Below are 57,671 nucleotides of genomic sequence, written 5' to 3'. Positions count from 1 at the left end.
AGCATATTCCAGCCCCTGGGAAAACTCCATGATCTGGTAAGGACCGGCGTCGGCCTGCAAGCCGGAATAACCCTCTCGGACATACAACTGGCCGTGGTAAATCTTCCCCCGGAACTGATACTGGGATTTGACACGGGTTTCTTTATTTCCCATGGAAGAGACAATGATTCGGACAGGTTCTATATGTTCCCCTTCCTGTTCTCTGCCGGATATCATATCCCTTTTTACCGGCATTTTTATGTGATTCCCCGGATTTCCCTGGGAGCCGCCTATCTGCGTTTCTACCATGCCTATGGTCACGGATTCGACATGGATGATAATTCCGTCAGGCATGCCCTGGACCCGGCCCTGGGCTCAGAACTGGTTTTAGGCTACCATGTCTATGAAGGACTTTACGCTGAAACGGCCATAACCTATGGCATGCTGCTTGAATCTTCCGGGCCTGTACATACCCTGCTTTTCCAGGCTGGCATCAGATACCGCCTGGACTGGTCCGGTCCCCGCCAGTAACCTGAATAATCGATGACAGGGGGTGCAGCCCCCCTGCTCAGAAAAAAAATATAAACCCCTCATTTTTTTTCCTCGTTTTTGCACTTTCCCCATTCTTAGTTTGTGAAAGCAGGGAATATAGTAAACCATATAACCTGCGAATCGATACTACATACAAAACCATATATCAATGGAGAAATACCATGAGATTTAAAAATTTTCTTCTGATACTCAGCTTTCTCCCTCTTCTTTCTTCAACGGGCTGCTTCAGCGACGCCGTCAGCAGCGATGAGGGACAGGCCCGCACGGCTCTTCTCATATTCGATGATGCCTTCAGGACCTCAGGGCAGGAATTCGCCCAGACCTATTACTACAATACCAACCGGTGCATCGTCGATACGCTCAATGAACAGGGCAGCGCTTTCTGGGTAGAGAACCCCATAAAGGATATCGTAGACCTGGGTCTCAGCGGCGCTACCCAGGGATCAGTGGATGCCCTTATGCAGCTCATTCGCAATGCCGTTCTTAATCCCTGGACCCTGCTGGACAATACATCACTGAACGGAACATTCGGCTGTGTGACCTGGTCCACGGGCGTAAATTTCGACCTGCAGGTCATTCAGTCCGCATATGATCTCTTCAATTCCGACTGGTGGACCCTTACCGTACAGAGTTCCTTCACCAACTGTCCTTCTATCGACGGAAATTTCCTTACGGAAATATCGGGCTCGCGCATCGGCATCGTTTACCAGGTCCATGTAACAGGCACATTTAATGTAACGGCGGTTCCCGGCGAGGAATTCGATATCGACATCGTCTACAACCTGGAAGAATGTCTCAAGACCTGGGACTGTGTCGACTGGGAAGGCACAATCAACGGCATTACAATTCAGGATCTTTATTAAAATACGAGGCTATTATTGCAATTTATTCTTGCATAAACGTGCTGTCATGCGTACATTACCCCCCAAGTAATGGCATGACAGCACTTTTTTTTATTCTCAGAATTAAGGATGCAAAATATGAAAAGGATATGTTTTTTTACAGTACTCATCATATCAGCCCTTGCCATCACAGGGTGCGAGGACCTGATCAACGGCATGGATTCCCATGCGAGGCTGAGCGTTGAAGATACGGCCGATGTTTTCACCGAATTCGTTCTCATGAATTTCAATTCCGATAACGGGGCCCTTACCATCGCACCTGAAACAATCGACACAGTTTCAGGAATGTCCATCGAAGCAGACTCCTCCTCAACATGCCTGACCATGACCGGTGATTCCTTCGTCCCCTACACCGGCACGACCTGGGACGCATCCATCACACTCACCCTGGATAATTGTTCCGCTTCGGATGACGGTACGGTCTTCGATGGAACCATTCATGCCCGGTTATCTGGTCTCCAGGGTTCCGTATCAAGCTTTGATTTTACCGGCACCCTGCAGATTGAGGGGGATATAGAAGGCACGCTTTCCCTGGATCTTCATTACGAAGTTGATTCTTCCTGCCTCCTTTATCTTGATTGCTGGGAAGGCTCAATCAATGGCTATTCAATACAGGAAATAAGAAATGCACTCCTGAAATAATCCTCCTCTTCATTCCTGACCAATCCCATTTTATCGTTTGACAAATCCCCCGTCCAAAGATACGCTATTCATCATTCCCCTAAATCATAGCAGCCCCGGAACCTGGAGGTATCAAATATGAGAAAACACCTGTCTCTGCCATCTCTATTCATACTGGCGCTTATTATTCTATTTACCGGCGACATCCATTCCCAGGTCTACGAGGCTTCACTCTGCACAAAGGAAGGCAATACAGCACTGCCGTCCCTGATTAAAAAAGGCATTATTCCGGAACTAACGTGGTGGGGAAGCTGGCACCTGGGAACCTATGTCTGCGACTGGAGCACGTCATACCTCAAGGCTACGGGCAAGGGTCCTGATGTTCCTCCCGACACCGGCGAAGATGCCCCTGATCGGCTGAACGATTATGAGATGGCCCATGAGAAGTGGTCATGCATGTACAGCGTATGGAGCGCTATGGACGGCAACACTGCAACAGCCTGGTGCGAGGGGAAAAAAGACGAAGGGGTCGGAGAAATCCTCATTATCAAGGCTGATATTTCGCGACCCGTACGTATCTGGAGCGGACTGGGAGCCAATGACAAACTGTACATGGCAAACAACCGCCCGCAGAAAATCAGGGTGACGGTGATGCAGGCCCGTGAGGCAAAAATGATCATCGGCCAGTATGCTGAAGCCATCGAGTATAAAAATATTACCGTCCTCGCCTCGCATGAGGTAGAACTGAAGGATATTAACGGCTGGCAGCCCCTGCCTCTGCCGGCTCATAAACGGATGTCCTTCAGCAGCGTCAGCGAACATGGGGAGCCTGTAATAAAACAAGAGGACAGCACACTCATCGCCCTGGAGATTCTTTCCGTATACCGGGGGACAAAATATAATGACACCTGCATATCCGAAGTAAGCAACATGCCGATTAAAAAATAGGACCTGTACATGATAACTCTCTTTATACATACATTCATAAAATTCTTTTTTCTCCTGACACCATTTTTCCTGCTGTCCACGTTTCTGTCCATGACAAGGGACATGAACTATCACATGAGGAAGAAAATCGCCTTCAAGGTGGCCTTTTCACTTATCATCATCAGCATCATACTTCTTCTCCTGGGAAACCAGATATTCATGGTCTTCGGCATAACACTCAATTCCTTCAGGATAGGCACGGGCATTCTGCTTTTCCTCTCGGCAAAGGACCTGGTACAGGGCAGTGATATCCCCGAGGCGGAAGATCCCGATCAGGACATTGCAGTTGTGCCCCTGGCCATACCCGTGGCCATCGGCCCGGCAACCACGGGGGCACTTCTGGTCATGGGCGGCGATCTGCCCGATTTCATTCACCGCGTAACGGGCATCTCGGCCGTTCTCACGGCCATTTTCTGCGTGGGACTGCTCCTGTATATAAGCGGCTACATTGAAAAGATACTGAAAAGAAGAGGGCTCGTGATACTGAGCAAAATTACCGGCCTTGTCCTTGCCGCGCTGGCCGCGGAAATGGTCATGACCGGTATCAAGGGGTTCATGAAATGACCCGGTTTGACGGGGATTCGTCAGTCAAACCAGTATTTCCTGATGGCCGTGTTATCATCATAGTTATTCGTGGAAAAATCGAACTCAAAAATATTAAAAGGCAGCGCAGCCTTATTTATCCTTAGTTCTAATCCAGCGCCTACACCAATCGATACGGGAATGCTGATATTACTTTGATCCAGTACATTGTCAAGCCGGGCCGACCAGCTACCGCTATCAATGTCATAATCGACGCAGAGCTGATACTCGCCGTAACCGTCCGCACTGATATATCCGATATAGTAACAGCTTATCCCGCTGCCGGGAGCCACGGGATTCCCGTCATTGAATGAAACGTATATCCAGAGATAGGTATTATCCTGGGCGAGGTAGTATTTTGCAATATCCATCCCCCCCGTTGCCGACCGGGAATCATTGGCAGCATCACTGTAGTAGCTGTTAACATCATCATACAATGCGTCCCTGTTTCCCTCCAATGTCAGGCCGTTTATACTGGTAATTTTCCCTCGTGAAGCGGCATCCTCAAGGTCATCAGCCAGGTCGAAGCAGGAAAAAGCCGTTAGTGTAATGGCGATGATCACAAAATATTTTATAATTTTTTTAGTTTTCATTTTTCTACCTACCAGTTAAATGTCATTCCGATATTGATAAGGCCGAGATACGTTTTTGATACAGGAAACCATCGATGCTCCACAAAGGGCATGGCATTGGTCCTGCGAAAAATCCGCACGGGCACCTGGATTCCCGTAATCACGGCAGGACTGTGGTAAAAACTTGATTCATACAGTCCGCCGACTGATGCTCCGCCGCTATCGAACTTCTGATCACCGTAAGAGCCCAGCATAAAAAGCGAATAACCGGCTCCGCCGTAAAAGGTCAGGGCAACACGGCGTTTTACCAGCTCCATGGAATAACCCAGTGTAGCATCGAAGTTAAAAAGCATATTCCCCACCTCGATCAGCTGTGTTTTATCCACGGTACGGAAATATATGCCGCTGAATCCCAGTCCCCAGTGGAGGGCCCGGGCCGGGGAATTATAGAATTTTACCGAGGGACCAAAACCATCCCTGAAATTCTTCCCCAGAAGGCCAGGAGAAACTGCATAAGCACCTCCGAGACCGACATATAGCGAATCCCATGTCTGGCCCTGGCCAACCAGTATAAGTTCATTCACATCCGTGGCCCCTGACGGTTTTTCCCTCTCCGGAGCGGGAACCTTTCTGAGCACGGACTTTTTTGCTATGGTAAATTCCCGTGCATCACCAAGGTCATCCCTGACGACATAGTTTCTTTTTGTCTGGCCCACGATATAGACATCCACGAAGGAGCCATTCACTTTGTACATTCTGTACTTCTTCTTATAGCCATTGGATTTGACTATTCGTTTTATTTTTTCTGAGCCAATTGTCAGCCGGTCGATAGTATCATTTTTGATAACTACTTCCCTGGCTGTGCGTTTCACTATGGCCCCCTCAATGATGCTGCCGTTATTCAGAAAAACCGAAACGGCATAAAGCTGTTCCCGTGTAACCAGCATGACGCATATGAGTATTATGATTTTGATGCCTTGCGCTTTCATTATATTTTCCTTTTACTCTCAGGATCGTGACCACATTGGCAGCCAGTCACGGATAAACTGATGTCGTATGCAAAAAATAAATCTGATGAATATAATAAAAGATTCATGCATCGTCAAAAAATTGTGGTAAAAAGTTTTTTATTTTTAATTTTTTTTGGAAGAAACACATAATAAAACCCGCCGCGGCGGGATGTTTGTCTTGTTCGAATTTTCCATTGCAGGGCGAATAGAGCAGATTTCAAAGGTGTGTATGTCCAGAAAATCTATAGCCATATATGAATGGATGCCGTAAAGACCCGGGCGGGCCTTCACGGCATCACCAGCCTATTCTGCAGGATACATTTTCTCGACGAGATCGCGGTATTTCTCCATAACGACCTTGCGTTTGATTTTCTGTGTCGGTGTGAGTTCCCCGCCATCCTGGGTAAATTCCTTCGCCAGGATGGTAAAGGCCTTTATCTTTTCATACTGCGCCAGCTCCCGGGAATTGGCGTCAATTCTATCCTTGTAAAAAAGTATGACCTGATCGTTCTTCACCAGGTCCTCCCGCGACGTATAGGTTATGCCCTTTTCCTTCGCATAATCCTCAAGGGCCGGGAAGTTGGGAATGATGAGAGCGCTTACATATTTTCTTTTATCCCCAATGGTGCAGATCTGCTCGATGTAATGGTCCATGCCCACCAGTGTCTCAATGTGAAGGGGAGCGATGTTCTTGCCTCCCGATGTTATGATGAGATCCTTGATCCTGTCGGTTATCCGGAGATATCCATCCCGGTCAATGATTCCCACATCGCCGGTTTTCATATATCCATCGGCCGTAAAGGCTTCTTTTGTATCTTCGGGTTTGTTGTAATACCCTTTCATCACATTGGGTCCCTTCACCTGGATCTCTCCGGTTTCGTCGTCTATGCGGACCTGCACCTCGCTCACGATACGTCCCACGGTACCGAACTTGAAATGGGCCGGTGCATTGAATGATATAAGAGGCGATGTCTCGGAGAGACCATATCCCTGGACCACCAGCAGGCCGGCGGCAAAAAAGAACTCTTCGATCTCTTTTGCCAGTGGTGCCCCTCCGGCTGAAAAAAAGTTCTTGGGTCCGCCCACCACATCTCTCATTTTACTTAAAACCAGTTTATCAGCGATAGCATGCTTGATGCCCAGTATGGGTCCCACAAATTTTTTATCCTTCTTCCTGTTGGCATATTTCTGCCCCGCGTTGAAGGACCAGTGAAAAAGGGCCCGTTTAAACGCCGATCCCTTCTCGAGACGGTCATGGACTGTGGAATAAATTTTTTCATACAGCCTGGGAACACTTACCATGGCAGTGGGCCTGACCTCGCTGAGATATTCCAGTATCTTCTTCGTATCCTCCAGGTAATTGTTCTCGCCGCCGTGGGAAAACACCACATAGGACCAGCTTCTTTCATAGACATGACTCAGGGGGAGAAAACAGAGTGACCGTTCTTTCTCGGTGATATTGAAACCGGCATCTACGGCCCTGAGCTGGTGAGCAAAATTGGAGTGCGCCAGCATGACCCCCTTGGGATCACCCGTGGTTCCCGATGTATAGATCAGTGTTGCCAGGTCATCGGAGGTTGCCGCTTCCAGAAGGGCCCTGATATCGCCGGTCCGGGGATTTTCCATTCCCTTTTTAAGGAGATCGCTGAAATACAGGGAATCATCATCGCTTATATTTATTTTATCATCCATGGCGATGATTTTATTCAAGGTTTTCGATTTCTTTATGACGAACTTCAGTTTATCGTACTGCACCTGGTCACCGGCAAAACATATCCTGATAGACGCGTCATCGATTATATACTCGGCCTGTTTTGCCGTGTTGGTTCCATATATGGGAACCGTGACGCCGCGGATGCTTAAAATAGCGAAATCACATACAGGCCACTGGGGTTTATTCCCGGAAAATATCCCCACCATCTCTCCTTCCTTCACATTCAGGCCGAGAAGAGCGCCTGCCATGGCATCAATTTTCTGCCCCAGTTCCCTGTAGGAAGTCGATTGCCAGACTCCGTCCACCTTGGCCCGCAAGGCAGTCCTTTCACTGTGCATTTCAATACTTTTCCGAATCATTGAAGCTAAATGTTGGTTATCCATAAACACCACCCTGACAGTATTTAATAGTTATATTCTCTATAAAGTATTTATTGTTATCTAGTGTCAAAAAATGAGGCTTTAAAAGTCAACATATAATTCTTATTTGTCCATCAATATGCTTATTCATTGATTTCCGGACCATATTCAGACCATTTTTTACTTGAAGATTTAGGATGATAATAAAACTGTATCATTGAGAATTGTTTGCAGGGCATGGACGACAGGATACTGAATCCCTGATAAAAAAAGAAAACCAATGTGATCGATGAATATAATGAATAAAGAACTATCACTGCCCAGCGAAAGTGAATGCATGAGAATAATGGAGGAGTATGAAATGCTCCCCAATATAGTCGAACATTCCATCCAGGTAAAAAATGTCGCCTGCGCCATAATGGATCATCTGAAGGATGATGTCAAAATAAACAGGAGCATGGTCATCAGCGGATCACTTCTCCACGATATCGCGAAAACACGAACTATCAAAACCAGGGAACTGCGCCATGATCTTATCGGCGGCGAGATGCTCCGGAAAATGAATCTTGACTCCCTGGCAGAGATATGCGAGTCCCACGTCGTATTCCAGGACTTCAATGCCCGGGGCCCCCTGGAGGAGAGGGAAATTGTGTTTTATGCCGATAAACGCGTGATGCATGACACGGTGGTCACTCTCGACGATCGTGTCGAAGATCTGGTTCACCGTTACGGGGTAAACGACAAGGTCAAGTCTCTCATCAGGGAAAATAAACATTTCGTCCTCCAGATTGAAACAAAAATTCGGGACTGCATGACAGTCGATCTTGATACTGTGCTCACGAAGCTATGACGGGCCGGTTTCTCATACTTGACTGCTATGTCGATGAACCTGCCTGTTTCGGGGTCCCTCCCTTTATTTCACCCTACCCGCGTTATATTTACGGCGCTCTCATGGATGCCGGAATTCCGCCCGGGCGAATTGATTATGCAACTATTGACCGGCTCAGAGCTGAAGGTTTCAGGATAGCGGCCGCGTATGAACATGTATTTCTCGTGGGTGGTGCCGTTGTTCCTGGCAGATACCTGGGTTCCCACATCGGGACGATGGCGGAACTGAAAAAAATAATTGAAACTAACAGCCGCCTGAACTTTGCCGTGGGCGGGCTCATCAGTTCCGTTTTCCAGCATCCCGGGAACAACTCCCTGGCCATCACGGGCGATATCGAGAAATTCGCCTACACACTGGCTTCGGGAAATGCCGTTGACACCCGGCGCACCACGGATGAAATCGCCCGGTGGGCCGTCCTGGGAGCCCCGGTAGTGGCCATGCATCCCCATTTCCCCCATATCATCTGTGAGATGGAAACCTACCGGGGATGCCCGCGCCTGAACCACTGTTCCTTCTGTTCCGAGGGGCTCTTCAAAACCGTTGAATTTCGCCGCGCCGGAGACATCCTGGCCGAAATCGATTCTCTCATTGCCACGGGAGTGAGCCGTTTCAGGCTGGGCAGGCAGGCCGATATCCTTCAATATGGAACATCCTTCAGTGAATTCTCCATGGGATTTCCCAGGCCCGATCCATCTCCCGTCATAGATCTTTTCCGTCAGCTGAAAGACCGCCGGGACCGCGGGCTGATATCAGTCCTCAACATCGACAACGCAAATCCCGGAACCATCGCCCGATTTCCCCGTGAGTCGACGCAGATACTGGAAGCCATCACCGACGCCGTAACCCCGGGCGATACCATGGCCCTGGGAATTGAATCCTTTGATCCTGACGTTATCGCGCACAACGGGCTCAAGGTTACCGGTGAAGAGGCGGTGGAAGTCATCAGGCTCATTAATAAGATAGGCGGCATCAGGCGCGGCGGTATCCCCGTCATACTGCCGGGCATCAATCTCATACAGGGACTCAGGGGAGAGACCGCCGAGACCTTCAGCATCAATCACCAGTGGCTTCTCCGGATCAGGGACGAAGGCCTGCTGATCAAAAGAATCAATATCAGGAAACTCCTTCCTTTCCCGGGAACGGTCCTTTACAATGAGAGGGAGCGCACATCGCAGAAGCTCCTCAACCGCTTCGAGTTTTACCGCGCCAAAATACGGCACGACATCGACATCCCCATGCTGAAAGCCATCTATCCCCCGGGCACCCTCGTGACTGACAACCTGCTTCTGGAGCATCACGACGGATATTCCCTGGCGAAACAGATAGCCAGCTACTCCATCACCGTGAAGTATCCCGTGGAGCTTCCCCTGGACACTTTCCAGGATGCCGTTGTAACGGGCCACAGGGAACGCTCCCTCATAGCCCTTCCCTCACCGATTGCCGTCAACAGCCTGCACCAGAAAGCCCTGGAGCTGATTCCCGGAATAAGCAAAAAGGGTGCGTCGGATATCATCATACACCGACCCTTCGCCGACCTGGCACAATTTCACACTTTCCTGAAGGAGCGGGATATCCACATACCTGACACGATCCTCAGGCACTGCACGGCATGACAACACCTGCCGGATGCTAAAAAAAAATGCAGATACTTGTCGATTTTATGATTGCTTTATTGTATCTTGAATTATAAACATCAGACGATAACGATATACGAAAAAAGAGGCCGGTCCATGGACACGAGAGAGTTTATCATACTTATATGCGTCTCGGTTCTCATGTACATCGCAATATCTTCCTTGCCCGGTTTTTACTGGGAGAAAGCGGTCAATTTCTTGCGCTATACGGCATTACTTGACCGCCGCGAAATGGAAGACAGGCGCTCTTACGGGGACAGAAGAAGCTACGCCAGGGAGTCCTTCGAAAGAAGGATACATCATCGAAGGGTTTACGACTGATTTCCACCCGATCTGACGCGCTTTAGTATGATGAAAATTGACGATAAATTCTATTCAGGGGGATGTTTTATCCAGGGAATGGCGGTCTGCCGCTCTGCCGGATTTAAAAAATATGCATAATAATATTACCAGTATTTCCGATCCGTTTCGGTTCAATGATCTGTTCAAACAATATTTCTCCGGCGGCGATGTGTTTCTCCGGCTTCCCAACGGTCCGATAAAAGCGCGTTTTCTCGGATTCACCGACGGGAAAGCGGCATTCGAAATCCCCCAGATAAAAACCGTCGGAGATGAATGCGTTATTTACGCCCAGACCAAGGAAGAGGTAACCTATGCCTTCCTTAAACTTTACGAGCAGCAGGACGGCGGCCTTTTCATTTTTTCGCCCCTGCGGTTTCAGATACTCTCCCGATCCGAGGAGAGAAAAACACTGGAATCGGGTTCGACAAAACTGGTTTACGTAACAAACGTAATATCGGATTTCATCATCGAAAACAGTCTCGCCATGTCCCAGAAAAAAACCGACAGCATCAGGGATGTGGCCGTAGATGAGCTGGATAACGCCTTCCAGTTTGTAAAAATTTTCCTCTGCAATGAAGGCCGAAGCGATGCGCGGATGAAGTATTTCCAGTCAGAACGTGTTCCCATCTATATCCCCGATTTCACAGCACAGATTAGCAGCAGGGACGCGAAAAAAATCAATTACTATATAAATGAGATCTACGCGAAGGATACCGTTCTGAAAAAAAACAGCAGCCTGATTTCCGAAATTTCCGTCCCCTTTCTCCATCAATCCAGGCTTCCCTATGGCTATATCCAGATTAACAGTGCCACCCCCTTCATGCAGGCGACCCTGGCGCAGTTGAAAAAATATTCCATACGCCTGGACAAGCTCTTTGCCACGGCCGGCATTTTCAGCAGTCTCAGTGAAAAACTGATTGTGAGCAACATCTCCCCCAGCGGTTTCGGTATAATCCTCGGGGAAAGGAAGACGATACGGTATTTTAAAGAAAATTCGCAGGTATCCCTGGACATGCATCTTCCCGGAAACACCAGAGCATCCATCCTGGCAAACGTAAAACATATAGGCACCGGCAAAAATAACAATCTCACCGTAGGCTTTCAGATCACGGACATGGACGCTCTGAGCGAGGTCAATTATACGGAATTCATTGATTACCTGAAGAAAAAAGGTTCCTAGCCGTTCCGGCCGTATTTTTCAAACATATACATCAAAAAGACATAATATTTTGATTTTGAAAGATCCCGTTGATATATTTGAGGTGGATACACCGGAACTATCAATGGTAGAACTCAACATCATCATATTTATTACCGTACTGTCCCTGATTTTTCTGCTCATCATGCGGGTGATGAATGGAGAAACGGACGAAAATCCCGATCATGAAAGAAGAGGGAGAGATAGGAGGTTCATGCAGAGGCGTTCCGTAGACAGACGGGACGACTACCAGCACTTCCATCTCTTTGACCGAAGGACAGCGGAACCTGTCCTTGAAAGACGGACCTATGACCGCAGGCTGATGGAACGACGATCGATGAACCGGATGGTGCAGTGCCTCTGAATTGATCGTGTTGCCGGCTCAACACGATCAATGGCAATATATTCCAAAGATATTATGCTCCTTATTACTATGGCGCTCACCGCCCCAGCAGCTTCTTCAGGCGCGGAATGAAAACTTCAGCGGCCTCATCCCCTCTCTTCATGTGCTCTTCACCGATATTGTTGATGAAATAGTTTTTCCAGCTCGAGAGCTCATCATGGGCGTTATTGGGCTCAATTACGATCTGTGCGCCGCGGCAGCAGTGGCGGGCCAGGTGGTGACGAAGCAGATCGATGCTGCGCGTCGTCACCCGCGGAAGGGATTCCACGTCGTCCGCGGCGAACAGCCCCTCGCGGGAATAGTTGTCAAGATTCACGGCGATGATAATATCGGCGCCCATTTCCTTCACCACCGATACGGGCACGGGATTCACCACACCACCGTCGATAAGAAAGCGGCCGTCGACAACTCCGGGAATGAATACCGACGGCACCGACATACTGGCGCGGAGCGCCGGGGAAAGCTTCCCACGGGAAAACACGACTTCACTGCCCGTTATTATATCTGCCGCCGATATGCGAACCGGTATCTTCGTCGATTCAAAATCGGCGCTTCCCAGCCAATTATCCAGAAGCCGCTGCACCTTTGTTCCTTTTACAATGCCCCCTTTAAGTGTCAGTTCAAAAAATGTATTCAGCTTTTCAAGCCGTTTTCCCACGGTGAACTGTTCAAGGCGAGGGATATCTTCAAACAGGGCGTAGTGCGCCCCGACCCAGGCCCCGATACTGGCCCCGGCAATATAATCGATGGGGATACCATGCCGGCAAAGGCATTTGATGACTCCCACATGGGCAAGCCCCCGTATGCCGCCGCTCCCCAGGGCCAGGCCGACTTTTTTTCTTTTTTTCCCGATAGGCATGTAAACTCCTGACACGATATATTTCCTGATTCTCCTCTGAATCATTAAAAATTGTATATCACAAAATACAAAATAATTCCAACATATCCACCATAGAAAGGGAAAATGCTTGATTATTATTAAATTTTACTTTACATTATGACAAGAAAAATAAGAGTAACTCCCAAGTAAAAATCCGGTGATAATTTCAGTTATCTTCTTTTATCCCGCCCAATTGCGATATAACAATATAACAGGAATCGCTTAACCGGACAACAAATCCCTGGAGGAATAAAATGATCGAAAATAACAAGTATGTTGCTATACATTACACGGGTACTTTTGACGGCGGTGAAGTGTTTGATACCAGCGTTGACGGACAGCCCCTGGAATTTCAAGTTGGGGCCAATATGGTTATCCCCGGTTTTGAAAACGCCGTTATGGACATGAATATCGGCGAGAAAAAAGAAATCCGCATTGAGCCCGCCGACGCCTACGGCGAATACGATGAAAACAGGAAACAATCCTTCCCCCTCGAAGAAATCCGTCAGAACTTCGAGCCTCAGGAGGGAATGACCATCGGCGTGCAGATGGAAAACGGCATGCAGATTCCGGCGGTCATCACATCGGTGACGGCATCGGAGGTAGTCATAGACATGAACCATCCCCTGGCGGGAAAACCCCTAAATTTTTCCCTGGAGCTCATCGCCATTAATGACACGGCCCAGTATGACCATGGCTGTTCCTGCGGCTGCGAAGAGACTGAAGGCTGTGGTGACGGCTGCGGCAGCGGCGGCTGCTGCTAGAGCGGCGGCCGTTTCTTAAACCACGGTACCGCCTTTTCCAGCTGGGCCGCAAGCCTGAATAGAACCGCTTCGCCGCCAAAGGGCGCAATAAACTGGACACCCACGGGAAGACCTTCGGGCGTCCAGTGAAGCGGGACGGACATGGCAGGCTGGCCCGTAAAATTGGCAATTTGCGTAAATGGCGTCTTTTCCAGGTTCTGCATGGCAATCTCCTCAGCCATTCCCGTGGCCTTCAAAAGGCCTCCCAGCTTCAGGGCATTGATAACCTGCATGGCAGCACGGTCAAAGGCTTTTGGCTGCAGCTCACCGACACGAACCGGCGGATAGGCCATGGTAGGCGTCAGGTACAGATCCCATTTTTCGTGAAACCTGCCCATGGCCCTGGCTGCCAGATCCCACTGTCGTAGAGATAGAACAAAATCCCGGGCGGAAAATTTTTGTCCCAGAAGTCCCAGAAGCCACGTCGTAGCCTCAAAATCATTTTTCCGCGGGTTTCTCTTCAATGCCTCACGGCTTTTTTCTATGTCAGCTGCAACCTCGCCGTAATACATGGTAAAATAGGACCTGGCCAGGGCGATACCGTCGATGTCGGGTTTCGTTTCCTCAACAATATGTCCCAGGGATTCCAGAAGCTTCGCCGCTTTCCGGACCGCTTCAACGCATTGCGGATGAACCGATCTTCCGATGGGTGAATCGACGGAAAAAGCAATCTTCAGTTTTCCCGGTTTTGTTTTGATCTCCTTCATGTACGGTTGTTCGGGCCGCGGGGTAACGCAGCGCGATCCCCGATCCGAGCCATTGGTCCAGTCGAGTACGGCAGCGCTGTCCCTGACCGATCGTGTTATTACGTGTTCGACAACGGCGCCCTGCCACCCCTCGCCGCCCGCGGGGCCCGAGGGATTCCTTCCACGGGTCGGCTTCATACCGAAGAGGCCGCAGCACGAAGCCGGAATCCGTATAGAGCCGCCCCCGTCTCCTCCCGAAGCCAGGGGAACCATACCCGCCGCAACCGCAGCGGCCGAGCCGCCGCTTGACCCGCCCGGTGTGTGGTCACGATTCCATGGATTCCGCGTAGGACCGAAAAGCTCCGGTTCCGTCACGCCCATGAGCCCGAATTCGGGAGTGCTGGTTTTACCCAGAACTATCAGGCCGGCCTTTTTAAATCTTCCCATGAGTTCACTGTCATAATCGGGAATAAAATTTTTATAGGCTTTTGATCCGTTTTGCATGGGAACACCGGCATAGGGTGATACCAGGTCTTTAACAAGGAATGGGACCCCCCTGAAGGGACCGGGCTGAAGGTTCCCTTCAACGGTCCGCCGTCCTTCGTCAAACATGGGACAAATAACGGCGTTCAGCAATGGATTTATTTTCTCAATTGCCTGAATGGCTGTTTCACATAGTTCCCGGGGTGATACCTTTTTCTTTTTGACCAGTTCAGCCAAACCAAGACCGTCATATGATGCGTATTCTTTTAATGTTCCCATGTTTTCCTCCTTAATAAATTCTTTTACCAGTATAAAACACTTTTTTTATTGACCGTCAAGGATTATTATCAGCTTCTGATTTATCCGATAAAATTTTGTTTTGCCTTTTATCGATAGTCCGGCAGAAGAGAAATAAAAAGTGACCGCCATGAAAAACAGAAGATACATAGCCATTTTGATAACAGTTTTCATCTCTACAGGGGCAACAGGTTGTTTACACCGGGGAGAGAATGAAAAACAAATCATAAAAAAGGACGTTATGATAAAAGAGTGCGCCGTCAATGATCTGGGACAGGTACTTGTTTTTGTCACGGATAAAGACAACCGGGAGTGGCTTTTTATCAGGGACTTCTACTCCCGGGAAAAATCCGGCAAACTGGTTTCGCTTGAATCATCTCGCTATCTGAATAAGGTAAAAAGACTGCGAAACCGAAGGGTAACGATTGTATATTTTGAAAACTATGCGGGAAACAGGGAAATTGAAAAAATAATTGAATGATAAGTTCATTTTTTTCAATATAATGAAAAAATGTTCACCACAAAAAGACAGAACATACACTTACAGTACAGGTATTGTTGAGCACTATGGCAGGCATATTCAGACGGGCACGTCAGAATGCTCAATTTATCGATGCGTATGATACGTATTATTCTCTCATATTCGGGTCCGTATACAACAGAATCCAGGACAGGGATGACGCTGAAGATATCACACAGGAAATTTTTATCAGGCTCTATAACAAAATAGACGAGGTCCGGAATATCCGGAACTGGCTCTATGGGACAATGCGAATGGTCATCCTGGAATTTTATAAAACAAAAAAAACCGATCATGTTAACATCGATGATCTTTATAACAACTCGGCCCTTGCATTCAGCAACGGCAGTCAGGAATGCAGAATAATTATAGAAGAAATAATCAATGATGCAGGCAATTTTATTAAAGAAAAAGACAGGATCATTTTCAATCTGGTGGTCCTTCAGGGTTATTCATTGGAGGAGACAGCCCGGGAACTGGGCCTTACCCGTGATCAGGTTAAATACAGACAAACTCTGACTATGAGAAATATCCACAGGGCCCTTAAAGAAAGGGGCATAACCCGTATTGAGGATTTCCTATGAATAATCACGATGATATTTATTTAAAGACTCTGATTGCCCGACTTAAAGTGAATGAACCGGTGTCCGCCGAATTGAGGGATTATATCGCCGGCTCAAAAAATGAGAACCTGATCAAAATTTTAAAAGGAAGCGGTCGATACGGAGTTGTCATCCAACTCATCCTGGCCCTTATGTATTCCATCCGCAGATGCGGGATCGGTGTCTCGTTCCATCAGAGCTGTATTATCTTCTACACCGCATCATTCCTCGCCATATCGGGCATTACTGCCGGGTCGTATACTGCAATAAGTAAATACATTGAACTATGCGCCACAAGGAATGCTGATACCGTCGGAGTTTCCGACAGGGAAACACACAGCGGGATACTTCCTCTACATAGCGGCGATACAACAACGGATCCTCCTGCGAATCATTACGGCTCCAATAAAATTTATATGGGAACAATTGAAACCATCAATGCCGAAGCCGGAACCGCAGATGAAATAGTCCTTTCCATTAAAAGGAATCTTGCCCGCATCCACGGTCCACAAAATCTGGTAAGCACGGCCGACACGGCAAACGTTTCATATGCCCTGACAGGATCGATAACCGGCATCAATGAGATATATATTATTTCAGTAAAAATCATTGACCGCAGGGAAAGCAGGATCATTTATATGACTTCCAGAAACATTACCGATAAAAATGCCATTGCCGCTTCATGCAAAGAAATAGCTGCAAGCATATCCGGTGCGGTAAAATAGTACTATTGCATGAAAACGAAACACCTCTCCTGGAGATCACTTCACCGAATAATAATTCTGATCCTGTTTTTAAAAGCAGCAGCACTGGCATCGCCGCAGGCCAATATGGCCGTTCTCGATTTTAGCCCGCATAATATCCATGCATCCTATGCCATCGCCGCAAGGGAAAGGATCGAATACATCCTTTTCAAGTCAGGTCTCTTTAATGTCCTGGAAAGAAAGCATATCGAGCTGCTTACGAGAGAATATCAGATTGTAACGGGAATGACCGAAAGTGATGCCGATGCAATAAAAATAGGGAAAACTCTATCCTCAGATTATATTATCACGGGAGAAATAATTAAAAGCGATCAGCTTGTCATAAGTATCCGTATTACCGAGGTGCAAAGCGGAAAAATAATTCATGCCGATTCTGAAACACTGGCTGACGACACTGAAGTGATACGGGCTGCGGAAAGACTGGGAAATGGCATTGTGTCCTTTTTCAAAGAAAAAAATATTGTAAAGGAACAGGCGGCAAAGCTTCGTCTGTCTTTAAACGGCGGATACCTTCGGCCCGTAAACGATTTAAAAGATATTGTTAAAGATGGATTTGCCGCAGAGACATTCTTCGGGCTGGAAGACATGCTTTTACGTTCGCTCACCATGGGTATTCATATGGGTTATATGCAGTTTCGTGGAACGGGATCGATAGATTACGCGGCAATTACCCCCATCATGTTTGAGACCTGTTACGCCATTAGTCTGCCTTTCACCAATAAAGTCTTCGCTGAACCTCTCATCGCCGGAGGCATTTCATATGTTATCCTTAAAAAGAACGGGAAGACAAGCGGCAGCCCCGAACCCCTTATATCAGCAGGCTGCAACATTCAATACAGGGCGACAAGGGAAGTGATGGTTACAGCGGGTTTCCGGCATCTGAGCCTCATTGAGCGGAATGGACTCATTCATTACTGTTCATTCACGGCGGGCATCGGCTATATTTTTAATTTTTACCGGTAAAACAGACGAATACCTATTGTTGCGCGTAATTCGTACTGCTATTAATAATTACAGGATTATTGTTCCTGATAATATCGAAAGTTATATTTTCCTCGGTTACATTAATCTGCATGGCCTCACGGATATTGAGCAGCGTAGTTGACCTGCTCTCGGCTGGTATAGTTTCCATGACACTCCTCAATACTGCCGTTTCCTCAAGGTTTTCATTGAGGTTCACGACATAAAGTGAAGTTGCATTATCATATGTCTGAGTGAGATTGCAGAGCATTGAGAGCGATATTTTACTCCCCCCTGAAGTCATATCCATTCTCTGAATAACGGCAACACGGGGGTCCCAGTACCCCTTCGCCGTAAGGAGGTTCCCTTTCACGTCGAATTTAACAAGAAAGACCCGGTCGGGAATTATTCCGTCTCCCGCCTGGTATCCTCCTACTACATAATTCTTATCCGATGTCTGAATGATCCGGCGAAGTACCGTAGCCTTCGCAAAAGAATAGGAGTTTTGCCAGAGAGTGCTGCCATGCTTGTCGATAGCAACAATATACACATACTTGCTGTTGTCATTCCTGTTGCGGCGATCCCCTACCAGAATGAGTTCTTCATTGGGAGTAGCAATAATGCCGCCTATTTTTATATCATACCCGGTCTCGGCTAAACGGAGAGCGTTTATTATGGTGCCGTCATCGTCGAATTCGACGACAAAGCTTTTCCACTCAGGGCCGCTGCTGTCAAGACTGATGCCTGTGACAAAATAACTCTTTTGTATACTGACCATGTTAATGGCAAAATCATATGTATAGCAGGCCGAGGTGGTGGAAGTATCTATGGGCGAAGAGAATACTTTCCCCCAGAGATACTCTCCTTCCCCGCTCAGTTTAAATAACACGGCATTTACACTGCCCGATCCATAACTGTCCGTATACGCCGAGACGATCAACTCCCCCTTATCATTCTCAATACAGTCTGCGGCATAATCCGTAGAATACCCGCTGAAGACTTTTTCCCATAGAATAGTCCCTTGTGCGCTCAGCCTGATAAGCCAGATGGCCGGAGACGCTTTTTCTAAAATCATTGTCTTATTTATCAGGAGGAACCCGCCATCTGCGAGCTTTTTCACGCCGCAGAGTTCTTCATACTCACTGCTGCCCAGCAGGTATTCCCACTCAATCATTCCCGTGTCACTGAGATGGGCAATCCATATATCCTGGGAATTATCACCATTGCTGTCATTTGTCCCCAATATGTATCCGCCATCATCGGCTGCAACAAGGGGACAATATGAATTGGTGACGCCGCGACTGTAAACAGCGTTAAAATTATTAATATCCGGAGTATATTCCGTATCAATAACACCGTTGAACACATTTCCGCAGCCGAAAAGTGAAAAAGCGACAAGTATAAATAAGCTGTAAGAGCTCAGCTTTATCATACTCCTCCTGATGATTCTGATCGTATTTATAATTATTTGCATAATGCTAATACTTTTTTAATGAAAAAATTTTCCCCACAATTACCCGTTTTTCACACTACACAGTACTGATGTTTGAATTTATAATTATTGCTATTCCGCACAGGTGGGCTTTTTTTTCAATAAAAAAATGTCTCTTGTTGTGATTTTTATTTATCATTCTGTTTTCAGATGTAAAGGAGTGGACCATATAGGGTCATTCATTACTTAAAAATTTTTCAACGCAGGAACAATGAATCAGGGCAATCGCAACGTTATAGACGAAACAGCTTCCGAAAATATTTTTCAGCTTTTTTTCGAGCACCTTCCCTTTCCGGCAACCTTCTTTTTTATAAAAGAAACGACCTGTAGCGACATTTTATGCATGTCGTGCTTACAATATGCCAACAGGTCCTTCAGAGACACCTACGGTATTATCAATAATGATGATCATGAAAACATTTTTTCTTCCATGATAAAGCCCGGGCTTATATCCGAAATCATGAACAATAAAACCGGGTACCCGGCAATTAAAAGTGATTCTATTATGATAACGTGCCGGCAGCGCTTTTATTACCGGCATATCGTACTGCTCGATGACAAGACCGGCATCCTTATCCTGAGCGATGCCTCCGATTCCATGAACATGGAGCTTAATTACCTTGAAAGCAGAGAAAAATATTTCACAATGATCAACTCCCTTCCGGAAATAGTTTTTGAAATAGACAGCAGGGGAAAAATATTATTTGTCAACCGAAAGGCGATTGAAATCCTGGGATATACCTATGATGAACTCAATACAATAAACGCCTTTGAGCTTATCGACAGCGATAAATCAATTACAGCCATCACCGAAAAACTCCTTTCCGGACAGTGCCGCGTTAAACATTCACACAGTTTAAAATGTAAAAACGATACACTTATACCAATAAACCTGTTTCTATCACCCATGGAGACGGAAGGCCGGATCAGCGGTTACCGCGGCATTGCCGTGGACATTTCACCGCTGGTGGAAGCCCGGAATCTGCTTCTCAGCAGTGAGGGAAAATTCCGCAAAATGATCGAATACAGCTTTGATGCCATAGCCATAATTGACTCCCGGGGGGTTCTCACCTATATCAGCCCTGCGGCCAGATCCATTACCGGCTATGATCCCGACGAATTACTGGGCCGTCCCGTATGGGATTTCCTTGCCGCTGATGGAAAACAGAAAGTCCTTTACCTTTTAGAAGGTCCCCTTGGAAAATCAAGGTCCACCCTGAAAGGTAAAATGCAGTTTAACAATAAGAACGGTTCTATAAAAACACTTGCCTATAATATAACAAACCTTCTTGACGATGATTCCATAAAGGGGATGGTGATAAACTGCCATGACATTACACAGGAAATTGAAGCATGCGCACTGATCGAACACCAGAATATTGAACTGCTCCACCGCGAAAGCCAGTATCGATATCTTTATGAAAACGCTCTTGTGGGAATGTTCACTGCCCGGCTTGATGATTTTTTAATCATCAATGCCAATGAGATGTGCCAGCATCTTCTTGGTTTTTCATCAAAGAAGGAATTTGTTGGAAAAAGACGCCTCACTGATTTTTTCCCCGACAATAAAAAAATCGACCCTCTGGTGAATAACAGCGGACAAAACAGTTATTATCATAATGACGCGATACAGATGCGAAAAAATGATGGTTCACTTTTCTGGATTGAAATAACCACACGTATCGCACACTTCGAAAATACCGTAGATGGAATCATCATTGATGTCTCAAAAAGAAAAAAAGCGGAGCATGATGTCTATAAACTCACCTATTACGATCAGCTTACACGACTTCCCAACCGCGAACTATTCAGACAGCATGTAATAAAAGAAATAGCAAGGGCAAAAATAAAAGGAGAAGGATACGTCTTCGCCGTAATGTTTCTGGGTATCGACCGTTTCAAACATATAAATTCCATCTATGGACCGCGCATAGGCGATCAACTTCTAAAGGAAATAGCCATGAAACTGGAAGCATCAATCTATAAAAAAGATGACAAGCTTTCACGATTTGAGGGAGATAAATTCCTGATTCTCTTCTCAGACATAAAGGACAGGGAAAATGCAGGGGCCCTGGTCAAAAATATGGGGAAAATTTTTACCGAGCCTTTTTTTATCGACAATCTTTATATAGATGTAACAGCCAGTGTAGGTCTCAGCACCTATCCGTCAGATGGTGATGATTCCGATACTCTTATTAAAAACTGTGAGACAGCCCTGTATATCGCCAAGGAACAGGGGAAGGGTATGTGTCATTTTTTCGACTCACGCCTTAATGACGAGATGCTTAATAATTTTGAGATTGAAAAGGATTTGCGTAAGGCTGTCCAGAAAAACCAGTTTTTCATACATTATCAGCCACAAATGAACAGAAATGGAATTCTTACCGGTCTTGAAGCCCTGATCCGATGGCAATGTCCCAAACGTGGTCTTGTCCCTCCCCTCCACTTCATCCCCATAGCGGAGAGATCGGGTATCATTGTGGATATCGGCAATGCCGTCCTTGCCCAAACCTGCGGCCAGTTAAAAAAATGGAAGAAATCAGGTCTAAATCCGGGAAAAATTGCAATAAACCTGTCACCATATCAGTTCAGCCAGAAAAACCTGACAGAAAAGGTCATGGAAGAGATCGTGAGGGCAAACATTGATCCCGCATACATCGAGCTGGAGATAACGGAATCGGGAATTATGGAAAATGAAGATGACAGCATTCAGAAAATAATGAAACTGAAAGAGATGGGTTTCTCCATCGCCGTTGATGATTTCGGCACAGGTTACTCTTCACTGAACAAGCTTCAGAATTATCCCATCGACACGTTAAAACTCGATAAATCTTTCATTCAGAATATCCTTTCCGATAAAAAATCATCGGCCATATCAAAACATATCATTCAACTGTCACATGACCTGGGATTTGAAGTCGTTGCCGAAGGTGTTGAAACAAAAGAACAGCTTGAATTTTTGATTCAACATAACTGCGATAAATTCCAGGGATACTATTTCAGCAAACCGCAGTCACCGGAATTTCTCGAAGAAACGTTCCTTGCCAGATAACTCCTTCCACACTGGATTAGTATACCGATTGTCAGACCGTGCAAAAGTTCTTATAACGCTGCTTGGCAATGCGATATATTTCCTTCACCAGTTCCTGGGGGTTGTCCTTGTATTCATGCATTCTTTTGCTGATCATCTCACGTACTTCCTTCATGTCCACGAAAGAAGCACCGAAAGTCACGTCTATTTCCCTTTCCACCGAGGCATAGCTGTCGCCGGAGTGCTCGATGCGCTGACCGATAATATTGTTCTGCAGAACCAGGTGCTCATACTCCAGCTTGAGGAGCTCTCTGGATTTGCCCTTCTGGGCCGAATACACGACCAGGGAGGGTATAAATTCCTCCCATGGACTCGAAGAAAGGACTCCGTCCAGTTCACCGTCGAAGTTAAAAAGGATGAGCATGGATTCCAGAGAAGAACCGTACAGGGTAAGGCGGGATTCCGAAGCTATATTTGACGGGGGATTGAAGGCCACGGAATTAACCTGCGAGAACGTTTTAACGCCTGACTCGCCGCTCCCGATGTAGACGATATCCTCATTTCTCAGGTCCAGGCCTCCCAGGTGTTTTTCGATTTCCAGGCTCTTCCGGTCACCGGAGATAAAGCGCTTAATATCACCGGCATATACATCCTTGTGCTTCTCATTCCTTTTGATCCGGTATTCCGTGGATATAAGATTTTTATCTCCAAGCCCTACCCTTTTAACGAATTCAATGGCGATCTCATACGGCATGGCGCTGAGAACCAGTGGATCATATTCTTTTATATACTTGATAAAGTTCAATGACCCGGGAAAGAGTCGTGCTTTTTTGCCGATAACCGAAACGCAGAACGTGGGTACCTCCCGCAGGAGAAAATCGGGGAAATATACGGCCAGTTTGAAAAAGGAAAAAGGGATATTCCCTTCTTCGGATATCTTCCTGTTGTTCTTGTCCAGGATGTTTTCAAAAAGGACACCCTCTTTATCGAAGAAGACGGAGTCCATGAGTTTTTTATAGTCGCCCACTTCCAGAAAATCGCCGAGTCCGAGAAAGATTTTTTTTGGACGCTGGAGAAGCCTGGACGTTTCAGCGAGAAAATCCTTCTTATCCATCTCCCTGACTTCAAATCCATCGGCAGGACCATTATTGATGATGAGCGTATATTTCTGTTCTTTTATTGCCATAGCCTTCCGTTCTTTAACAGGGTCATTCTCCCTGGCAAGGTTCCTCATTTAAAATACTGCATTAAGGCAGAAAAGCCCTGTAAAATGCAAGAAAATTACCATCACTGTTTCGTGGTGTATTCCTGTTCTCCTGAAAAATCCCTATCTTCGCCTGAACTGTTAAGAAAAACGACCGTGGCGCCCCAGTTTGCACCTTCATCGTGATAGGCCTTCACCTGCCTGTGGCCCTGCAAAATGGCATAGACCTGGCTCTTTTTCTGCGAACGTCCCTTCCCGTGCACAATCCTGACACGTACATACCCCTTCTCCACGGCCTGTCTCAAGAACTCCTCAACGACGGCCTTCGTATCACGGGGATGAAAATGATGCAGGTCCACCTCTTTCCCGAATTCCATCAAAAAGTCATCCTCAGTAAAAAATACTTCTATACAATACGGATAAGAGAATTATGACCGCGGCGATAATGCCTGCCTTGATTAATATATATCTCAAACCATGCGTGACCCGCTGTCCGGCATTCCCGGCAAAAAAAGTATCACCCTTCTCCGTCAGGGGATACGCGCCATTGTACCACACAGCTGATATGATGTTGAAAGTTTTTTCAACGGTAAGGGCGTCTTGTTCAATATAACCGATATCCCTGAGCTCAAGAATTATCAGAATATGGGGATCATCACGTAATTGAATCAGCTGATTTTTATCCTTGTTTTCTTCGTAAAGCACCAGCATTTTCTGCAATGCAGGATAGTAGCTCTCCCGGTGCTTCTGCATCTTCTCCAGCTCATGTTTTACATTAACCATTAACAATATCCATGTTAAACTATTTTGAATATACAAATAACTTACATGCATTGACCTCAATGCTCTGACCCCGCATTTTCCGATATAACATCGATATTGTACAATACAAAATTAAAAAATGGCTCATTTCGTATTGTTGGGATTTTGTCTCAATACCTGAAATCAGGTGAAAATAAAGAGTAAAATCACGCAAAGACGCTAAGACGCAAAGCGTTATGCTGGAAACAATGTAAGTATATCACTTCCTGATTTAAAGGTTGTCGGTGAGATTCAAATAAAAACATTAAAAAAACTTTGCGCCTCTGCGACTTTGCGTGAATTATTATTACCTTCTTTATCCGGGCCGGTTATATCAGGTAAAAGAACTTGACAAAAATAGAAACAAGACATAATATGGCATGTGGTAATACCATCTGCCGTAACGGAGGAACAATGCTGGAGCACATTCTGGAACCGCTGAAGGCCGATAGCCTGAAAGATGTGTTTGTCACCCGTTTTGAAGAACTGATACTCTCGGGAAAACTGAAAATCGGTGAAAAACTTCCTTCAGAAAGAGAACTGGCCGTGCAGCTCGGCGTCAGCCGTCCCGTTGTTCATGAAGGCCTTATCGAGCTTGCCTCCCGGGGGCTGGTGAGCATGAAACCCCGCGCCGGGGCTGTTGTCAACGATTACCGCCGAGAGGGTTCTCTAACACTGCTTTCCTCCCTGATCCAGTATCACAAAGGAAAACTGGAACCCCATCTCTTTGACAGCATGCTGCAGATGAGATCCCTTCTCGAAACGGAATTTGCCCGGCTGGCCGCTGAAAACCGCACCGCTGATCAGATGAAAGAGCTTAATGATATCCTGAAAATTGAGGCATCGATCAATTACAAGAACACGGAAATCGTGACGAACCTTGATTTCGAATTTCATCTCCTGGTGTCCCTGGCCACGGGAAACGCCATTTATCCCCTTATTCTTAATTCATTCCGTAAGATCTATACCAATCTGTCAGGCCAGTTCTTTAAAGACCACGAGGTAATCATGCGTGTTCATGGCTTTCACCGCGATATGGTGCAGGCACTGGAGTTACATGATACAAAAAAGGCCGTATCGGTTATGCGGAGCATGCTCGCCCACGGTGAAAAACACCTGCGTAGCATGCCGGCTGGAGAGTAGCTGCTGTTAAAAAGTATATCGGACAATGGAGGCTTCAATGAAAACGACATCGGCACATGATTACGCGATAAAGGAACCGGAGGGTCTGTCCCCCCGCATACAGTGGCTCCGCGACTATTATTTCCAGGGAACGGAGCGAAGGTGGAATAATGAATTTACCGCGTGGACAACGGGAACTCCCTGGGACGTCATTTACAACGAAATGACTTTCTACATTGTTCCCGAATCATATACACTCCTGAACACCCTGGGCGCCTCCTACCTGCAGGGGGCACGGAAGGTTGAACTTCATGAAAAGTTCTGGGACTGGAGCCTCGTGGAAAGGCGCGCCTGGTTTGTCCGTGAGGCCATAGTCAAGTACGTGCCCTGCGAACTGCTCCCCGGTGACCTGCTGGCCGGTGCCCGCTTCAATATACAGACGTCCATGTGCTTCACGGAAAAAGAAAGCAGGGAATGGAACCGCCTTGTGAAAGGTAAAAAGGGTGCACGGGCCCGTATGAAATGGTTCCATGATCATGGCTACGGCAATGCCGGGGCCACGAGCGGACACCTTATCCCCGGCCATGAACGTCTGCTGAAGCTGGGCTGGAAAGGCGTGCACGCTGATCTGACCGCTCATTATAACGCCCTGGATAAAAAGCGCAAGAAGGGTCCGGCCGGTAAGCAGCTGCTTGCCATGCTTACCGCCGCCACCACTGCCAGAGACCTGGCGGCCCGATACGCGGAACTGTGCCGGTCATTATCGGAAAACGAGAAAGACCCGCAGCGCAGAGACGAACTCCTGGCCATGGCGGAAAACCTGGAAAAAGTCCCCTGGGAACCGGCCTCAACTTTCTGGGAAGCCCTTCAGGCACTGTGGCTGAACCATATGCTGGTCATGACCGACGAAAACTATCCCGGTGCCGGGATATCCTTCGGACGCGTGGACCAGTACCTCCTGCCCTATTACGAGCAATCAATACGCGAGGGCATGGAACGTGAATTCGCCAAGGAAATACTGAAGTGCTTCTGGGTGCATGCCAACACGGCCTATGACGCCATGATACGAAACGGCAACCAGGGGATTACCGCCGGTTTCGGCCAGCTTATAACACTCTCGGGTCTCGGCAAGGGCGGGCAGGATATGACCAATGAGCTCACCTATGTCATCCTCGAGGTCATCGACGAGATGTCCCCCATACTGGAGCCAAAACCCAATGTACGGCTTCACCGCAACAGCCCTGAAGAGCTGCTGAACAAAATTGTCGGCATGATCGAATCGAGCCAGGGCGCGCCTTTTCTGCTCAATTTTGATGAACGCTCCATGGCCGGCATGATTTTCCAGGCCGAGAAAACAGGTCTGCAGCATCTCATCAACAAAGACAATGTGCATGAATACGCGCCCGTGGGCTGTCTTGAGAACACCATGGTGGGCAATGACCGGTCCGGCACCGTGGACAACAACCTGAATCTCCTGAAGGCCGTAGAACTGGCCCTGACCGGTGGAAAGGACCTGCTCCCCTTCACGGACCCCATGACGGGAAAAACCGAACCCGTCAGGCAGGACGGCCCGGCCACGGGCAATGCCATGTCATTTAAAACCTGGGACGAATTCTGGAAGGCCTATGCGGAACAGACGGCATACATCATAGGGAAATGTGCCGGGCTCTATGAAATATCGGAATCACTGCGAGCCCGCTTTTTCCCCACGCCCTACCTCTCCTGCATGGTGAAGGGATGCGCTGAAAAAGCCAGGGATATCACCCAGGGCGGCGCCGAATTGAGTTTTACTACTCTGGAGGCCGTCACTTATGCCACTACAGTGGATTCCCTCCTGGCCATTAAATACCTGGTCTTCGACAAGAAAGCCTGCACCATGGATGAACTTGTCGCCGCCCTGCGGAACAACTGGGAGGGGTATCCCATACTCCAGGCCATGGCGAAAAACAAGACGCCGAAATACGGCCGCGACGACAACGAAGCCGATGATATGGCAAGGCGGGTCATGAAGCTGTGGTGCGATGAAACATGGAAGCACTCAACGAAATCAACGGGACGGCGCTACAGGCCCGGCATGCTGAGCTGGAACTACTGGGCCGGTGACGGGTATATCATGGCAGCAAGCGCTGACGGACGGCCCCGGGGCCAGTTTCTTTCCAATGCCATCTGCCCGTCCAACGGCGCCGATATCAACGGTCCCACGGCCAATACCAACTCCGTGGGCAAGGTTCTGGGAGGGAAAGCGCCCGACGGCATGGGCAACTGGGATGATTACCTGAACGAACTGCCCAACGGAGCAAGCCACACCATCACTTTCAACCCTTCGATTCTTCGTGACCCGGAGCACCGGGACAAATTCAAGGCCTTTCTCCGCGGATATGCGGAAAACGGCGGCACGGCCCTCCAGATAAACATGCTGGACCCCGTCATGCTGAAAGAAGCGCAGATGCATCCCCAGGATTATCGTCATCTCCTGGTACGAATAACGGGATATAACGCCTATTTCACCACCGTTGGCCGGGAACTGCAGGACGAAGTGATTGAACGAATCAGCCATAACAGGTTTTAAGGAAGCGATGATGCAGGATAACAAAAAGACAGGGACCGTGCTCGAGATCATCCGTATGTCCACCGAGGACGGTCCCGGCATCCGTACCACGGTTTTTTTCAAGGGATGCACCCTGAAGTGTTCATGGTGCCATAATCCTGAAAGCTTAAGTCCCGTGCCACAGGTCCAGTGGATAGGTAACAATTGTATCGGATGCCGTATCTGCGAGAAAGCCTGCCCTGCAGGTGCCCTGGAACTGAAACCCGAAGGAATGGCCATTGACCGCGACCTGTGCAGGGGATGCGGCACCTGCGCCGACCAATGTCCTTCCACGGCCATGGAACTGCTGGGTAAAAAATGGAACGTTGCAGCACTGACGGACGAACTGGTAAAGGACAAGGCCTATTTCGAGCGATCCCGGGGCGGTGTGACTCTCTCGGGAGGTGAGGCAGCCATGCAGAAGGAATTCTGCCTGTCTCTGCTGAAGGAACTCAAAGGAAGGGGAATTCAGACTGCACTCGATACCTGCGGACATATATCATGGGCTGTACTGGAAAGTCTCCTGCCCTACATCGACATTCTTCTTTTTGACCTGAAGGAAATCGATACGGCGAAACATACGGTATTCACCGGCGCCGGGAACGAAACCATATTGGAGAACGCCCGTAATATCGCCGCGTACATGAAAGACCATATCCGTCCCGCAACGCTCTGGGTCCGTACTCCCGTAATTCCCGGAACAACGGCAACGCATGAGAACATTCGCGGCATCGGTAATTTTATCACCATAAATATGCGGGATTCCGTGGACCGGTGGGAACTCTGTTCCTTCAACAATCTCTGCAGGGACAAATACCAGCGGCTGGGAATGGACTGGCAATTCGCAGACAAGGACCTTTTAACCGCCCGTTTCATGGAAGAGCTTGCTGAAACGGCGCGCTCTTCGGTACCGGTGCCGTCCATTGTACGCTGGAGCGGTTCCACCATCCTTGAAAAGAATACTGATACAAACAGCCCGGCCGATGTGGAAAAGAAAATAAAATCATCGCTGCCCCGGTGCTGAAACTGAAAACAGGAGCATAGACATGGCAATTCAGAAGACATTCAATGAAGCGGATATGAAATCCTTTGAGCCGGCCGAAAAGGTGGGTATCGTCGCCACCGTTGACTCCCGGGGACTCCCCCACATGTCCCTCCTGACTTCCCTCATGGCCTCCAGGCCGGACCAGCTCACCATCGGCGAATTCAGCACGGGAAAAAGCAAGGAGTACATGGCCCTGACGAAAAACATGGCCTTCGCCATCCTTACCATGGACAGGGTTCTCTGGCGCGGCAGGGCTCGCTGGACCCACCTCAGGAAAGAGGGGCCTGAATACGAAATATACAACAAACAGCCCATGTTCCGGTACAATACCTATTTCGGCATCAACACCGTGCATTACTTCGATCTCCTGGAAACCACGGCAGGAGCTCCTCTGCCCATGGGCGCCATTGTCAAATCCGCGCTCATAACCAAACTGGCAAAAGGAGGCGCTGCTTCGGCAGGAAAAGAACGCCGGCTCTCATTTTTCGGCGAATATATTTTCAACAGGCTGGATTCACTGAAGTTCCTGTCATTTATCGGCGGAGACGGTTTTCCCGTGATCATCCCCGTGATTCAGTGCCAGGCTGCCGACAACGGACACCTGGCCTTCTATCCCGGCGCTTTCGGCGGGGAGCTCCTGGAGCTCAGGGCAGGCACCATTGTATCGGTCTTCTGTCTTACCATGCAGATGGAGGATGTCCTGGCGAGAGGGACCTTCATGGGATATTCACGCAGCCGGGGAATCAGGCTGGGAACCGTGGACATAGAGTGGGTTTACAATTCAATGCCGCCCAACCACGGCCAGATATATCCTCCCGTGCCTCTTGAACCCGTCACCAACTTTTAGCGAAGCCGGGCCGTTCATTCCGGCGGGATAGAAGCGAAGCGGATCACCTTCTCCAGGTTCCTTGTGGCATCCATGGTGAGGTCGATATTAAAAGTGCGGGCAAGCCTCTTTCTCTGATTATCCGTCACTATGGCCACGATGGGCTTGTCATCGCCGATAGAATGGACCTCCCTTACCATGGCCACCTCGCCGGTATTGAGAAGTACAAGGGTGCCGGGAGGAAATACGGGATGCTTCTGGAGAAGCGGGGTCATGTCACGAACAAAACGGGAGACCAGTACAGGGCTGAAATGGGTACCGGCCCCGCGCATGATAAGGGCCAGCGCCTCGCTGGTCGTATAAGCCCTTTTATACGAACGCTCCGTGGTGAGGGCGTCATAGACATCGCAGATGGCGGCAAACTTGGCCCCGGCATGCATGTTTTCGTCGTTGAGTCCCCGGGGATATCCTTTTCCATTGTACCATTCATGATGCTGGTGGATTATGGCGAGTACATCCTCTGAGACGTCCTTGAACTGTTCCATGTACTCGTAGCCCTTCACGGGATGCTGACGGAAGATATATATCTCATCGCCGGAGAGCTTCCCCTGCTTATTCAACAGATCACGTGATATCGTGAGCTTGCCCGTATCATGGAGAAGCGCCCCCAGTCCCACATCGTGAACCATCTCGTAGTCAATGCCGTACTTCCCGGCCAGCATCATGCTGAGGATTCCCACATTCACGGAATGAGTGTAGGTATAATCGTCATATTCTCGAATTTTCATGAGCGGCAGAAGAGTGCTGTCATCAGCCTCGATAAAGTCCTGGAGGTCCCGGACAAACTGCCGGGCCTCGTTGAAGTCGGGCCTGTCATTCCTGGCGACGGCTTCCAGGAGCATATCCATAATATCCCGGGCCCGATTTCTGAATTGTTCGATTCCCTCAGGCTGTGTCTTCACCGGTGCATCATCGCGGGGTGTATAGTATATTAACTGTATCCCTTTCTTTTTTAGAAATTCGATCATGTCCTGTGTAAAGGGAATATGGCTGCGGAAAAGAAGGTGGTTTTGCTCATCATAGACATTGCCGGCAAGCGTTGTTCCCACCTCAAGGAAATCAACCCTTACCTCAATTCTCTCAATGTGCCTGATAGGATCACTGCTCATGAACTATTCCAGAAGGATAACTCCTGAACCATATGTATTGGTATGTACAGTAAAAAGTCAAGCCTTTAACACCGATTATTCCCAGGTCAGGTTCCGCTGTTATACCCCAGCTGTCCTGAAATCATGGAAGACGTATATCTCACGGCATTGATAATTTCCTCACGCCGGCTGCTGATGTGCTCGGCATTGCCGGTGATGGCAAAGGCTGCGAAAACCTGTCCCTGCCAGTTAAATATGGGGGCGCCGATGCCGGCAAGCCCTATAATGCTCTCCTGGTTGTCAAAGCTGATGCCGTCCCGCCGTACCTTTTCCAGTTCCTTCATGAAATCTTCTTTTACGACGATAGAGGCGTCGGTCATGGGCTCGAAAAAATAATCCTTCAGCAGCTCTTCGCGCTTTTTATCCTCAAGATGGGCATAGATGACCTTGCCTATGCAGGTGGTATGGGCCGGTATTACTGATCCTGCCTGCGGCATAGTCATAAACCTGTTTTCCGGTTCAACCCTGAGAAGCACCACGACACGGTTTCCCACAAGCATTCCCAGGTTCACCGGTTCCCGGAACTGGTAGCAGAGACGCTCCATCCAGACTCGGGCCGTATTGACTAGGTCCATGTTCGTGGCATATTTCATGCCGAGCTGAAAGAGCATGGGTCCCAGACGATATTTCCCCGTTGCTGGATCACGTTCGAGATAGTTCATATCCAGGAGGGTGAGTACTATGCCCTGGATTGTCGTTTTGGGAAGCGAAAGTTTTTTGGAAAATTCCGTAATTCCCAGGGGCCTCTTTTCATGGATGAACAGGTTGAGAATATCCCCGGCCCGCTGAACCGACTGGATAAATTTCTTGTCCTGCTTCCCTTTCTTTTCAATAGCTTCAGACATGACAATGCTCTCTGATAAGGAAATGTATTGACAAAATTTTAATTACGGGTAGCATTGTAGCACAGTGTTCGGTATTGTCGAACACTTTTTTAAGGGTATTCTAAAAAAATTATTATTTAAAATAACTAACAAGGGGGTCAGAGCATGAATGACAAGAAACCATGGCTTAAATATTACGGGGACGTGCCGCATACCCTGGATTATCCCCGGTGCTCCATGTATGAAGCAATAAAAATTTCAGCGAAAAAATTTCCCCGCGCAATTGCCTATGATTTCATGGGATACACTTCCACCTATACGCAGTTCGTGAAGGAAATTGAACACGTGGCAGCAGCCCTGGCCGACATGGGACTGAAAAAGGGTGACCGGATTACCATTTCCATGCCCACGACTCCCCAGGGAATCATCTGCTTCTATGCCGCAAACCGCCTCGGCGCCGTGGCCAGCATGATCCACCCCCTCTCCACGGAAGATGAGATCGAATTTTATATAACTGTCAGTAAAAGCAGATTTGCCCTGACCATCGACGCCTTCTATGGCAAATTCAAAAACATGGTGGGAAAAACCTGCCTGGAAAAAATTCTTCTGACCAAAATTCCCGATTACCTGCCGCCGTTAAAGGCTATAGGATTCAATCTCACCAAGGGAAGGAAAATACCGAAGGTCCCGGCAGATCCCAATGTAACCTGGTGGTCCCATATAATGAAGGCAAAACATCCTGCCCCTCCCGCCGCTGAAATGGGCCCCCATGACATGGCAGTCATCCTCTACAGCGGAGGCACAACGGGCAAACCCAAGGGAATCATGCTCACTAATTATAATTTCATTTCCGAGGGCATGATGTGCGCTGCCTGGGGGAAAATGGACGACACGGACGCCATCCTGGCCATTCTACCCATTTTCCACGGTTTCGGTCTGGGCGTCTGCGTCAACGCGGCCTTCATGGGAGGCGGGAAAAGCATCCTGGTTCCAACCTTTACACCGGAAGATGTGGCAACGCTCATACGGAAAAAACGGCCCACCTTTGTAATTGGCGTACCAACACTCTTCGAGGCCCTGAACAAGAACAAGGAATTTAATTCCACGGACCTGAGCTGCATCAAGGCGGCCTTCAGCGGCGCCGATACACTGCCCCGCGTAGTAAAGGAGCGCTTTGAGTCCATTGTCAAACGTCAGGGAGGAAATGTTAAGCTTCTCGAAGGATACGGTCTCACCGAAGCGGTGACAGCCATCATGGCCACACCCGTTGATGAATACCGCGAAGGAAGCATCGGCGTGCCCTTCCCCAACATGAACATGAAGGTGGTCAAGATGGATACCACGGACGAGGTACCCCTGGGAGAGGAAGGGGAAATATGCATCGAGGGGCCGGCTGTCATGCTGGGTTACCTGGATCAGCCTGAAGAGACGGCCCGGGTCCTGAAAAAACATGCCGATGGAAAAACCTGGCTGCACACGGGGGATATCGGAGTCATGGACGCCGACGGATTCTTTTATTTCAAGCTGCGGCAGAAGCGCATGATAAAATCTTCGGGGATGAACGTGTATCCCGCCCAGGTTGAGGAAATCATCTACCAGCATCCCGATGTGGCCGAGGCCTGCGTCATCGGCGTTCCCGATGTGGACCAGGTAGAACGGGTCAAGGCATTTGTGGTTCTGAAAGATCCCAAAGCCGCGAGTGATGCCAAGGCAAAAGAGATCATCGAATACAGCCGGAAGCACCTGATCAAATGGAGCTGTCCCCGCGAAGTGGAATTTACGGCAGAGCTCCCCAAGACTCTCGTGGGCAAGGTGGCATACAAGGTTCTGGAAGAACAGGAAATCGAACGTCTCCGGGCTGCAGGGCAGTACACGGGAAACCGGTAATAGTTACCCAGAGACATCGCAAATACAATATTAAAACAGGAACACATCATGAATCGATATGAATTTTATCATACAACAGCCGCAGACCCCTATACCTATGCCAGGGAATGGAAGAAGAGGACCGGGAAAAAAGTTATAGGACATTTCTGCACCTATACGCCCGAGGAATTCGTCGTGGCAGCCGGGGCCCTTCCCTTCCGCCTTTTCGGCAGCACGGAAAATATCTCCCGGGCCGATGCCCATCTCCAGGCCTACGCCTGCTCTCTGGTTCGCGGCGGACTCGAAGAGGCCCTGGCGGGAAAACTCGATTTTCTCGACGGCACCGTCTTCCCCCACACCTGCGATTCCATCCAGCGTCTTTCCGACATATGGCGTCTTAACACGGGAATTAAAAACCACTTCGACGTCATTTTACCGGTACAGCTCCACACCGAAAGCGCGCGCGACTACATGTTCGATGTACTGCGTAAATTCAGGACCGACCTGGAAAAGGGACTGGGCGTCAGCATCACCGACGGGGATCTTCGTGAATCCATCACAATTTTTAACGAGGTGAGAAAAAAACTACGGGAACTGTATCTCATCCGCAGCTCTCATCCCGGAATCATATCAGGCTCAGATATCAATGCCATTGTTAAAACCTCCATGATCATGGACAGGAAGGAACTGCTGGTAAAACTGACTGAGACAGTGGAACTCCTGAATGGTATAAAGAAAGACACCCCGGCGGAAACCAAAAAACGCCTGGTGCTCACGGGAGGAATCTGCAATAATCCCGACATTCACGGCATCCTGGACTCGCTGGGCGCCGCCGTTGTGTGGGATGATCTCTGCACCGGAACTCGTTACTTCGAGGGCGAGATTTTTCTCACCGGCGACCCCGTGACCGATATCGGCCGGCGGTACCTGGAACGCGATGTATGCCCGGCCAAGTACCGCTCAAGCACTTCGCGGGGAGACAACCTTGTTGATATTGTGAAAAAACATGATGCCCGCGGCGTTATTTTCATGTTTTTAAAATTCTGCGATCCCCAGGGATTCGATTACCCCTACATGAAACAATTCCTGGACAGGGAAAAAATCCCCAGCATGCTCCTGGAGATAGAGGACAGGCTCCCGTCGGAAGGACAGCTGAAAACACGATTCGAAACTTTTCTCGATATGCTTTGAGCCTTTCAGGAAATAGAAAACAGGGCCGACCCTCAATAGGATGAAACGGCGTCATGACAACTGAAACGAGGTACATACCATGAATACAAACCAGTCACCCAACGAAACAATACCTAAAGATCCTGAAAAGGAAAAAAGAAAGATTAAATCCGTCAAGACCATGAAAAAGATCATGACGGATTACTACATCCAGGCAAAGACCGCCTCGCAGAACGGGAAGCTCGTGGCGTGGATCACCAGCGGCGGGCCCGTGGAGCCCCTTATAGCCTTTGATGTCATCCCCGTGTACCCGGAAAATTACGGGGCCATGATCGGGGCTTCAAAAATGGGCGTGGACCTCTGCGAAAAGGCCGAAGAGATGGGATACAGCCGCGATCTCTGTTCCTACGCCCGTTCCGATATAGCCTGCGCCACGGTGGACGGCGGTCCCATCGGCGGGCTGCCAAAGCCCGATTTCCTGGTGTGCTGCAACAATATCTGCGGCACGGTCATGAAATGGTACGAGGTCCAGGCCCGGTATTTCAACGTGCCCCTCTTCATCTATGACACGCCCTTCATCCATACGGAATTTTCCCCCGAGGCACACCGGTATCTCCGCAGGCAGCTCGACGACTACATCGCCTTCCTTGAAAAAGTGACGGGTAAAAAGGCCGATATGGATAAATTCTCCCAGGTGGGACGCCTATCACTGGAGGGACAAAAACTCTGGCAGGCCGTTCTCGACACAACCATGCACAGGCCGGCTCCCATGACAGCCTTTGACGCGTTCTTTCACCTTGCTCTCATTGTAACCCTGCGGGGAACGCAAACCGTGGTAGACTACTACACGGAACTACTGAATGAAATGAGAGAAAGGGTCAGCCAGGGAATCGGCATGGTGCCCGATGAAAAGTACCGTCTCATATGGGACAACCTGCCTGTGTGGTACCGTACCAAGTGGCTCTCGGATAAACTGGCTTCACACGGAGCCGCCCTGGTTTCCGATACCTACACCTCGGCCTGGAGCGGTGTCATGCACCTCATAGATCCCGACAACTTCATGGAGACCATGGGACTGGCCTATTCCCATGCCTACATAAACACTTCCGTGGATATGATGTTCGAGAAAGTGAAGGAGATGGTGGTAAAATACGGCGCCGACGGCCTGGTCATGCATTCCAACAGGAGCTGCAAGCCCTATTCCTTCGGGCAGTACGATCTGCAGAAAATGGTTTTAAAGGAGCTTGACATCCCTACCCTCATAATTGAAGCTGATATGGTCGATGAGAGGAATTTCAGCGAAAGCCAGATTGAAACGCGCATTGACGCCTTCATGGAAATTCTAAAGGGACGAAAATAATAGCAGGGAGGAGATTCAACGCCATGAGCACCATCAATTACAACATCAAGGGAAAAACAGCCCTCGTCACGGGCGGGAGCAAGGGGATAGGCCTGGAACTGGCCAGAAACCTTCTTGAACAGGGCGTGAAAGTCGCCATATGCGGCAGAAAGCAGGAAAACCTCGATGCCGCCGTAGCACAGCTTGGCGGCGGTGATTCCATCCTGGCGGTCCAGGCCCATATCGCGAAAGAGGGGGACGTGAACAGGCTCTTCGAAAAGGTCATGGAAGAATTCGGCCGGCTTGATATCCTCGTCAATAATGTGGGCATGAACCTGGTCACCCCGTCCATTGCAGAAACCGAGCCATCCCTGTGGCAGAAGATTATCGAATCCAACCTCAGCGGAACCTACATGGTCTCCCGAAAGGCCGCTGCCATCATGAAAGAACAGAAAACGGGAAAGATTATAAGCATTTCATCCATAGCAGGTCACCGCGCAGCACCGGGCATGGGGATCTACGGAATAGCCAAGGCCGGGATTGAAATGATGACGAAGGTCCTGGCAACGGAACTGGCCTTCTTCAATGTGCAGGTCAACGCCGTTGCTCCGGCCATGATCAGGACCGAATTCAGCAAACCCTTCTGGTCCAATGAGGATATATACAGGGAAATTACCCGGTCGATCCCCATGGGACGGATCGGTGAACCCATAGAGGTCGTTCATCCCGTTCTGTTCCTTGCGTCCGAGGGATCGGGTTTCATCACGGGCCAGACAATAATGGTGGACGGCGGATCAACGGCGAGATAATACGATCATATGACAAGCTCGCCGTTATTGACGGTTTTGTTTCTTCCCTGCTCCTTCGCTCCATAGAGAGCCTTGTCGGCGTGGTAAATGACCGTTTCCTTTATTTCGCTGAAGAATTTTTTCCTCTCCTGGTGATTGAGGTTCTGTGAGGCCTCTACGGCCGGTGAAACTTTGTTGCCGTCGATAGTGGATACGCCGATAGAAACCGTTATCCTGATATCACGGGGAAAAACGTGGTCCTCTATTTTATTTCGAATCCTCTCGGCCACCATGAGAGCCATCTCATTATTCGTTTCGGGCAGGATTACGGCGAACTCCTCGCCGCCGTACCTGGCCACGAGATCGATGGCCCGAACCTGTTCTTCAATGATGCCGGCAATTCTTTTCAACACCAGGTCACCTGCCTGATGGCCGTATTTGTCATTAATTTCTTTGAAAAAATCGATATCTATCATGAGCAGGGACATGTATCGTTTCAGCCTCACGGAGCTAATAATCTCATCAATGATTCTCTGGTTGAAAAAACGTATGATATATAAATTTGTCAGCTCATCGGTGATAGCCATCTCATACAGTCGGGCGTTATCCAGGGCGATGATTGCCTGATTCGCCAGTATCTGCAGCAATTCCACGTCCCGCTGCGTATAGATATCACCGGTTTCCCTGTCACCCAGACATAATATGCCGCGGAGGACTCCCTTATATGCCATGGGTATAATGAGCACCGCGTTCAGGGATCGGAAGAAATCCCCGTATTCTCCCCCGTCATCGCCGCTTTCGTCCACCAGCTCTTCAAGGAAGATTTCACGGTTGACGAGTTTTATCAGCTTTATTGTTACATCCGATGTACTGAAGGGCCCGAGACCGGGGGGAACATTCCCATGCTGCGCCGCAGACTCATATTCATCGGTTTCATAGTTATACAGCAGAATGGTGAAGGCCGAAGCCTTCATTACATCGGCCACCGATTCCCGCAACAGCTGTATGAGCTTATCGTAATCAAGAACTGTTACAAGTTGATTGCTGATATCCCTGATTGTTTTCTGATAATCAAAACGGTGGGTATACAGCAATTTATCACTGATTTTTTTCAGAAACTGATAGAAGGGATTAAAAATAAAAACCATGAGAAAACCGATAAATATTAAGGGCATAAGGATATCGAGATCGTAGTGCATCCCGACTATGAAAATATATGCGCTCATAAAAGCGGCAACGAGCACGTAATACAGCATATATCTTCTGAAAAGATAGCTCATATCCATGAGTTTGTATTTCATGGATGCGTAGAGTATTAAAAGGGTCGCGATAATCAGCCCGATACCGCTTATGGGATATATACCATAGCAGTACAGGTAGGTATACTTATTGAAAATCCAGTTAAAGGGTATGCCGAGTATACCGGCCAGTATCACATACTTCACGTTCTTATCGATATGCTTTTTTTCAAAAAAAGCCAGTCTCGATAAAAACATCAGCACTGCGTATGAAAGTATCATAACAATCGCGGCGATGATCACATTTATAGTCAGTTCAAAGGAAAATCCCGTTTTATATGTAACGACATTCCTGCTGATGAGCAGAATGGTTTCCGGCGCTGCGAAGATAAATCCCAGGGTAGACCCGGCCCAGAGAAGCCGCGCCTGGTTTTTCCTCGTATTTGTATCAGCCTCGCGGTATTCATCATAGAGGATGAGCAGGCTCAATGCGATAGTAACATAGTATATTGTCATGACGGCAATACCCTGGGGATGAATGATCCTGGGGAAAAAGCCGAAGTATACCAGTTCAACCGTTACATAATCCCCTGCGATCAACACAACGGCCAGAATGGCATATAACAGGTAAAAAAAGATGTGGGCCTGTTTTTTTATCCTGCTGAACACGACCACGGAATGGAAAAATACCGGAGGTATGGCCAACCAGCAGATTATATATACATACCTCACCGTCTTTGCCACTACATAATAGGGTGTCATTATCATAGCGGCAAGGGATGCCAGCCAGACAACAAGAATTCCACAGAATAAAAAGACAAGCGTCGCAAATGTATTGCGATAACTCTGCATAAAGGCGTTTATTGAAATGGCGGCAATAAGCAGGCCTGCTGCCAGGGGCAGTATTGCATAGGGGTAAATATTTATTATATGTATGCTGAAAAAATTTTCCATATGCAGCGGATCAGGACATATGTCCAATTAAAAATACAGAAGCACTGCTATTTCCCTGCACATCGGTGCCGGGACTATATACCGTAACACTGTCAGAGTATATACACTTCCCTCAAAATATAATAGGCATGATTGAGTGTTTTCATCATTGCCTCGGAGCCACTGGAAGAATCAGGATGAAACCTCTTCGCCAGCTCATGATAGCGTTTTTGAATAATCGCCTTTCCCGGGTGAGAGATATCGAATAGCCGAAGCGCACGGTCGATCTCACCTTTTCGTATAACGTATACTTTCATTCCCTTTAAAAGTTTTTGCAGTATTCGGCTGTTGCCAAACCGGATATTATCGGGATTGCCGTAAAACTCCTGAAGGGGATCATAATACAACATACCATCGAGATTGGCATACATTCTCGCATGATAATCACAAAACAGTCCGTGCCCTGTTTCCATGGGACAGAACACTCCCTCCTCGGGGATATAATGTCTGCACAATCCATGGTCCGGGAGTTTCACCATACGGATACGCATGGGGTCAAGATGCAGATGATACCCTTTTCCACCTGCAAACTGTTTCAATCCATACAGGGCATGATACAGAGAGAAGTGCTGCATGAAAAGCCTGTCCTCCCTTTTGTCTTCCTGGCAGACCGTAAACCTGCGGATAAGCTCAATTTCCATCAGGGGTGCCTGCTGGTCCCGCAGGAAATCAAACAAGGGTTTCTGTTCAACTTTTATAATGTTCATAACATATGGCAACAAAATAATAATATATGAAAGATAATATATCATCTTTCTCACAAAAAAAAGGAAAGATAGTATTATATTAAAAAAATCCCGGCATAAATATACACATGCCGGGATTTTGATTATGTATTTTCGTCCTTTCCCACATTACGGGAAGGGACTATTGCAGGTTCTCAATGAGTACGGCTGCACCCATTCCCCCGCCTACGCAGAGGGTTGCAATACCGAATTTACCGTTTCTTCTTTTCAGCTCATACATGAGAGAAACAATGATTCTCGCGCCGGTGCATCCCACGGGATGTCCCAGGGCAATGCCTGATCCATTCACATTCACCTTGGCCCTATCGACATTGAGTCCCCGCTCGCAGGCAATATACTGTGCAGCAAAGGCCTCATTCATTTCGATGACGTCGATATCATCGAGCTTCATGCCGGTTTTCTTCATCAGCTTCTGAACAGCCGGTACGGGTCCATATCCCATGAGATGGGGCTCCACACCAGCAAAGGAATTGGCCACAATGCGTGCCATTGGTTTTGCCCCCATCTTGGCAGCCTGTTCAGCCGAGGTGATGATCATGGCGGCAGCTCCATCGTTGAGTCCCGATGAATTTCCCGCCGTTACCGTTCCGTCCTTCCTGAATGCGGGCTTCAGCTTGCTGAAATCCTCTAAAACCGCACCGTGCCTGATATGCTCATCGGTGTCGACCATTTTGGGATCGCCCTTCCTCTGGGGAATGGGAACAGGAATGATCTCATCTTTAAATTTTCCGCCTTTCGAGGCGGCCGAGGCCTTGGAATGACTTTCAAGAGCCAGCTGGTCCTGATCTTCACGTGATATTTTATATTTATCAGCCAGGTTTTCAGCGGTCTGTCCCATAATGAAGGGCTCCCCGAGAAGACCACTACCCGAATGAAGCAGTTCCCACATAACGTCTGTCATTTCACCATGCTGCAGCCTCGCTCCCCATCTTGCCTTCTTCAGCACGTAGGGTGCATTGCTCATGGATTCGGTTCCACCCACGAGAACAAAGGTAGAATCCCCGGCGATTATCTGCTGCGAACCAAAGACCGTTGCCTGCATACCCGATGCGCACTGACGCTGAATCGTCGTGGCCGGAACCTCAACGGGAATTCCCGCCTTCAGAGCCGCAGTCCTTGCCGTATTGGCCTCATCACTGGTCTGGATACAATCCCCCATGATAACATCATCGAGCATATCACCGGTAACACCGGCCCTCTTCATCGCTTCCTGCATGACCAGAGCTGCCAGTTCATAGGCGCGCACATCTTTGAGGCTCTGCCCAAAACTGCCGATGGGTGTTCTGCACCCCGACAGGATTACAATTTCCTTATTAGCCATATATTAAGTCCTCCCCGACTATTTTATTTTGAATAAAACTGCATTTATTGTTCAACTTAACTTGAGGTTGAATATTTGTCAAAAACATTATTGTGCACCATGGTGAATTCTGGCAGGCGGACCGATAATCAGTAAAAAACCAGGATTGGCAGATTACCGGTAACTCATCATGAGACGAGCTTCCCATGCTCGATCTTGATGCATTTTGATTGAATAAAAATGATTCCTTCGTCCCTGGACTTTTCAGCCGATATTTTATGGGCGAGACCCAGTTGGAGCCATATGGCGCGAGGTTTGATCAATAGTGCCTCATTAACTATTTCAGGCACCGCTTCAATGTTTCGGAAGACATCAACGATATCAACGGCGCCGGGAATTGATTTCAGGTCAGGATAGCATTTCCGTCCCAGTATCTCCGTTTTGGCGGGATTAACGGGAATAACGGTATAGCCCCTGTCAATGAGATAGCGGGCGACGATATTACTGTCCCGTTCCCGGTTATCGGACAACCCAACGATGGCGATGGTCTTCGACTCCATCAGTATTTTCCGGATTTCCTCACCCGGTGGGTTTCTGTCGGGCATCTCACATGAAACGGTGCTCATATCATCCCCCTCTTGTGCTGAATGATGGAAAATTATCATCCACCATTCAGCTTTGTTTACAATCTATAACTTGCTTACTTCAAAATCAACACGCCGGTTTTTGGCACGCCCCTTTTCAGTTTTATTACTTTCGATGGGTTTTGAATCGCCATAGCCCTTTGCTTTCAGCTGTTTGGCCGCAACACCGCCGGACTTGACAAGCCATGCAACAACTGCCTCAGCCCTCTTCTGGGAAAGTGCCAGGTTGGATTTTTTATTACCAACATTATCCGTATGACCCTCGACCGTGACCAGAAATCGGGGATATTTTTTAATAATTGTCACAATGGTGTTGAGAGTGGTTTTGCACTTGGCCACATCAATATCGGCCTTCCCGGTGACAAAGACAATGGGACCGTACTTGTTCTGAACAGCCTTCAGGCTGATATTCATCTGCTTCATCTCCGCCGTGTCGGAAAGATTTTTATCCTTCACCTTCAGATCAAGAGCGAAGGTGACCGCAACAGAGAAAAGCAGAACCATGAGAGTCATCAGTAACTTTTTCATATAACCTCCGGATTTTAAAAAAATGTTGGGCTGACACTGGAATGCAGCATTACAACGCTATAATTATAGCCGAGAAGACCGACCCTGTCAAGGGGAAGTCCCAGCATAAATACTAATTCCTGCCATAAAACTCCGGGAAATTACATTTGCCTGTCCATAAGCTTGCGGTATTCCTTCTCTCTATCACTGGCGACAATATAAGCGGGCCTCATTATCTTTCCCTGGACGATCTGCTCAAGACGGTGAGCGGACCATCCTGCAACGCGTGCCATGGCGAATATGGGTGTAAAAAGTTCCTGGGGAATTCCCATGAGTTTATAAATAAATCCCGAATAGAAATCCACATTGGCTTTAATCGGCACACTCTTCCTCGTCGTGAGCAATTCCGAGGCTATCGCATCTACCTTCTCATAAAGACGGTATTCATCCAGGGCTCCCTTCTGCTTTGCGTACTCACGGGCATACTCCATGAGCATGATAGCCCGGGGGTCCGACAGAGTATATACGGCATGCCCAAGTCCATATATCTTCCCCGACCGATCGTGGGCCCGGCCTTCCAGGACATCGGTCAGGTATGCCCTGATGGCCTTTTCATCCTCCCAGTCTTTTACGTATTTTTTCAGGTCTTTCATCATCTTCATAACCGATTCGTTGGCTCCCCCATGAAGGTGGCCGCTCAAAGAGGCAATCCCCGCGGCAATGGCCATATAGGTATTGGCCCCGCTGGATGATACGGCCCGGACCGTAAAAGTGGAGTTATTGCCGCCGCCGTGTTCGGCATGAAGGATCAACGCTATATCAAAAAGCTGCGCCTCGTTTTTATCCGGCACTTCGCCCTTTAGCATGTAGAGAAAATTTTCAGCCGCGCTGAGGTCATTACGGGGCCTGACCATCTTGAGGTCCTCCCCCTTTCTAAAGCGGGTTACGTTATAGTTATAGGCCACAATCGTGGGGAACTTGGCGATAAGGTTGAGACACTGCCTGCTTACATCCTTGATATCGATGGAATCAGGATTGCTGTCGCAACGCCCCAGGTGTGAAATAACGCTGTGCAGTCCATACATCTGGTTGTCGTTCTGCACCTCTTCCATGATGACGCTCCGTTCCTGTTTGGAAAGAGCTCTTCTCTTCGCCAGTGTCTCTGTAAAGCTTGCCAGGTCGTCCACTGTGGGAAGTTCGCCCGTAAGAAGCAGGTATACAACCTCATCGAAACCGAAGGAATTTCGCAGGCTCACCTCTTCAACGATGCTTTCCACATCATAGCCGCAATAGTAGAGTTTCCCGTCAACGGGTACTTTCTGGGCATTATCATTTAATTTATAGCCCAGTACGCGTCCCTTTGTAGTGATTCCCACAACGACACCGGTGCCATCGTAATTTCTCAGGCCCAGCTTGACATTTTTTTCCTTGATAAGATCCGGTGACACCTTATCGTGAGTGAGCGCCAATTCCTCAATTTTTTTTAAAATCGATTCCATTCTTTCCTCCGCTTGACTCCGATTAGTTCATTTTTTACAGGCGACCGGTACATTTATTTTTATTTATCATTGCCGATGATTCGCGCAACGGGATGTACAGGAACAGCTTTTATTCTCCATCCATGAATGATGATGAATCAGGACTGATTCATACAGGCGATTAAAATACGGGGTCGGCTTCTGTCAAGATATTATTTGAAACGAGACCTATCCAAGGCCTGACTATCTCATTCGCCCGGCGAAGGAAAATTTATCAGTACGGCCGTCATATCATCTTTCTGATATTCGGGCTTGCCTATGAATTCGTAGACCTTCCTGAACAGTTCGTCCACAACAATCTGGGGGAAGAGCCCCGCGTTATCGCGCAGGACATTTTCGAGCCGATTATCGCCAAACTCATCGGGTCCCTTCTCATGATTATACGCTTCTATAATGCCGTCACTGTAAAAGAAAATCGAGTCGCCTTCATAAATTGTAAATTCGCACACCGGCGTATCAAGATAGGTATCACCCAGTAATTTACGCAGATCGCTCCCGAGAAGATATCCTTTCTGCGGGTCCCAGTCTTCCCGGGATTGATTCAGATTGAATATATGAATGGAACCGTCTTCACCATGCCGTATAACTATGGGGAAAAGCATGCTCCTGTTATAAAACCGGAGACGGAACCTTCCGTCATCTTTGTCAATGATTGTAAAATTGACACAGGCAAAATCATCGGAATTCGCCTCGTCCATGATATCGGTAAATTTCGTGCTGATATCCTTTACGAGCAGCCTGGTGTCCAGGAGCCCCGTCGTGGCATGTATGCGCACCATATCCTTCACAGCCAGGGTGATGGCGGACCTGAGTCTGATGAGCGTCGTATATGCCGGAAGACCATGGCCGCTCACATCGGCAAAGACAAACATATACTTGTTCTCCGGCAGTTTCACCAGGTCGAAATAGTCCCCGGCCAGGATGGACCCGTAGGCGCGCTGAAAACCTATCCCCACGGTGAGCTGCTTCTGGTAAAAGTTCTGGAACAGACTCCTGATGAGAATCTTGTCCTTTTCGCGCACCGTATTGGCTTCAGCCTTCAGTATACTGAAACGCTTCAGCTTACTTTCAACGCTGTCTTCCCTGCGCTGTGATTTTTTTTCGTCAACCGGCATATTTCCTCATAGTCCCCCGCAGAACGGGGGCCCTGCTTTATTCTTTCCGGGCTCTATCCCTGTTTTCACGGTAAAATCTGATCAGGGCATTGGTGGAACTGTCATGCCCGGCTTCCGATTTACCTGTTTCCAGCTCGGGGAGAATCCTTTTAGCCAGCACCTTCCCCAATTCCACGCCCCACTGATCAAAGGAAAAGATATTCCAGATTACGCCCTGGACAAAAATCTTGTGTTCATAAAGGGCAATGAGTTCTCCCAGCACCGCCGGCGTCAGCTCCCCGGCCATGATCGTATTGGTGGGCCGATTGCCCTCAAAGGTTTTATGGGGCACCAGTTTTTCCGAAACACCCTCCTTCCGCACCTCTTCTCCCGTTTTGCCGAAGGCAAGTGCTTCGGTCTGGGCGAAGAAATTAGCCATGAGCTTGTCATGGTGATCTCCCAGTTTATTGAGGGATCTGGCAAATCCGATGAAGTCGGCCGGTATGAGTCTGGTCCCCTGGTGGATAAGCTGGTAGAAGGCATGCTGACCATTGGTTCCCGCTTCTCCCCAGATGATGGGACCCGTCGGATAATTCACCCGGTTTCCCTGTCGATCAATGTACTTGCCGTTGGACTCCATATCCCCTTGCTGAAAATAGGCGGGGAAACGATGCAGATACTGCGCATAGGGAAGGATGGCGTGGGTTTCACAACGGAAAAAATTGTTGTACCATATTCCCAATAGCGCCATGATCACCGGTATGTTTTTATCAAAGGGTGTATTCCTGAAATGCCCGTCGATCCGGTGAAACCCGCCCAGCAGTTCCATGAAATTATCATATCCCACGGCTATCATGACAGGCAGACCAATGGCCGACGTAAGCGAGTACCGGCCGCCTACCCAATCCCAGAATTCAAACATGTTCTCTTCATCAATGCCGAAATCCACCACGGCATCCCTGTTGGTGGACAGTGCTATGAAATGCCTGGCGATATCGCCGCTGCCGCCGCCCCCGGCCAGGAACCATTTCTTCGCCGTTTCCGCGTTCGTCATGGTTTCCTGTGTGGTGAAGGTCTTTGACGCTATAATAAACAGGGTATCCTGCGGATCACATTTCTTCAGTGTTTCGGCAATGTGGGCGTCATCGATATTTGATACAAAATGAAAATTGAATCCATCAATGGCATAATGCTTCAGCGCCTCGGTCACCATAACAGGCCCAAGGTCGGAACCGCCGATGCCGATATTCACAATATTCTTAACGGGCCGGCCACTGAACCCCTTCCACTGCTCCCGGCGTATTTTATCCGACAAAATTTTCATTCTTTCCAAAACAGAAAAGATCCCGGGCATGACGTCTTTACCGTCGACCAGGATTGGATCGCGCGACACATTCCGGAGGGCCACATGGAGTACGGCGCGGTTTTCCGTTTCATTTATTTTTTTACCGGAGAACATGGCCTCAATCTCTTCATCGAGTTTAACGGCCCGGGCCAGGTCGAGAAGCAGTGTCATCGTTTCACCGTTGATCCGGTTCTTTGAATAATCGAAATAAATATCCCCGGCAAGAATGGTGAATTCCCCGGCGCGGGAAGGATTCTGCCGGAAAAGGTCACGCATATGCACATCCTTCATGGACTGGAAATGATTTTCCAACGCCTGCCATTCTTTCAATTCGATTAATCCTTTCCGGGACATCAGGTACTCCTCCTGTGAATATCCTCAATATTCATTGTAATCATATAATGAAATGTTTCTCATGGGATGTACAGACAGTTATATCATAAAGTACGTATGGAGAACATATTTATTGAAAGTAAATCCGGTTCGACAGGAAAAACTTCTGAAAAACACATTCATAAGTATAAAATCAGCACTGCAGGTTACATGAAAATGCATGAATTAAATATATTAATTATATTACACAATCGATGTTAATTGTCAAGAAATTATTCTATACATAGTGTATTTTTTATCATATACTATGACATTCACCTAAATCTGTTGACGAACCAGCGGCCTGTCCGTAGGCTCTCTTCTCAATAGCAGGTATAGAGCAGGGAGAAATACATTGCAGGACATGAGCATCAGCGGACAAAAACCCCTCCTTTCCGGGCGGCCCCATATCGGCATTTTCGGCCGCAGGAACAGCGGGAAGAGTTCCCTTATCAACTGCCTTGCCGGCCAGGACGTTGCCATCGTTTCAGAGCATGCGGGAACGACAACGGACCCGGTGCGAAAAGTTATGGAGATCACGGGGATCGGCCCCGTGGTTCTCATCGACACGGCCGGTATCGACGATATAGGCGACCTGGGAAAACTCCGCGTAGATCGCACCACGGACGTATTACGGCAGGTCGACCTGGCAATAATCGTCATCAGCCATAACACCTTCGGCGACAGGGAACTGCGGCTCATGGAGAACCTGGAGACAAAAAACACCCCCTTTTTCGTCGTTCACAGCAAATCGGACCTGGTGGACCTCGCCGATGATACCAAAGCCCTCATTGCCCGGAGAGGCGGAACGGACTGCCTCTCCTTCAGCGCCGCAGACCGCCGCAACCTTGACGCCCTGGTTGATCTCATCAAAAAACATATCCCCGCATCGGGCTTCAACAATCCGACCATCCTGGGCGGCATGGTCGGGCCCAATGACATAGTATTGCTCATCACCCCCATCGATGTGGAGACGCCGGCAGGGCGGCTCATACTGCCCCAGGTCCAGACAATCCGCAACCTTCTGGACAACAACTGCGTCGCCATTGTCATGAAAGAAACCGAGCTCGATGCTTTTCTGAAACAGAACGCTATAAAACCGAAACTGGCCATCACTGACAGCCAGGCCTTCATGCATGCGTCGGCATCCATCCCGCGCGATGTTCCCCTCACCAGCTTTTCCATTCTCTTTGCCAGGCTCAAGGGAGATTTCAAAAAATACGCCGAGGGAACCCCGGCCATAAGCGGCCTCAAAGACGGAGACCGCATCCTGATCATGGAATCGTGTTCCCATCATGTGGCCGGAGACGATATCGGCAGGATCAAGATACCGCGATGGATGAGACAGTTCACGGGGAAGGATCTGCATTTTGACATAACCGCCGGCCTGGACAACCCTCCCCTGGCCATCACATCCTATCGCATGATTATACAGTGCGGCGGATGCATGCTGACCCGTAAACAGGTCATGAACAGGCTGAAACCGGCCATTGACGCGGGCATCCCCGTTTCTAATTACGGTATGACCATTGCCTACTGCCTGGGCATCTTCGACCGCGCCATGGAACCTTTTGCATCCCCCCTTACGGAGAGCAAAGAAGCAGATTAAATCCTTGACACGAGACTTACGGAAATTATATGGCTTTAATTGACCGCAGACAGGTTATTTATGAAAAATACCGACAGAGAACCTCTTGTCCGCACCATCAAAGAACAATGCCGCACCTGTTACACCTGTGTCCGCGAATGCCCTGCCAAGGCCATTCGCATCTCGGGGGGCCAGGCCGAGGTCATCAATGAACGATGCATCGGCTGCGGGAACTGCGTCCGGGTCTGCACCCAAAACGCGAAGCAGATCCGCAGTTCCATCGAAATGGTGGAATCACTGCTCTCCTCGGGCAAAAAGGTGGCGGCAATCATCGCGCCCAGCTTCCCGGCGGAATTTGGACCGATCCATTACAAGCTCGTTGTAGCGATGATCCGGGCCCTGGGTTTCCACATGGTCAATGAGGTCGCCTTCGGAGCGGACCTGATTTCCCGCGAATATAATCGGCTCTTTGATTCCAATCCCGGGAACCAGTATATAGCCACGACCTGTCCGGCTATTGTTTTCTACATAGAAAAATATCATCCCGCCCTTATAAAGAACCTGGCACCAATCGTGTCTCCCATGGCGGCTTGCGCGCGGGCCCTGAAAAAGCAGTATGGTGATGATTTCGATATCGTGTTCATCGGCCCCTGCCTTGCCAAGAAGGATGAGGCTCTCAGGGACGAAATCAGTCCGCATATATCCCAGGTGCTCACCTTCTCGGAACTCCGCACCATGCTGAATGATAGAAAAATCGTTCCTGGCGACGTCGAACCGTCGGATTTTGACCCGCCCCATCCGGGCATGGGTGCCCTGTATCCCATAGGACGCGGCATGCTCCAGTCCGCCGGGCTCCAGGAAGACCTCATGATCAACGATATCGTGGCCACGAGCGGCACCAAGCAGATCATTCAGGCCATCAGGGAATTCGAGACGGTTCCCAACGAGGTGCGCCTGCTCGAACTTCTCTGCTGCAACGGGTGCATCATGGGATCGGGCATGACCTCGGAAATGGCCCAATTCAGCAGGCGCGGCTACGTGAGCGCCTACGCCAAAAAACGCTATGAAAAATGCGACCTGACACAGTGGCAGGTTAACATGGACGCGATGACGGACCTCGATCTGACCGCTTCCTTCCGGAACAACGACTGCCGTCTGCCCGAACCGACACGCGATGAATTGAAGGATATCCTCCGCAGCAAAGGTAAACACGGACCCGAGGATGAACTGAACTGCGGGGCCTGCGGATACGACACATGCATAGAACACGCCATAGCTATTCACCGTGGCCTTGCCGAGAGCGAGATGTGCCTTCCCTTCACCATAGAGAGCCTGCGGAACACGGCGTTGAAGCTGTCAAATTCTTATGAACAGATTGTCAATGCAAAAAAAGCCCTGGTCCAGTCGGAAAAGCTCGCGTCACTGGGCCGAATGGCCTCGGGAATCGCCCATGAGATAAACAATCCCCTCACGGGCGTCCTCACCTTCGGCAGCCTGCTCATGGAAGACCTGAAGGACACGGAATATTCCGATGACCTCAAAACGATCGTCAATGAGACCATGCGATGCAGAAACATCGTCAGGGGCATCCTGGAATTCGCCCGCGAATCCAAATTGGAAAAAGAACTGGGGAACGTCAACAGTATCATCTCGGGCTCCATAAAAATCTTCGAGCACCACATGACCTTCAAGGATGTGGAGATCAGGACCGGCCTGGCCGAAAACATTCCCGACATATACCTTGATACAAACCAGATGCGTTCCGTGTTCAACAATCTGGCCGAAAACGCCGCCCATGCCATGCCAAACGGCGGAGTTCTCACCATAACAACGCGTTTTCACTCATCGACGCAGGAGATTGTCGTTATCGTTTCCGATACGGGAATAGGAATTTCCGAAGAAAACCTGGCGAAGATATTCGACCCCTTCTTCACAACGAAACAGGAGGACAAGGGTACGGGCCTGGGCCTGGCCGTGACCTACGGAATCATCGAAAGGCACCAGGGACGCATCGAGGTGAAAAGCACCGTAAACGTGGGCACCACCTTCACCATTTACCTTCCCCTCCATCATGAATGACAACGGGCCCTGTCCCCGCGGCCGCCGGCTATTTCCAGACCAGTCTGTTTGATCAGTTCGGCCCGAAGTTCCGCTGCCCCGGCGATCCCGTCCACGGGCTCCTTCCCGGGATAAATAAGATACTGTTCCCTGTACGGAGCGGGGGTCACATCGGGCATAACCACGTTAGCACCGGAACGAAGCGCCCTGTACAATCCTCCCCCGGAATAAAGAGTTTTTGTTGCCGTTGTCGCAGCTATATGCGTGTCCCTGGTTACAAGCCTGTTCAGGGCGGTCACGGTAAGCACGGTCTGTTCATCAGCTGTAACCTGACCTGCTTCCTTCTCCGCAGTACTTCCCAGGGGGGTATGGGGATTGGCGATATAGGGTCCGCATCCGATCATGTCGATATCAAGATCGCGAAAAAGCATGATATCACCGGCCAGGGACTCCCATGTCTGGCCGGGCAGGCCTATCATGACGCCGGAACCGGCCTGATAACCGATCTCCTTCAGGGTCGATAGCATTTCCATGCGCGTGCCGAAACTCATGCCGGGATGGAGCCGAGCGTACAATGCGGGGTCCGAGGTCTCATGTTTCAGGAGATACCGTGAAGCACCGTCGTCGTACCATTGCCGGAGCACATCCCGGGGCCTCTCTCCCAGCGACAGGGTCACGGCCATATCATGGCGTGAGACTATTTCCCTGATAATAGAGGAAATGAATTCCGTCGTGAGTACCGGATCTTCGCCGGACTGCATAACAATCGTTCCGTATCCTTCCCGGGCCGCCCTGCCCGCTGCGTCCACGATCTGTTTCCGGTCAAGACGATACCTGGCAATATTTTCATTCCCGGCGCGAAGGCCGCAGTAGAGACACGCCCTGTCACAGCAATTGGAGATATTGAGAAGGGCCCTGAGGTGTATTCCACCGCCGGCACATTCACTCCTCACCGCATCAGCCATGGCATACAGCCCCCGCCTTTCGCCGGCATCGGCATCGCGGAGAAAATAGATGACGCGGTCCCTGTCAAAGGTTATTTCGCTCATTACCCGGATCACTCCTTCAGCAGAACACATCGCGCCTGCCGGACCTGATCTGCTCCAGCATGGCCGAGGCCCTGTGCCGCCCCTGTGCATCGAATCCCGCAAGGATGTCATTAATCAGTTTAACACCGGCGATTTTTGTATCCGGGGAAGCATAGTCGAGCAGGTATTCCAGAAACGTGGAAAGGGCGTTGGGATCGCAATGATGACGGATTTCGCCGGGTTTTGCCAGGTCCATAAAATCGGCGCCCGTCCTTCCCAGGCGGTAGCATGCGGTACAGAAGGATGGTATGTAGCCCAGCCTCACGATATCGGCAATAACTTCGTCGAGGTCCCGGTGGTCACCCAGGGAAAACTGCCCCCCCCCTTCATCATCTTCCCCTGAACCATAGGCGCCGGGACTCGTCCGGCTGCCCGCCGAAATCTGCGACACTCCCAGGGCGAAGCTTTCCATTCTCATGACGGGACTCTCCCGCGTGGACATGATGATACCCGTGTATGGAATGGCGATTCTGAGAATAGCCATTATCTTCCGAAAATCTTCATCGCTCACCCTGTCCGGCGGCGACAGGGATATTTCCGACCCCAATGCCGGTTCAAGCCGGGGAACGCTTACGGTGTGAGGACCAATGCCGAAATTCTGTTCAAGATGCTCCACGTGCTGCATGAGGGCCAGCAACTCGAAACGCCAGTCATGGAGACCAAAGAGGACCCCCAGGCCGATATCATCAATTCCCGATTCCAGAGCACGGTCCATGGCTGTAAGTCGCCAGAGATAATCGCTCTTTTTACCGGCCCTGTGAACCGAGGCATATGTTTCCCGATGGTATGTTTCCTGAAAGAGCTGATAAGTACCGATTTTGGCCTTTTTCAGTTCCCTGAACTGGTCCGTGTCCAGGGGTGCAATATTCACATTAACGCGCCGTATCTCATGGCCGGCACGTGCCGCTTCGTACACGGTTCCGATGGCGTCAACGACATACCGGAAGTCCCCCGAAGGATAGGACTCCCCGGTCACCAGGAGGATTCTTTTATGACCCTGCTCGGCAAGCGTACGGGCTTCACGGCGTATCTCGTCCCGGCCGAGACACCTTCTCTCCAGGCCCGTGTTGCCGGCGCGGAAGGCGCAGTACGTGCATTCATTTGAACAGAGGTTGGATATATACAGGGGAGCAAACAGCACCAGTCGTCGGCCGTAGATGGTTTCTTTTACGTACCGGGCCGTTTCATACAAGAGTTCCAGAAGTTCCGGTGAGTGTATGGCCGTAAGCCGGGCCACATCTTTTCTGGCCAGTCCCTTCAGTTCCCTGGCCCTGGCAAGGATTTCCATGACGACTCCGCTATCCTCGCTGATATTGAGGAGTTCATCATGTATCTTATTTTCATCTATGAATGTCATTCTCTGAAGCTTCCCCGCTATTGCTCCTGAAAGTGTCAATAATGCAACATCCTCGGAAAATGTACAATTATTTTATCGACTCATCTGTTTTTTAAAGCTTTTCAAGGGAAAAATATCACAGGGAGGCTGGACAGTGCACCATAAAATTTTTCTTGCAAATACAAACTTGGACGGCATATAATATGAGCGTTGCACTCTAATAAAATCATAAGGAGAAATCAGTCTGTTGCGATGTTCCCATTCATGCATTGTAAAATCTCATTGGGAGAAGGAAATCCTTCATGACTCGTGCTCTCATATGCAAGGATATGCGGTATGATTACGCCCTACACCATCTTTCTCAGCGCCCTCACGGGCGTAAGCTTGTTTCAGTTTCTCCATCACCTCTATCTTTCCATCCAATTGCGCGAAGATAAAAAACATCTTCCCTATGCCGTCCTCAGCTTTGGCGTTTCGCTCTATATCTTCTGCAATATACAGCTCTATGACTGTTACTCTGTCGAACGTTACAAGGACATCGTACAGGTGCAAATGTACGGTACGGCTCTTTTTCATATCGGTCTTCTATGGTTTTGTGTCATATTCGCGGACCTGAACAGACGCATACTCTTCCCGATATGCGCCTCATTTATTGTGTTCATCATTGCCCGGCACATTGAACCTGAGCTCATCTATTCACACATACTCGGCATCTCTATCTATATACTCCCCTGGGGTGAACAGCTTTCCGTACTACAGTCTAAATCAAGTATATGGAATTATCTGTACCAGATGCTTATTTTATCCGTTTATATTCTCGTTTACCGCGGTGCCTGGAAATTGCATCAACACGGCGACAACAGACGGGCATTGTTCCTGTCAGCCTGTATTACCGTCGTACTGGCGGGAGTTATCAATGACATACTGGTTTTCAATTTAGGATTGAACTGGATATTTCTGGGCGAAACCGGTTTCGTGGCCCTCATTATCATGATGGGCCTGCTTCTTTCCAGTGACATCATCAAATCCGCCAATTTGTCGAAACAGATCGAGGAGAACGAAAGAAAGTTCCGCGCCATCTTTGAAAGCAGCTACCAGTTCATGGGCATGCTTGATGCGGAAGGACGCCTCATGGACGCCAACTTCTCGGCATGTTCCCTCATCAACACCGACCTGGAGACCATCCTGGGCTCCTATTTCTGGGAAACACCGTGGTGGCAGGGCCAGCCAGAGGAGCAGCAACGGCTGAAGGAATCCATTGTCATGGCGGCCCGGGGAGAATTTGTCCATTACCAGACCCGCCATACCGCTACCGACGGGAAAATACATCTTATTGATTTTTCACTGAACCCCGTCAGGGACAAAGACGGCAGGATCATCTTCATCGTTCCCGAAGGCAGAGACATTACAAATATCATCAAGGCCGATGAAAAAATAAGGAACCAGAATGACGAATTGACGGCGGCCAACGAAGAACTCACCGCAGCCATCGAAGAACTTGAAGCGACAAACGAAGAATTCGAAGCCCAGAACAACGAGCTCATAGACAGTCAGAAACTGCTTTTTGACAGCGAATTGAAATTCAAGACTCTCTTTGAATCGGCGGGCGATGCCATTTTCATCATGGATGAATTCTGTTTTCTCGACTGCAACACAAAAACACTGGAGATATTCGGTTGTGAAAGAAATGATATCATCGGCCAATCCCCCCATGAATTCTCTCCGGAGATTCAGCCTGACGGACGACCCTCGAACAGGACCGCACGGGAAAAAATAGACCTCGCAATGGCGGGAGATTCGCAGTCTTTTGAATGGAGGCACTTGAAACTGGACAGGACGCCATTCGACGCGGAGGTAAGCCTGAACAGATTTGAACTGGGAGGCGCATTTTTTCTACAGGCCATTGTCCGTGATATATCTAAAAGAAAAAGAGACGAGGAAAGCCTCAGGGAAAGCGAGGAATACAACAAGATATTATTCACCGACTCCCATATTCCCATAGTGGTCATCGATCGGGAAACGGGTCTCTACACGGACTGCAATGATGCGGCCGTAAATATCTACCGGTACGCGTCGCGGGAGGAAGTGATCGGCAAAACTCCTTTTGATGTATCGGCCCCCTTTCAATACGACGGTACCGATTCCCGCACGGCGGCCCGTGTCCGTATACATGACGCCGCCAGGCAGGGTATCCAGACCTTCGAGTGGCTCCATCAGCGTCCCAACGGCGAGCAATGGGACGGTTTAGTAAACCTCATGCGCTTCACCTTCAGGGGCAAATCCCTGCTGCAGTTCACCATTCACGATATAACGGACCGTAAAAGGGCGGAGAAGGCGCTGGAAGATACGCTGAAAAAACTGAAGAGAAGCCAGGAAATATCCCATGTAGGAAGCTGGGAGTTTGATACCGCCACAAAACTCTTCATATCCTCCGAGGAAGGACTGAGACTCTTCGGCTTTCCGCCCGGATATACTCCTTCCCTGGAAGAAGTAAGCCGTCTCATCTATACAGAGGACAGGGCCATTGTGGATCACAAGTTCAGCGGCGCCCTGAAAGAAGGAAAACCCTACCGTGTTGAATTCCGCATCTATAAAAAGGATACGGGAGAAACACGTTACCTGCTTTCCCTGACTGAAACAGCGCCCGACGGAAACAACGGAACATTCAGGATATACGGAATCAACCAGGATATAACAGAACAAAAAATATCCCAGGAGGAAAAAGAGAAGATACAGGCCCAGCTCATCCATGCCCAGAAAATGGAAGCCATAGGCACACTGGCCAGCGGTCTGGCCCATGATTTCAACAATATGCTGGCGGGGATCATGGGCAGCATGAGCATCCTGAAAATAATACTCAACAAGGAAACCCTGTCACAGCCCGAAACAGTGAACGAATACATCAAAACAGCCCAGGACGCTTCGACACGTGCAGCTGACATGATCAAGCAGCTCCTGACCATATCACGGCGCCATGAAATACAGATGGCGCCCGTTGACGCGGTCCTCTCCCTGAAACATGTGCTCACCATCTGCCGCAACAGCTTCCCCAAGAGTATCAATCTCGATTTCAGGCTTCCCGGAACGCCCCTGCAGACCCTGGCGGACCCAACGCAGCTTGAGCAGGTCTTCCTCAATCTCTGCGTAAATGCCTCCCATGCCATGACAATCATGCGAAGCGACAGGGAAAAAGAAGGCGGGACCCTGACGGTAACCATTGATGAACTCAAAAGCGATAAATATTTTTACCGGCTCAATCCCGAGGCCCAACCTGACATCCGGTACCTGAAAATCATGATCAGGGACACTGGAGTCGGCATGGACGGCAGCGTGCTCAGAAGAATCTTCGAACCCTTTTTCACCACCAAGAAAAAAGAATTGGGAAGCGGCCTGGGGCTTTCCATGGTCTACAGCATTGTTCAGCAGCACAACGGATTCATCAACGTTTATTCGGAGAAGGACGCGGGAACGGCCTTTACCGTGTACCTGCCATATCTTACCGATGAAACCGGTAAAACCGCAGCTTCCATGCCGGAGAGGGAACTGCAGAAGGGACAGGGCACCATCCTCATAATCGATGATGAAAAGGCCATTATCCGCGTCGCCGAGGGTATACTGAAAGCCTGCGGATACACGGTGGTCAGCAGGGAAATCGGTATAATGGGTGTAGAATATTTTCAGGAAAACCACGAAAACATCAACGCGGTCCTGCTGGATATGTCCATGCCTGGATTGTCGGGCCTGGACATATTCGAAAAACTTCTGGCCATCGACGGATCGGTCCGGGTACTCCTCAGTTCCGGATTTGCCGAGGATGAAAGGGTGAAGTCGGCCCGGCAAAAAGGCGTCAGGGGATTCATCCAAAAGCCCTATACGGCCGAAGAGCTGGCTGAGGCAGTAAAAAAAGTGCTGGATTGATCAGCCCGATGATATCACCGTCAATAAAAGGCTTGTAATTATTATTCGGTTCATTGTATACTTTTCCAACGGTCACTCAATTCCGCAAGGTGCCCGGTCATTATCTCAGGAGTTAGTCCGTAATGACGAAAACATTTACAGGTTCTTTTATCTCCCTGTTGGCGGCATAATTCCTGAAAGCAGTAATCAGCGTTTTTGTAATACGCTGTTTTTTCTCACCGATAGTAATGCCTGAAGCGGAAACAACGTTTTCCGCCAGGTACATACTTTCATCCAATTCGGTGACCATCTTCTTCTGGAGAATATATCTTTTCTTTTCATTTTTAAGATAGATCACCTTTTTGAGTACGGCAAGAATCTTAGCATCATACAGTCCTTCGCGGCTGTTCAGTGTTTCCATTATTTCGTCAGGATCCATATCCATCTGGGCCAGGGTGTCATAATCGAGAACAATTCTGAGAATTCTCGCACCGAAGGGAATCTCCTCACCCGCAATGGGAACAGCGGGAAATCCGGAACCGTCGTAATTCTTTTGCTGATAAGCAATGATCTCGGCCACCTTCTCCAGCCGCGGAATTTTGACGATCAGATCACTGCTGGTTTTTGAATGAAGCTGATACATGATGCTGTCTTCAAAAGGAACCTCTACATTTCCATATACCTTTTCAAGGATGGAATCGGGTACCGTGACACACCCTATCTGGGATAGCGTGGCCGCCACTTCGATCTGCCAGGAATTTTCAACGGGAAGCTGAAGAAGTATTTTATGCACAACCTCCTTAACCCTCATGCTTTTGTTGAATGCCTGGGGCTGAACCAGGACAAGCATGTCGGTGATCACCTGTAAAGCACCGCTGAGCGTCC

At 48.9% G+C, this 57,671-nt stretch carries 48 protein-coding genes (2 of these 48 cut by a window edge); 26 read left to right on the top strand and 22 right to left on the bottom strand.

Annotated features, from left to right (window positions below; genetic code table 11):
- The 5 genes from CVV44_02530 to CVV44_02510 all read left to right on the top strand — a co-directional run.
- On the top strand, positions 1 to 510 hold the 3' portion of the coding sequence (locus tag CVV44_02530) for a hypothetical protein (protein ID PKL40499.1). It extends 588 nt beyond the left edge of the window; 510 of the gene's 1,098 nt are visible here — the last part of the coding sequence; the start codon falls outside the window, past its left edge; its stop codon occupies positions 508 to 510.
- A 182-nt stretch (positions 511 to 692) separates the two neighbouring features.
- Positions 693 to 1,394, top strand: a complete 702-nt coding sequence (locus CVV44_02525; GenBank protein ID PKL40498.1) for a hypothetical protein — start codon at positions 693 to 695, stop codon at positions 1,392 to 1,394.
- A 117-nt stretch (positions 1,395 to 1,511) separates the two neighbouring features.
- Positions 1,512 to 2,075, top strand: coding sequence for a hypothetical protein (locus tag CVV44_02520; protein PKL40497.1), 564 nt, complete (start codon positions 1,512 to 1,514; stop codon positions 2,073 to 2,075).
- A gap of 117 nt (positions 2,076 to 2,192) precedes the next feature.
- Entirely contained in the window at positions 2,193 to 3,002 is an 810-nt protein-coding gene (locus CVV44_02515; protein PKL40496.1) for a hypothetical protein, read from the top strand.
- 9 nt (positions 3,003 to 3,011) lie between these two features.
- On the top strand, positions 3,012 to 3,605 hold the full coding sequence (locus CVV44_02510) for a hypothetical protein (protein PKL40495.1): 594 nt from the start codon (positions 3,012 to 3,014) through the stop codon (positions 3,603 to 3,605).
- A 20-nt stretch (positions 3,606 to 3,625) separates the two neighbouring features.
- On the opposite strand, the gene CVV44_02505 is transcribed toward CVV44_02510, so the two are convergent.
- From CVV44_02505 to CVV44_02495, 3 genes are all read right to left on the bottom strand, one after another.
- Positions 3,626 to 4,216, bottom strand: a complete 591-nt coding sequence (locus CVV44_02505; protein PKL40494.1) for a hypothetical protein — start codon at positions 4,214 to 4,216, stop codon at positions 3,626 to 3,628.
- 8 nt (positions 4,217 to 4,224) lie between these two features.
- Entirely contained in the window at positions 4,225 to 5,184 is a 960-nt protein-coding gene (locus CVV44_02500; GenBank protein PKL40493.1) for a hypothetical protein, read from the bottom strand.
- Between the two features lie 324 nt (positions 5,185 to 5,508).
- Positions 5,509 to 7,302, bottom strand: coding sequence for a long-chain fatty acid--CoA ligase (locus CVV44_02495; GenBank protein PKL40492.1), 1,794 nt, complete (start codon positions 7,300 to 7,302; stop codon positions 5,509 to 5,511).
- Positions 7,303 to 7,567: 265 nt separating this feature from the next.
- Between CVV44_02495 and CVV44_02490 the strand changes: the two genes are divergently transcribed.
- The 4 genes from CVV44_02490 (at position 7,568) to CVV44_02475 (ending at position 11,705) form a co-directional block, all read left to right on the top strand.
- A complete protein-coding gene (locus CVV44_02490; protein ID PKL40491.1) occupies positions 7,568 to 8,128 on the top strand; it encodes a hypothetical protein in 561 nt (186 codons plus the stop codon).
- Positions 8,125 to 9,780, top strand: a complete 1,656-nt coding sequence (locus CVV44_02485; protein ID PKL40490.1) for a radical SAM protein — start codon at positions 8,125 to 8,127, stop codon at positions 9,778 to 9,780. The genes CVV44_02490 and CVV44_02485 overlap by 4 nt, the downstream gene beginning before the upstream one ends.
- Positions 9,781 to 10,234: 454 nt before the next feature.
- The gene (locus tag CVV44_02480) at positions 10,235 to 11,323 is read left to right on the top strand and encodes a hypothetical protein (GenBank protein ID PKL40489.1); all 1,089 of its coding nucleotides are present in this window, start codon (positions 10,235 to 10,237) and stop codon (positions 11,321 to 11,323) included.
- Positions 11,324 to 11,426: 103 nt separating this feature from the next.
- Positions 11,427 to 11,705: a hypothetical protein gene (locus CVV44_02475; GenBank protein PKL40488.1), complete on the top strand. Its 279-nt coding sequence runs from the start codon at positions 11,427 to 11,429 to the stop codon at positions 11,703 to 11,705.
- A 76-nt stretch (positions 11,706 to 11,781) separates the two neighbouring features.
- Here the strand turns inward: CVV44_02475 and CVV44_02470 are convergent, their stop codons facing one another.
- The gene (locus CVV44_02470) at positions 11,782 to 12,648 is read right to left on the bottom strand and encodes an esterase (GenBank protein PKL40487.1); all 867 of its coding nucleotides are present in this window, start codon (positions 12,646 to 12,648) and stop codon (positions 11,782 to 11,784) included.
- Positions 12,649 to 12,878: 230 nt separating this feature from the next.
- Here CVV44_02470 and CVV44_02465 point away from each other — a divergent pair, with 230 nt between their 5' ends.
- Positions 12,879 to 13,388 carry a peptidylprolyl isomerase gene (locus CVV44_02465; GenBank protein ID PKL40486.1) on the top strand — a complete coding sequence of 170 codons (510 nt, stop codon included), beginning with the start codon at positions 12,879 to 12,881 and terminating at the stop codon, positions 13,386 to 13,388.
- Here CVV44_02465 and CVV44_02460 read toward each other — a convergent pair.
- Positions 13,385 to 14,875, bottom strand: coding sequence for an amidase (locus CVV44_02460; GenBank protein PKL40485.1), 1,491 nt, complete (start codon positions 14,873 to 14,875; stop codon positions 13,385 to 13,387). The two genes, CVV44_02465 and CVV44_02460, sit on opposite strands and share 4 nt — an antisense overlap.
- A 259-nt stretch (positions 14,876 to 15,134) precedes the next feature.
- Between CVV44_02460 and CVV44_02455 the strand changes: the two genes are divergently transcribed.
- The 4 genes from CVV44_02455 to CVV44_02440 all read left to right on the top strand — a co-directional run bounded on the left by CVV44_02455 (position 15,135) and on the right by CVV44_02440 (position 17,742).
- The gene (locus CVV44_02455) at positions 15,135 to 15,374 is read left to right on the top strand and encodes a hypothetical protein (protein ID PKL40484.1); all 240 of its coding nucleotides are present in this window, start codon (positions 15,135 to 15,137) and stop codon (positions 15,372 to 15,374) included.
- Positions 15,375 to 15,460: 86 nt separating this feature from the next.
- On the top strand, positions 15,461 to 15,997 hold the full coding sequence (locus CVV44_02450; GenBank protein ID PKL40483.1) for a hypothetical protein: 537 nt from the start codon (positions 15,461 to 15,463) through the stop codon (positions 15,995 to 15,997).
- Positions 15,994 to 16,740: a hypothetical protein gene (locus CVV44_02445; GenBank protein ID PKL40482.1), complete on the top strand. Its 747-nt coding sequence runs from the start codon at positions 15,994 to 15,996 to the stop codon at positions 16,738 to 16,740. Before CVV44_02450 ends, CVV44_02445 begins: the two co-directional genes overlap by 4 nt.
- Before the next feature lie 9 nt (positions 16,741 to 16,749).
- Positions 16,750 to 17,742, top strand: coding sequence for a hypothetical protein (locus CVV44_02440; protein PKL40481.1), 993 nt, complete (start codon positions 16,750 to 16,752; stop codon positions 17,740 to 17,742).
- Positions 17,743 to 17,755: 13 nt separating this feature from the next.
- Here CVV44_02440 and CVV44_02435 read toward each other — a convergent pair whose 3' ends face one another.
- Positions 17,756 to 19,171, bottom strand: coding sequence for a hypothetical protein (locus CVV44_02435; protein PKL40480.1), 1,416 nt, complete (start codon positions 19,169 to 19,171; stop codon positions 17,756 to 17,758).
- 271 nt (positions 19,172 to 19,442) lie between these two features.
- Between CVV44_02435 and CVV44_02430 the strand changes: the two genes are divergently transcribed.
- A complete protein-coding gene (locus tag CVV44_02430) occupies positions 19,443 to 22,283 on the top strand; it encodes a hypothetical protein (GenBank protein PKL40479.1) in 2,841 nt (946 codons plus the stop codon).
- A 31-nt stretch (positions 22,284 to 22,314) separates the two neighbouring features.
- Here the strand turns inward: CVV44_02430 and CVV44_02425 are convergent, their stop codons facing one another.
- From CVV44_02425 to CVV44_02415, 3 genes are read right to left on the bottom strand one after another with little or no spacing between them, the layout of a single operon-like run.
- Positions 22,315 to 23,496: a hypothetical protein gene (locus tag CVV44_02425; GenBank protein PKL40478.1), complete on the bottom strand. Its 1,182-nt coding sequence runs from the start codon at positions 23,494 to 23,496 to the stop codon at positions 22,315 to 22,317.
- Positions 23,497 to 23,549: 53 nt separating this feature from the next.
- Positions 23,550 to 23,843 carry a DNA mismatch repair protein MutS gene (locus CVV44_02420; protein ID PKL40477.1) on the bottom strand — a complete coding sequence of 98 codons (294 nt, stop codon included), beginning with the start codon at positions 23,841 to 23,843 and terminating at the stop codon, positions 23,550 to 23,552.
- 13 nt (positions 23,844 to 23,856) lie between these two features.
- Positions 23,857 to 24,249, bottom strand: coding sequence for a hypothetical protein (locus tag CVV44_02415; protein PKL40476.1), 393 nt, complete (start codon positions 24,247 to 24,249; stop codon positions 23,857 to 23,859).
- Positions 24,250 to 24,642: 393 nt separating this feature from the next.
- Here CVV44_02415 and CVV44_02410 point away from each other — a divergent pair, with 393 nt between their 5' ends.
- The 4 genes from CVV44_02410 to CVV44_02395 are packed head-to-tail and all read left to right on the top strand — an operon-like array spanning position 24,643 to position 29,868.
- On the top strand, positions 24,643 to 25,410 hold the full coding sequence (locus tag CVV44_02410) for a hypothetical protein (protein PKL40475.1): 768 nt from the start codon (positions 24,643 to 24,645) through the stop codon (positions 25,408 to 25,410).
- Between the two features lie 25 nt (positions 25,411 to 25,435).
- Positions 25,436 to 27,958, top strand: coding sequence for a hypothetical protein (locus CVV44_02405; GenBank protein ID PKL40474.1), 2,523 nt, complete (start codon positions 25,436 to 25,438; stop codon positions 27,956 to 27,958).
- Positions 27,959 to 27,965: 7 nt separating this feature from the next.
- On the top strand, positions 27,966 to 29,000 hold the full coding sequence (locus CVV44_02400) for a glycyl-radical enzyme activating protein (protein ID PKL40473.1): 1,035 nt from the start codon (positions 27,966 to 27,968) through the stop codon (positions 28,998 to 29,000).
- 22 nt (positions 29,001 to 29,022) lie between these two features.
- Entirely contained in the window at positions 29,023 to 29,868 is an 846-nt protein-coding gene (locus CVV44_02395; GenBank protein PKL40472.1) for a hypothetical protein, read from the top strand.
- Positions 29,869 to 29,882: 14 nt separating this feature from the next.
- Here the strand turns inward: CVV44_02395 and CVV44_02390 are convergent, their stop codons facing one another.
- Together CVV44_02390 and CVV44_02385 are read right to left on the bottom strand one after the other, a co-directional pair.
- Positions 29,883 to 31,016 (bottom strand): hypothetical protein, encoded by a 1,134-nt coding sequence (locus CVV44_02390; protein PKL40471.1) that lies wholly within the window; start codon positions 31,014 to 31,016, stop codon positions 29,883 to 29,885.
- An 86-nt stretch (positions 31,017 to 31,102) separates the two neighbouring features.
- Positions 31,103 to 31,900, bottom strand: coding sequence for a hypothetical protein (locus CVV44_02385; GenBank protein PKL40470.1), 798 nt, complete (start codon positions 31,898 to 31,900; stop codon positions 31,103 to 31,105).
- Positions 31,901 to 32,044: 144 nt separating this feature from the next.
- Between CVV44_02385 and CVV44_02380 the strand changes: the two genes are divergently transcribed.
- The 4 genes from CVV44_02380 (at position 32,045) to CVV44_02365 (ending at position 37,063) form a co-directional block, all read left to right on the top strand.
- On the top strand, positions 32,045 to 33,766 hold the full coding sequence (locus CVV44_02380) for an AMP-dependent synthetase (GenBank protein ID PKL40469.1): 1,722 nt from the start codon (positions 32,045 to 32,047) through the stop codon (positions 33,764 to 33,766).
- A 48-nt stretch (positions 33,767 to 33,814) separates the two neighbouring features.
- Positions 33,815 to 34,936, top strand: a complete 1,122-nt coding sequence (locus CVV44_02375) for a 2-hydroxyacyl-CoA dehydratase (GenBank protein ID PKL40468.1) — start codon at positions 33,815 to 33,817, stop codon at positions 34,934 to 34,936.
- Between the two features lie 79 nt (positions 34,937 to 35,015).
- Positions 35,016 to 36,275 (top strand): 2-hydroxyglutaryl-CoA dehydratase, encoded by a 1,260-nt coding sequence (locus tag CVV44_02370; GenBank protein PKL40467.1) that lies wholly within the window; start codon positions 35,016 to 35,018, stop codon positions 36,273 to 36,275.
- Positions 36,276 to 36,298: 23 nt separating this feature from the next.
- Positions 36,299 to 37,063, top strand: a complete 765-nt coding sequence (locus CVV44_02365) for a short-chain dehydrogenase (GenBank protein ID PKL40466.1) — start codon at positions 36,299 to 36,301, stop codon at positions 37,061 to 37,063.
- A 5-nt stretch (positions 37,064 to 37,068) separates the two neighbouring features.
- Here the strand turns inward: CVV44_02365 and CVV44_02360 are convergent, their stop codons facing one another.
- From CVV44_02360 to CVV44_02325, 8 genes are all read right to left on the bottom strand, one after another.
- Positions 37,069 to 39,261, bottom strand: a complete 2,193-nt coding sequence (locus CVV44_02360; GenBank protein ID PKL40465.1) for a hypothetical protein — start codon at positions 39,259 to 39,261, stop codon at positions 37,069 to 37,071.
- A gap of 65 nt (positions 39,262 to 39,326) precedes the next feature.
- Entirely contained in the window at positions 39,327 to 40,034 is a 708-nt protein-coding gene (locus CVV44_02355; GenBank protein ID PKL40464.1) for a hypothetical protein, read from the bottom strand.
- 106 nt (positions 40,035 to 40,140) lie between these two features.
- On the bottom strand, positions 40,141 to 41,340 hold the full coding sequence (locus CVV44_02350) for an acetyl-CoA C-acyltransferase (GenBank protein ID PKL40463.1): 1,200 nt from the start codon (positions 41,338 to 41,340) through the stop codon (positions 40,141 to 40,143).
- A 167-nt stretch (positions 41,341 to 41,507) separates the two neighbouring features.
- Entirely contained in the window at positions 41,508 to 41,924 is a 417-nt protein-coding gene (locus tag CVV44_02345; GenBank protein PKL40907.1) for a CoA-binding protein, read from the bottom strand.
- A gap of 84 nt (positions 41,925 to 42,008) precedes the next feature.
- Complete coding sequence (locus CVV44_02340) at positions 42,009 to 42,491, bottom strand: OmpA family protein (protein PKL40462.1); 483 nt, start codon at positions 42,489 to 42,491, stop codon at positions 42,009 to 42,011.
- A 140-nt stretch (positions 42,492 to 42,631) separates the two neighbouring features.
- The gene (locus CVV44_02335; GenBank protein PKL40461.1) at positions 42,632 to 43,969 is read right to left on the bottom strand and encodes a citrate synthase; all 1,338 of its coding nucleotides are present in this window, start codon (positions 43,967 to 43,969) and stop codon (positions 42,632 to 42,634) included.
- A gap of 227 nt (positions 43,970 to 44,196) precedes the next feature.
- Positions 44,197 to 45,123, bottom strand: a complete 927-nt coding sequence (locus CVV44_02330; protein PKL40460.1) for a hypothetical protein — start codon at positions 45,121 to 45,123, stop codon at positions 44,197 to 44,199.
- A 37-nt stretch (positions 45,124 to 45,160) separates the two neighbouring features.
- The gene (locus CVV44_02325; protein PKL40459.1) at positions 45,161 to 46,801 is read right to left on the bottom strand and encodes a glucose-6-phosphate isomerase; all 1,641 of its coding nucleotides are present in this window, start codon (positions 46,799 to 46,801) and stop codon (positions 45,161 to 45,163) included.
- Positions 46,802 to 47,183: 382 nt separating this feature from the next.
- Here CVV44_02325 and hydF point away from each other — a divergent pair, with 382 nt between their 5' ends.
- Together hydF and CVV44_02315 are read left to right on the top strand one after the other, a co-directional pair.
- Entirely contained in the window at positions 47,184 to 48,428 is a 1,245-nt protein-coding gene (gene hydF, locus CVV44_02320) for a [FeFe] hydrogenase H-cluster maturation GTPase HydF (GenBank protein ID PKL40906.1), read from the top strand.
- Positions 48,429 to 48,488: 60 nt separating this feature from the next.
- Positions 48,489 to 50,486: a histidine kinase gene (locus tag CVV44_02315; GenBank protein ID PKL40458.1), complete on the top strand. Its 1,998-nt coding sequence runs from the start codon at positions 48,489 to 48,491 to the stop codon at positions 50,484 to 50,486.
- Here CVV44_02315 and CVV44_02310 read toward each other — a convergent pair.
- Complete coding sequence (locus CVV44_02310; GenBank protein ID PKL40457.1) at positions 50,477 to 51,625, bottom strand: [FeFe] hydrogenase H-cluster radical SAM maturase HydE; 1,149 nt, start codon at positions 51,623 to 51,625, stop codon at positions 50,477 to 50,479. The two genes, CVV44_02315 and CVV44_02310, sit on opposite strands and share 10 nt — an antisense overlap.
- Positions 51,531 to 52,910: a [FeFe] hydrogenase H-cluster radical SAM maturase HydG gene (locus CVV44_02305; protein ID PKL40456.1), complete on the bottom strand. Its 1,380-nt coding sequence runs from the start codon at positions 52,908 to 52,910 to the stop codon at positions 51,531 to 51,533. The genes CVV44_02310 and CVV44_02305 overlap by 95 nt, the downstream gene beginning before the upstream one ends.
- A 315-nt stretch (positions 52,911 to 53,225) precedes the next feature.
- On the opposite strand from CVV44_02305, the gene CVV44_02300 reads away from it, so the two are divergent.
- On the top strand, positions 53,226 to 56,807 hold the full coding sequence (locus tag CVV44_02300; GenBank protein ID PKL40455.1) for a hypothetical protein: 3,582 nt from the start codon (positions 53,226 to 53,228) through the stop codon (positions 56,805 to 56,807).
- A 112-nt stretch (positions 56,808 to 56,919) separates the two neighbouring features.
- On the opposite strand, the gene CVV44_02295 is transcribed toward CVV44_02300, so the two are convergent.
- Positions 56,920 to 57,671 carry the 3' portion of a hypothetical protein gene (locus tag CVV44_02295; protein ID PKL40454.1) on the bottom strand. The gene runs 403 nt beyond the window's last position, so 752 of the gene's 1,155 nt are visible here — the last part of the coding sequence; its start codon lies off the right edge, out of view; the stop codon is at positions 56,920 to 56,922.

This window comes from Spirochaetae bacterium HGW-Spirochaetae-1 (genome assembly GCA_002839375.1).
Lineage (GTDB): Bacteria > Spirochaetota > UBA4802 > UBA4802 > UBA5550 > PGXY01.
The sequence above is the reverse complement of the archived record's forward strand: the minus strand, read 5'-3'. Positions and strand labels throughout refer to the sequence as shown.

Excerpts from the sequence above, each read along its gene's own strand:
- hydF (PKL40906.1), top strand. The coding sequence starts at position 47,184 with ATGAGCATCAGCGGACAAAAACCCCTCCTTTCCGGGCGGCCCCATATC.
- CVV44_02345 (PKL40907.1), bottom strand. The coding sequence starts at position 41,924 with ATGCCCGACAGAAACCCACCGGGTGAGGAAATCCGGAAAATACTGATG.
- CVV44_02405 (PKL40474.1), top strand. The coding sequence starts at position 25,436 with ATGGAGGCTTCAATGAAAACGACATCGGCACATGATTACGCGATAAAG.
- CVV44_02305 (PKL40456.1), bottom strand. The coding sequence starts at position 52,910 with ATGACATTCATAGATGAAAATAAGATACATGATGAACTCCTCAATATC.
- CVV44_02370 (PKL40467.1), top strand. The coding sequence starts at position 35,016 with ATGAATACAAACCAGTCACCCAACGAAACAATACCTAAAGATCCTGAA.
- CVV44_02375 (PKL40468.1), top strand. The coding sequence starts at position 33,815 with ATGAATCGATATGAATTTTATCATACAACAGCCGCAGACCCCTATACC.
- CVV44_02380 (PKL40469.1), top strand. The coding sequence starts at position 32,045 with ATGAATGACAAGAAACCATGGCTTAAATATTACGGGGACGTGCCGCAT.
- CVV44_02465 (PKL40486.1), top strand. The coding sequence starts at position 12,879 with ATGATCGAAAATAACAAGTATGTTGCTATACATTACACGGGTACTTTT.
- CVV44_02435 (PKL40480.1), bottom strand. The coding sequence starts at position 19,171 with ATGATAAAGCTGAGCTCTTACAGCTTATTTATACTTGTCGCTTTTTCA.
- CVV44_02310 (PKL40457.1), bottom strand. The coding sequence starts at position 51,625 with ATGACATCCTTGCGGGATTCGATGCACAGGGGCGGCACAGGGCCTCGG.
- CVV44_02425 (PKL40478.1), bottom strand. The coding sequence starts at position 23,496 with ATGAGGAACCTTGCCAGGGAGAATGACCCTGTTAAAGAACGGAAGGCT.
- CVV44_02445 (PKL40482.1), top strand. The coding sequence starts at position 15,994 with ATGAATAATCACGATGATATTTATTTAAAGACTCTGATTGCCCGACTT.
- CVV44_02300 (PKL40455.1), top strand. The coding sequence starts at position 53,226 with ATGATTACGCCCTACACCATCTTTCTCAGCGCCCTCACGGGCGTAAGC.
- CVV44_02525 (PKL40498.1), top strand. The coding sequence starts at position 693 with ATGAGATTTAAAAATTTTCTTCTGATACTCAGCTTTCTCCCTCTTCTT.
- CVV44_02410 (PKL40475.1), top strand. The coding sequence starts at position 24,643 with ATGGCATGTGGTAATACCATCTGCCGTAACGGAGGAACAATGCTGGAG.
- CVV44_02350 (PKL40463.1), bottom strand. The coding sequence starts at position 41,340 with ATGGCTAATAAGGAAATTGTAATCCTGTCGGGGTGCAGAACACCCATC.
- CVV44_02420 (PKL40477.1), bottom strand. The coding sequence starts at position 23,843 with ATGGAATTCGGGAAAGAGGTGGACCTGCATCATTTTCATCCCCGTGAT.
- CVV44_02510 (PKL40495.1), top strand. The coding sequence starts at position 3,012 with ATGATAACTCTCTTTATACATACATTCATAAAATTCTTTTTTCTCCTG.
- CVV44_02520 (PKL40497.1), top strand. The coding sequence starts at position 1,512 with ATGAAAAGGATATGTTTTTTTACAGTACTCATCATATCAGCCCTTGCC.
- CVV44_02490 (PKL40491.1), top strand. The coding sequence starts at position 7,568 with ATGAATATAATGAATAAAGAACTATCACTGCCCAGCGAAAGTGAATGC.
- CVV44_02480 (PKL40489.1), top strand. The coding sequence starts at position 10,235 with ATGCATAATAATATTACCAGTATTTCCGATCCGTTTCGGTTCAATGAT.
- CVV44_02400 (PKL40473.1), top strand. The coding sequence starts at position 27,966 with ATGATGCAGGATAACAAAAAGACAGGGACCGTGCTCGAGATCATCCGT.
- CVV44_02460 (PKL40485.1), bottom strand. The coding sequence starts at position 14,875 with ATGGGAACATTAAAAGAATACGCATCATATGACGGTCTTGGTTTGGCT.
- CVV44_02505 (PKL40494.1), bottom strand. The coding sequence starts at position 4,216 with ATGAAAACTAAAAAAATTATAAAATATTTTGTGATCATCGCCATTACA.
- CVV44_02475 (PKL40488.1), top strand. The coding sequence starts at position 11,427 with ATGGTAGAACTCAACATCATCATATTTATTACCGTACTGTCCCTGATT.
- CVV44_02440 (PKL40481.1), top strand. The coding sequence starts at position 16,750 with ATGAAAACGAAACACCTCTCCTGGAGATCACTTCACCGAATAATAATT.
- CVV44_02330 (PKL40460.1), bottom strand. The coding sequence starts at position 45,123 with ATGCCGGTTGACGAAAAAAAATCACAGCGCAGGGAAGACAGCGTTGAA.
- CVV44_02450 (PKL40483.1), top strand. The coding sequence starts at position 15,461 with ATGGCAGGCATATTCAGACGGGCACGTCAGAATGCTCAATTTATCGAT.
- CVV44_02495 (PKL40492.1), bottom strand. The coding sequence starts at position 7,302 with ATGGATAACCAACATTTAGCTTCAATGATTCGGAAAAGTATTGAAATG.
- CVV44_02500 (PKL40493.1), bottom strand. The coding sequence starts at position 5,184 with ATGAAAGCGCAAGGCATCAAAATCATAATACTCATATGCGTCATGCTG.
- CVV44_02485 (PKL40490.1), top strand. The coding sequence starts at position 8,125 with ATGACGGGCCGGTTTCTCATACTTGACTGCTATGTCGATGAACCTGCC.
- CVV44_02455 (PKL40484.1), top strand. The coding sequence starts at position 15,135 with ATGATAAAAGAGTGCGCCGTCAATGATCTGGGACAGGTACTTGTTTTT.
- CVV44_02515 (PKL40496.1), top strand. The coding sequence starts at position 2,193 with ATGAGAAAACACCTGTCTCTGCCATCTCTATTCATACTGGCGCTTATT.
- CVV44_02340 (PKL40462.1), bottom strand. The coding sequence starts at position 42,491 with ATGAAAAAGTTACTGATGACTCTCATGGTTCTGCTTTTCTCTGTTGCG.
- CVV44_02365 (PKL40466.1), top strand. The coding sequence starts at position 36,299 with ATGAGCACCATCAATTACAACATCAAGGGAAAAACAGCCCTCGTCACG.
- CVV44_02395 (PKL40472.1), top strand. The coding sequence starts at position 29,023 with ATGGCAATTCAGAAGACATTCAATGAAGCGGATATGAAATCCTTTGAG.
- CVV44_02430 (PKL40479.1), top strand. The coding sequence starts at position 19,443 with ATGAATCAGGGCAATCGCAACGTTATAGACGAAACAGCTTCCGAAAAT.
- CVV44_02390 (PKL40471.1), bottom strand. The coding sequence starts at position 31,016 with ATGAGCAGTGATCCTATCAGGCACATTGAGAGAATTGAGGTAAGGGTT.
- CVV44_02415 (PKL40476.1), bottom strand. The coding sequence starts at position 24,249 with ATGGTTAATGTAAAACATGAGCTGGAGAAGATGCAGAAGCACCGGGAG.
- CVV44_02385 (PKL40470.1), bottom strand. The coding sequence starts at position 31,900 with ATGTCTGAAGCTATTGAAAAGAAAGGGAAGCAGGACAAGAAATTTATC.
- CVV44_02335 (PKL40461.1), bottom strand. The coding sequence starts at position 43,969 with ATGGAATCGATTTTAAAAAAAATTGAGGAATTGGCGCTCACTCACGAT.
- CVV44_02315 (PKL40458.1), top strand. The coding sequence starts at position 48,489 with ATGAAAAATACCGACAGAGAACCTCTTGTCCGCACCATCAAAGAACAA.
- CVV44_02470 (PKL40487.1), bottom strand. The coding sequence starts at position 12,648 with ATGATTCAGAGGAGAATCAGGAAATATATCGTGTCAGGAGTTTACATG.
- CVV44_02325 (PKL40459.1), bottom strand. The coding sequence starts at position 46,801 with ATGTCCCGGAAAGGATTAATCGAATTGAAAGAATGGCAGGCGTTGGAA.